This window comes from Primorskyibacter flagellatus, from assembly GCF_900176485.1.
Lineage (GTDB): Bacteria > Pseudomonadota > Alphaproteobacteria > Rhodobacterales > Rhodobacteraceae > Primorskyibacter > Primorskyibacter flagellatus.
Genome location: NZ_FWYD01000003.1, coordinates 396,011 through 453,681, shown reverse-complemented (window position 1 = coordinate 453,681; position 57,671 = coordinate 396,011). Strand labels below are relative to the sequence as shown.

The 57,671-nt window shown below is 59.2% G+C and carries 52 protein-coding genes (1 of these 52 cut by a window edge); 13 read left to right on the top strand and 39 right to left on the bottom strand.

The genetic code is table 11. The annotated features are described in order from the left end of the window. The 7 genes from rpoB to secE all read right to left on the bottom strand — a co-directional run. Positions 1-3,256, bottom strand: partial view of a DNA-directed RNA polymerase subunit beta gene (gene rpoB / locus B8991_RS07620; protein WP_084351999.1) — the 5' portion only. 881 nt of this gene lie to the left of the window's left edge; the window shows 3,256 of its 4,137 coding nt (coding positions 1-3,256); it begins with the start codon at positions 3,254-3,256; its stop codon lies off the left edge, out of view. Between the two features lie 321 nt (positions 3,257-3,577). Continuing rightward, a complete protein-coding gene (rplL, locus tag B8991_RS07615; protein ID WP_084351997.1) occupies positions 3,578-3,955 on the bottom strand; it encodes a 50S ribosomal protein L7/L12 in 378 nt (125 codons plus the stop codon). A 73-nt stretch (positions 3,956-4,028) separates the two neighbouring features. Beyond that, positions 4,029-4,547 carry a 50S ribosomal protein L10 gene (gene rplJ, locus B8991_RS07610; protein ID WP_084351995.1) on the bottom strand — a complete coding sequence of 173 codons (519 nt, stop codon included), beginning with the start codon at positions 4,545-4,547 and terminating at the stop codon, positions 4,029-4,031. A 423-nt stretch (positions 4,548-4,970) separates the two neighbouring features. After that, positions 4,971-5,669, bottom strand: coding sequence for a 50S ribosomal protein L1 (rplA, locus tag B8991_RS07605; RefSeq protein WP_084351993.1), 699 nt, complete (start codon positions 5,667-5,669; stop codon positions 4,971-4,973). A 1-nt stretch (position 5,670) separates the two neighbouring features. Then, the gene (rplK, locus tag B8991_RS07600) at positions 5,671-6,096 is read right to left on the bottom strand and encodes a 50S ribosomal protein L11 (protein ID WP_084351991.1); all 426 of its coding nucleotides are present in this window, start codon (positions 6,094-6,096) and stop codon (positions 5,671-5,673) included. Between the two features lie 119 nt (positions 6,097-6,215). Continuing rightward, positions 6,216-6,749 carry a transcription termination/antitermination protein NusG gene (gene nusG / locus B8991_RS07595; protein WP_084351989.1) on the bottom strand — a complete coding sequence of 178 codons (534 nt, stop codon included), beginning with the start codon at positions 6,747-6,749 and terminating at the stop codon, positions 6,216-6,218. 219 nt (positions 6,750-6,968) lie between these two features. Beyond that, complete coding sequence (gene secE, locus B8991_RS07590) at positions 6,969-7,166, bottom strand: preprotein translocase subunit SecE (RefSeq protein WP_084352255.1); 198 nt, start codon at positions 7,164-7,166, stop codon at positions 6,969-6,971. Positions 7,167-7,418: 252 nt separating this feature from the next. Here secE and B8991_RS07585 point away from each other — a divergent pair, with 252 nt between their 5' ends. Together B8991_RS07585 and B8991_RS07580 are read left to right on the top strand one after the other, a co-directional pair. After that, positions 7,419-8,684 carry a class I adenylate-forming enzyme family protein gene (locus tag B8991_RS07585; RefSeq protein WP_084351987.1) on the top strand — a complete coding sequence of 422 codons (1,266 nt, stop codon included), beginning with the start codon at positions 7,419-7,421 and terminating at the stop codon, positions 8,682-8,684. Continuing rightward, positions 8,681-9,784, top strand: coding sequence for a thiolase family protein (locus B8991_RS07580; protein ID WP_084351985.1), 1,104 nt, complete (start codon positions 8,681-8,683; stop codon positions 9,782-9,784). Before B8991_RS07585 ends, B8991_RS07580 begins: the two co-directional genes overlap by 4 nt. Before the next feature lie 16 nt (positions 9,785-9,800). Here the strand turns inward: B8991_RS07580 and B8991_RS07575 are convergent, their stop codons facing one another. Genes B8991_RS07575 through B8991_RS07565 form a run of 3 tightly spaced genes read right to left on the bottom strand, consistent with a single transcriptional unit; the run spans position 9,801 to position 11,650 of the window. Continuing rightward, complete coding sequence (locus tag B8991_RS07575) at positions 9,801-10,346, bottom strand: biotin transporter BioY (protein WP_084351983.1); 546 nt, start codon at positions 10,344-10,346, stop codon at positions 9,801-9,803. A 31-nt stretch (positions 10,347-10,377) separates the two neighbouring features. Next, positions 10,378-10,986, bottom strand: a complete 609-nt coding sequence (locus B8991_RS07570; protein WP_084351981.1) for an energy-coupling factor transporter transmembrane component T family protein — start codon at positions 10,984-10,986, stop codon at positions 10,378-10,380. Beyond that, positions 10,961-11,650, bottom strand: a complete 690-nt coding sequence (locus B8991_RS07565; RefSeq protein ID WP_235866574.1) for an energy-coupling factor ABC transporter ATP-binding protein — start codon at positions 11,648-11,650, stop codon at positions 10,961-10,963. Before B8991_RS07565 ends, B8991_RS07570 begins: the two co-directional genes overlap by 26 nt. Positions 11,651-12,304: 654 nt before the next feature. Between B8991_RS07565 and B8991_RS21055 the strand changes: the two genes are divergently transcribed. Next, a complete protein-coding gene (locus tag B8991_RS21055) occupies positions 12,305-12,541 on the top strand; it encodes a hypothetical protein (protein ID WP_143514514.1) in 237 nt (78 codons plus the stop codon). A 192-nt stretch (positions 12,542-12,733) separates the two neighbouring features. Further along, positions 12,734-13,177, top strand: a complete 444-nt coding sequence (locus B8991_RS07555) for a hypothetical protein (RefSeq protein ID WP_084351977.1) — start codon at positions 12,734-12,736, stop codon at positions 13,175-13,177. Positions 13,178-13,298: 121 nt separating this feature from the next. Here B8991_RS07555 and tuf read toward each other — a convergent pair whose 3' ends face one another. Both tuf and B8991_RS07545 read right to left on the bottom strand, forming a co-directional pair. Then, the gene (gene tuf, locus B8991_RS07550; protein WP_084351976.1) at positions 13,299-14,474 is read right to left on the bottom strand and encodes an elongation factor Tu; all 1,176 of its coding nucleotides are present in this window, start codon (positions 14,472-14,474) and stop codon (positions 13,299-13,301) included. A gap of 88 nt (positions 14,475-14,562) precedes the next feature. Beyond that, positions 14,563-15,195: a hypothetical protein gene (locus B8991_RS07545; protein ID WP_084351974.1), complete on the bottom strand. Its 633-nt coding sequence runs from the start codon at positions 15,193-15,195 to the stop codon at positions 14,563-14,565. Positions 15,196-15,320: 125 nt separating this feature from the next. Here B8991_RS07545 and B8991_RS07540 point away from each other — a divergent pair, with 125 nt between their 5' ends. Then, positions 15,321-16,706 carry a cytochrome P450 gene (locus B8991_RS07540; RefSeq protein ID WP_235866573.1) on the top strand — a complete coding sequence of 462 codons (1,386 nt, stop codon included), beginning with the start codon at positions 15,321-15,323 and terminating at the stop codon, positions 16,704-16,706. Between the two features lie 13 nt (positions 16,707-16,719). Here B8991_RS07540 and B8991_RS07535 read toward each other — a convergent pair whose 3' ends face one another. The 4 genes from B8991_RS07535 to B8991_RS07520 all read right to left on the bottom strand — a co-directional run bounded on the left by B8991_RS07535 (position 16,720) and on the right by B8991_RS07520 (position 19,073). Next, positions 16,720-17,292: a cob(I)yrinic acid a,c-diamide adenosyltransferase gene (locus B8991_RS07535; RefSeq protein WP_084351972.1), complete on the bottom strand. Its 573-nt coding sequence runs from the start codon at positions 17,290-17,292 to the stop codon at positions 16,720-16,722. Between the two features lie 10 nt (positions 17,293-17,302). Continuing rightward, entirely contained in the window at positions 17,303-17,500 is a 198-nt protein-coding gene (locus B8991_RS07530; RefSeq protein WP_084351970.1) for a twin transmembrane helix small protein, read from the bottom strand. A 73-nt stretch (positions 17,501-17,573) separates the two neighbouring features. Continuing rightward, positions 17,574-18,404, bottom strand: a complete 831-nt coding sequence (locus tag B8991_RS07525; protein ID WP_084351968.1) for an SDR family NAD(P)-dependent oxidoreductase — start codon at positions 18,402-18,404, stop codon at positions 17,574-17,576. An 87-nt stretch (positions 18,405-18,491) separates the two neighbouring features. Further along, a complete protein-coding gene (locus B8991_RS07520) occupies positions 18,492-19,073 on the bottom strand; it encodes an SH3 domain-containing protein (protein ID WP_084351966.1) in 582 nt (193 codons plus the stop codon). 159 nt (positions 19,074-19,232) lie between these two features. Between B8991_RS07520 and B8991_RS07515 the strand changes: the two genes are divergently transcribed. From B8991_RS07515 to B8991_RS07505, 3 genes are all read left to right on the top strand, one after another. Further along, entirely contained in the window at positions 19,233-21,545 is a 2,313-nt protein-coding gene (locus B8991_RS07515) for a DNA topoisomerase IV subunit A (RefSeq protein ID WP_084351964.1), read from the top strand. 190 nt (positions 21,546-21,735) lie between these two features. Continuing rightward, the gene (locus B8991_RS07510) at positions 21,736-22,494 is read left to right on the top strand and encodes an electron transfer flavoprotein subunit beta/FixA family protein (protein ID WP_084351962.1); all 759 of its coding nucleotides are present in this window, start codon (positions 21,736-21,738) and stop codon (positions 22,492-22,494) included. Beyond that, positions 22,494-23,420 carry an electron transfer flavoprotein subunit alpha/FixB family protein gene (locus B8991_RS07505; RefSeq protein ID WP_084351960.1) on the top strand — a complete coding sequence of 309 codons (927 nt, stop codon included), beginning with the start codon at positions 22,494-22,496 and terminating at the stop codon, positions 23,418-23,420. Before B8991_RS07510 ends, B8991_RS07505 begins: the two co-directional genes overlap by 1 nt. A 219-nt stretch (positions 23,421-23,639) precedes the next feature. On the opposite strand, the gene B8991_RS07500 is transcribed toward B8991_RS07505, so the two are convergent. From B8991_RS07500 to gabT, 5 genes are all read right to left on the bottom strand, one after another. Beyond that, on the bottom strand, positions 23,640-24,611 hold the full coding sequence (locus B8991_RS07500) for a C45 family autoproteolytic acyltransferase/hydrolase (RefSeq protein ID WP_084351958.1): 972 nt from the start codon (positions 24,609-24,611) through the stop codon (positions 23,640-23,642). Positions 24,612-24,621: 10 nt separating this feature from the next. Further along, positions 24,622-26,079: a biotin carboxylase gene (locus B8991_RS07495; RefSeq protein WP_084351956.1), complete on the bottom strand. Its 1,458-nt coding sequence runs from the start codon at positions 26,077-26,079 to the stop codon at positions 24,622-24,624. Between the two features lie 15 nt (positions 26,080-26,094). After that, the gene (locus B8991_RS07490) at positions 26,095-28,836 is read right to left on the bottom strand and encodes an aminotransferase class I/II-fold pyridoxal phosphate-dependent enzyme (protein ID WP_084351954.1); all 2,742 of its coding nucleotides are present in this window, start codon (positions 28,834-28,836) and stop codon (positions 26,095-26,097) included. A gap of 72 nt (positions 28,837-28,908) precedes the next feature. Continuing rightward, positions 28,909-29,883: a carbon-nitrogen hydrolase family protein gene (locus tag B8991_RS07485; protein WP_084351952.1), complete on the bottom strand. Its 975-nt coding sequence runs from the start codon at positions 29,881-29,883 to the stop codon at positions 28,909-28,911. Between the two features lie 496 nt (positions 29,884-30,379). Next, positions 30,380-31,762: a 4-aminobutyrate--2-oxoglutarate transaminase gene (gene gabT / locus B8991_RS07475; RefSeq protein WP_084351948.1), complete on the bottom strand. Its 1,383-nt coding sequence runs from the start codon at positions 31,760-31,762 to the stop codon at positions 30,380-30,382. 219 nt (positions 31,763-31,981) lie between these two features. On the opposite strand from gabT, the gene B8991_RS07470 reads away from it, so the two are divergent. Beyond that, a complete protein-coding gene (locus B8991_RS07470; protein WP_084351946.1) occupies positions 31,982-32,536 on the top strand; it encodes a cupin domain-containing protein in 555 nt (184 codons plus the stop codon). A 164-nt stretch (positions 32,537-32,700) separates the two neighbouring features. Here the strand turns inward: B8991_RS07470 and B8991_RS07465 are convergent, their stop codons facing one another. Further along, complete coding sequence (locus B8991_RS07465; protein ID WP_084351944.1) at positions 32,701-33,537, bottom strand: DUF6473 family protein; 837 nt, start codon at positions 33,535-33,537, stop codon at positions 32,701-32,703. 159 nt (positions 33,538-33,696) lie between these two features. Between B8991_RS07465 and B8991_RS07460 the strand changes: the two genes are divergently transcribed. Beyond that, positions 33,697-34,572 (top strand): 3-hydroxybutyryl-CoA dehydrogenase, encoded by an 876-nt coding sequence (locus B8991_RS07460; protein WP_084351942.1) that lies wholly within the window; start codon positions 33,697-33,699, stop codon positions 34,570-34,572. A gap of 10 nt (positions 34,573-34,582) precedes the next feature. Here the strand turns inward: B8991_RS07460 and B8991_RS07455 are convergent, their stop codons facing one another. The 7 genes from B8991_RS07455 to B8991_RS07425 all read right to left on the bottom strand — a co-directional run bounded on the left by B8991_RS07455 (position 34,583) and on the right by B8991_RS07425 (position 40,103). Beyond that, positions 34,583-35,461 (bottom strand): lysophospholipid acyltransferase family protein, encoded by an 879-nt coding sequence (locus tag B8991_RS07455; protein WP_084352248.1) that lies wholly within the window; start codon positions 35,459-35,461, stop codon positions 34,583-34,585. A 59-nt stretch (positions 35,462-35,520) separates the two neighbouring features. Continuing rightward, on the bottom strand, positions 35,521-35,799 hold the full coding sequence (locus B8991_RS07450) for an HPr family phosphocarrier protein (protein WP_084351940.1): 279 nt from the start codon (positions 35,797-35,799) through the stop codon (positions 35,521-35,523). Positions 35,800-35,807: 8 nt separating this feature from the next. Next, a complete protein-coding gene (locus B8991_RS07445) occupies positions 35,808-36,200 on the bottom strand; it encodes a PTS sugar transporter subunit IIA (protein WP_084351938.1) in 393 nt (130 codons plus the stop codon). After that, on the bottom strand, positions 36,197-37,120 hold the full coding sequence (rapZ, locus tag B8991_RS07440; protein WP_084351935.1) for an RNase adapter RapZ: 924 nt from the start codon (positions 37,118-37,120) through the stop codon (positions 36,197-36,199). Before rapZ ends, B8991_RS07445 begins: the two co-directional genes overlap by 4 nt. A gap of 1 nt (position 37,121) precedes the next feature. Beyond that, positions 37,122-37,553 (bottom strand): HPr kinase/phosphorylase, encoded by a 432-nt coding sequence (locus B8991_RS07435; protein WP_084351933.1) that lies wholly within the window; start codon positions 37,551-37,553, stop codon positions 37,122-37,124. 148 nt (positions 37,554-37,701) lie between these two features. Then, positions 37,702-39,399, bottom strand: a complete 1,698-nt coding sequence (locus B8991_RS07430) for a sensor histidine kinase (protein WP_084351931.1) — start codon at positions 39,397-39,399, stop codon at positions 37,702-37,704. Positions 39,400-39,401: 2 nt separating this feature from the next. Then, positions 39,402-40,103, bottom strand: a complete 702-nt coding sequence (locus B8991_RS07425; RefSeq protein ID WP_084351928.1) for a response regulator transcription factor — start codon at positions 40,101-40,103, stop codon at positions 39,402-39,404. A 348-nt stretch (positions 40,104-40,451) separates the two neighbouring features. Here B8991_RS07425 and B8991_RS07420 point away from each other — a divergent pair, with 348 nt between their 5' ends. Then, positions 40,452-42,050, top strand: a complete 1,599-nt coding sequence (locus B8991_RS07420; RefSeq protein ID WP_084351926.1) for a phosphoenolpyruvate carboxykinase — start codon at positions 40,452-40,454, stop codon at positions 42,048-42,050. Between the two features lie 75 nt (positions 42,051-42,125). Here the strand turns inward: B8991_RS07420 and B8991_RS07415 are convergent, their stop codons facing one another. Continuing rightward, a complete protein-coding gene (locus tag B8991_RS07415; protein WP_084351923.1) occupies positions 42,126-42,896 on the bottom strand; it encodes a sulfite exporter TauE/SafE family protein in 771 nt (256 codons plus the stop codon). Between the two features lie 145 nt (positions 42,897-43,041). Between B8991_RS07415 and B8991_RS07410 the strand changes: the two genes are divergently transcribed. Next, on the top strand, positions 43,042-44,727 hold the full coding sequence (locus B8991_RS07410) for an acyl-CoA dehydrogenase family protein (protein WP_084351921.1): 1,686 nt from the start codon (positions 43,042-43,044) through the stop codon (positions 44,725-44,727). 87 nt (positions 44,728-44,814) lie between these two features. On the opposite strand, the gene B8991_RS07405 is transcribed toward B8991_RS07410, so the two are convergent. From B8991_RS07405 to argH, 5 genes are all read right to left on the bottom strand, one after another. Then, positions 44,815-47,313, bottom strand: coding sequence for a GcvT family protein (locus B8991_RS07405; protein WP_084351919.1), 2,499 nt, complete (start codon positions 47,311-47,313; stop codon positions 44,815-44,817). Positions 47,314-47,457: 144 nt separating this feature from the next. Beyond that, positions 47,458-50,052, bottom strand: a complete 2,595-nt coding sequence (locus B8991_RS07400; protein WP_084351917.1) for a TIGR02302 family protein — start codon at positions 50,050-50,052, stop codon at positions 47,458-47,460. 35 nt (positions 50,053-50,087) lie between these two features. Further along, complete coding sequence (lysA, locus tag B8991_RS07395) at positions 50,088-51,353, bottom strand: diaminopimelate decarboxylase (protein ID WP_084351916.1); 1,266 nt, start codon at positions 51,351-51,353, stop codon at positions 50,088-50,090. Between the two features lie 215 nt (positions 51,354-51,568). After that, positions 51,569-51,739 (bottom strand): hypothetical protein, encoded by a 171-nt coding sequence (locus B8991_RS21425; RefSeq protein ID WP_179141441.1) that lies wholly within the window; start codon positions 51,737-51,739, stop codon positions 51,569-51,571. Then, positions 51,736-53,127, bottom strand: a complete 1,392-nt coding sequence (gene argH, locus B8991_RS07390; protein WP_084351914.1) for an argininosuccinate lyase — start codon at positions 53,125-53,127, stop codon at positions 51,736-51,738. The genes B8991_RS21425 and argH overlap by 4 nt, the downstream gene beginning before the upstream one ends. Positions 53,128-53,149: 22 nt before the next feature. Between argH and B8991_RS07385 the strand changes: the two genes are divergently transcribed. Continuing rightward, on the top strand, positions 53,150-53,716 hold the full coding sequence (locus tag B8991_RS07385) for a TlpA family protein disulfide reductase (RefSeq protein ID WP_143514513.1): 567 nt from the start codon (positions 53,150-53,152) through the stop codon (positions 53,714-53,716). Between the two features lie 137 nt (positions 53,717-53,853). Here the strand turns inward: B8991_RS07385 and B8991_RS07380 are convergent, their stop codons facing one another. The 4 genes from B8991_RS07380 to rpsD all read right to left on the bottom strand — a co-directional run bounded on the left by B8991_RS07380 (position 53,854) and on the right by rpsD (position 57,490). Then, positions 53,854-54,708: an extensin-like domain-containing protein gene (locus tag B8991_RS07380; protein ID WP_084351909.1), complete on the bottom strand. Its 855-nt coding sequence runs from the start codon at positions 54,706-54,708 to the stop codon at positions 53,854-53,856. Continuing rightward, complete coding sequence (locus tag B8991_RS07375) at positions 54,708-55,628, bottom strand: prephenate/arogenate dehydrogenase family protein (protein WP_084351907.1); 921 nt, start codon at positions 55,626-55,628, stop codon at positions 54,708-54,710. Before B8991_RS07375 ends, B8991_RS07380 begins: the two co-directional genes overlap by 1 nt. After that, entirely contained in the window at positions 55,625-56,710 is a 1,086-nt protein-coding gene (gene hisC / locus B8991_RS07370) for a histidinol-phosphate transaminase (RefSeq protein WP_084351905.1), read from the bottom strand. Before hisC ends, B8991_RS07375 begins: the two co-directional genes overlap by 4 nt. 159 nt (positions 56,711-56,869) lie before the next feature. Then, complete coding sequence (rpsD, locus tag B8991_RS07365; protein ID WP_084351903.1) at positions 56,870-57,490, bottom strand: 30S ribosomal protein S4; 621 nt, start codon at positions 57,488-57,490, stop codon at positions 56,870-56,872. Between the last annotated feature and the right edge of the window lie 181 nt (positions 57,491-57,671).

Genomic DNA, 57,671 nt, shown 5'->3' with positions numbered 1-57,671 from the left:
CGAACACCTTGACCATCTTCATCACGCCCGGCGGCAGATCGTCGCCACGGCGCACCTTCTCGACCTTGTCTTCGAACCGGGCATCCAAAGCGCGCTTCTGCACTTCATACTGCTCGTTCAGGGCCTCGACGATCTTGGCGTCATCCTCGTCTTCCAGCGCCAGTTGCCACCACTGGCCACGGCTCAGCGTGCCCAGCAGATCTTCGTCGATCTGCGTGTTCGGACGAACACCTTTCGGGCCTTTCACGGCGATCTTGCCGAGGATCATATCCTTCAGACGCGCGTAGATGTTGCGGTCCAAGATCGCCAGCTCGTCATCCCGGTCGCGGCTCAGGCGTTCGATCTCTTCACGTTCGATCTGAAGCGCGCGTTCGTCCTTTTCCACACCGTGGCGGTTGAACACGCGGACCTCGACGACCGTCCCGAAATCGCCCGGCTTGACGCGCAGCGACGTGTCGCGCACGTCCGAGGCTTTTTCACCGAAGATGGCGCGCAGAAGCTTTTCTTCCGGCGTCATCGGGCTTTCGCCCTTGGGTGTGATCTTGCCCACCAGAATATCGCCCGGTTCCACATCGGCACCGATATAGACGATACCCGCTTCGTCGAGGTTGCGCAGGGCTTCCTCGCCGACGTTGGGAATATCGCGGGTGATCTCTTCCGGTCCAAGCTTTGTATCGCGGGCGGCAACTTCGAATTCCTCGATATGGACACTCGTGAACACGTCATCACGGGCGATGCGTTCCGAGATCAAGATCGAGTCTTCGTAGTTGTAGCCGTTCCACGGCATGAAGGCGACGACGACGTTCTTGCCAAGCGCCAGTTCCCCCATATCGGTGGACGGGCCGTCAGCGACGACTTCGCCCTTCTCGACCAGATCGCCCACCTTCACCAGCGGACGCTGGTTGATACAGGTGTTCTGGTTGGAGCGCTGGAACTTGCGCATCCGGTAGATATCGACCCCGGCATCGCCAAGCTCAAGATCGCCGGTGGCTCGCACAACGATCCGCATCGCATCGACCTGGTCGATGATGCCTGCGCGCTTGGCCATGATGGCGGCACCTGAATCGCGCGCCACAACACCTTCGATGCCGGTGCCCACAAGGGGTGCCTCGGACCGCAGGGTCGGCACAGCCTGACGTTGCATGTTCGACCCCATCAGGGCGCGGTTGGCGTCGTCGTTTTCCAGGAACGGGATCAACGAGGCCGCAACGGACACAAGCTGTTTCGGGCTGACGTCGATCAGATCCACGTTTTCGTTGGGCGACAGGGTGTAGTCACCGGATTTCCGGGTCGACACCAGATCGTTCACGAAGCGCATGTTCTCGTCGAGATTGGCGTTGGCCTGCGCCACGGTGTGACGCATTTCCTCGGTCGCGGACATATAGTGCACTTCGTCGGTGACGACAGAGTCCTTGACCACCCGGTAAGGCGTTTCGATGAAGCCGTACTTGTTCACGCGCGCGAAGGTCGCCAGCGAGTTGATCAGACCGATGTTCGGACCTTCCGGCGTTTCAATCGGGCACATCCGGCCATAGTGGGTCGGGTGAACGTCGCGCACCTCAAAGCCAGCACGTTCACGGGTCAAACCGCCCGGTCCAAGCGCCGAAAGACGGCGTTTATGCGTCACTTCCGACAGCGGATTGGTCTGGTCCATGAACTGCGAAAGCTGCGAAGAGCCGAAGAATTCACGGACAGCCGCAGCCGCCGGTTTGGCGTTGATCAGATCCTGCGGCATGACCGTGTCGATCTCGACGGAAGACATGCGCTCCTTGATCGCGCGCTCCATCCGCAGAAGGCCAACCCGATACTGGTTTTCCATCAATTCGCCAACCGACCGGACCCGGCGGTTGCCAAGGTGGTCGATGTCGTCGATGTCACCCTTGCCGTCACGCAGTTCCACGAGCGCCTTGACACAGGCCACGATGTCTTCGCGGTCCAACGTGCGCTGTGTGTCGGGCTTTTCAAGCGCCAGACGCATGTTCATTTTAACGCGGCCGACCGCAGACAGGTCGTAGCGTTCGCTGTCAAAGAACAACGTCTCGAACAGGGCCGAGGCGGCCTCGACGGTCGGCGGCTCACCCGGACGCATCACGCGGTAAATATCCATGAGCGCGGTTTCGCGGTTCATGTTCTTGTCCGCCGCCATGGTGTTGCGCATGTAGGGGCCGACATTGATATTGTCGATGTCCAGAACGGGGATCTCGGTGATGCCTGCGTCCACCAGTTCTTTCAGCGTCCCGCCGATAACTTCACCGGCCTTGTCGAATTCCCATGTCAACTCGTCACCGGCCTCGACATAGATCGCGCCGTTTTCTTCGTTGATCATGTCGCGTGCGACAAACTTGCCGACGATCTGTTCGAACGGCACCAGCAGATCGCTGACAGCGCCTTCGTCGATCAGCTTCTTGACGGCGCGTGGCGTGACCTTCTTGCCGGCTTCGGCGATCACATCGCCCGTGGCCGCATCGACCAGATCAAAGGTGGGACGGGTGCCGCGAACACGCTCGGGGAAGAACTTCGTGACCCAGCCACGCCCCTTCTCCAGCTTGTAATCGACGGTCTCGTAATAGGCCGTCATGATGTCTTCCTGCCCCAGACCCAGGGCATAAAGCAGCGTCGTCACCGGCAACTTGCGGCGACGGTCAATACGCGCAAAGACAATATCCTTGGCGTCGAATTCGAAATCGAGCCAGGAACCGCGATAGGGGATGATGCGGCAGGCGAACAGCAACTTGCCCGAGGAATGCGTCTTGCCCTTGTCGTGGTCAAAGAAAACGCCCGGCGAGCGGTGCATCTGGGACACGATCACGCGCTCGGTGCCGTTCACAACGAACGTCCCATTTGGCGTCATCAAGGGCATGTCGCCCATGAAAACGTCCTGTTCTTTGATGTCCTTGACCGATTTCGCGCCGGTATCCTCGTCCACATCAAACACGATCAGACGCAACGTCACCTTCAGCGGTGCCGCATAGGTCATGTCGCGCTGCTGACATTCCTCGACGTCGTATTTCGGACGTTCCAGTTCGTAGTTGACGAATTCCAGAACGGCGGTCTCATTGAAATCCTTGATCGGAAAGACCGACTGGAAGACGCCTTTCAGCCCCTCACCATCCATCGGTTGCAGCTGATCTCCGGATTTCAGGAAAAGATCGTACGAGGATTTCTGAACCTCGATCAGGTTCGGCATCTCCAGAACTTCACGGATTTTGCCGTAATATTTGCGAAGACGTTTCTGGCCAAGAAAGCTTTGCGCCATGACAGGTGTCACCTTTCAGTTTCTCACCGGGTGTGCGCGCTGTCGGGCACAGCGACACGCCCCTACGAGACGACAAGAATTCCGATCAATTCCCGGCTTTCGTCCCACCGAAAGCCTCCCGATCTTTGGAACCTTGTCTTGGAAAACCCCCTGCCCCGGACTTGATCCGGGGCCTTGCGGGGCCTTTCCAAGACAAGTTCGGCTGGGCCCGGAAGTGTCCCGGACCCAGCCATTTTCGGTTCGAGCGGAGCGTTGATCGCAAGGCTTCGGTGAAACCCCGGATCGGCCGTCCCTCGCGGGATGCGGCGCGCCCCAGCCGGATTACTTGAGTTCGACCTCGGCGCCAACTGCTTCCAGTTTGCCTTTGATCTCTTCAGCTTCGTCCTTGGAAACCTGCTCTTTGACAGCTTTGCCGCCAGCTTCGACCAGTTCCTTGGCTTCTTTCAGACCCAGACCCGTGATGGCACGGACTTCCTTGATCACGTTGATCTTGGATGCGCCTGCACCTTTCAGGATCACGTCGAATTCGGTCTGCTCTTCAGCAGCCGCACCGGCGTCGCCCGCAGGACCGGCCATCATCACTGCGCCGCCAGCTGCGGGCTCGATGCCGTATTCGTCCTTAAGGATGGTTTTCAGTTCTTGTGCTTCGAGAAGCGTCAGACCAACAATGTCTTCCGCCAGTTTTTTCAGATCAGCCATTTTAGACTCTTTCCGTATCTAGATGTGTTCCAACGTCAGGATGTTCAACCCCACGCAGGTCTCATTGGTTGCCTCAAGCAGCCTCGGCCTTTTCTTCGATGGTCGAGAGAATGCTTGCGATATTCGAAGCAGGGGCGCCAATTGCACCGGCGATGTTCGAAGCAGGCGCGCCAATCATGCCAGCGATGGTAGCAATAAGCTCATCGCGCGACGGCATTTTCGACACGGCTTCAACACCAGCCCGGTCCAGAGCGTTCTCACCCATTGCGCCGCCGAGGATCTCGAGTTTCGAGTTCCCTTTGGCGAATTCCTCGGCCACCTTGGCTGCTGCCACGGGGTCTTCGGAATAGGTAAGAACGGTCATGCCCGTCAGGTATTCTGCGATACTTGCGCAGGGCTTACCTTCAAGGGCGATCTTGGCGAGCCTGTTCTTGGCGACACGTACAGATCCACCCGCTTCGCGTGCACGCGCGCGCAGATCCTGCATCTCGGCAACCGTGAGGCCTTCGTAGTGGGAGACCACAACGACGCCAGAGCTTTCGAAGATCTGGCCGAGTTCCTCGACCAATTTCTCTTTCTGGGCTCTATCCACAGTTTCACTCCAATTTTCGGAAGGCAGTGACCCTCCGGCTCGTTAAACCGGACCTTTGAGAGGTCCGGCATCGGGTCCGTACGGGTCGTTCCCAATCACGCCCGAGGCGAACCCCGGAGAGAGAATTGTTCATTTCCCGTCTCAGGCAGGACTTATGGTTTGCACCACCCACCGTCTTGGACGAATCATCAGGCCACCCGATCTAAAGCAGGTGGCCCGACGGACGGCGTCATAGCCAAAGCCCGAGCGGAAGGGAAGGGCCTATACGAAAAAACTTCCGCATTCGGGCCAGAGCTGGGTCACATACGCGCGAGCACCCCCATCGGCTGTTCCATCAAAGCGCTTCCTGGCCATCCGAGAACACGCCCTAACGACAAAAGGCGGACCCGCAGGCCCGCCTTTTGAAATCTACCTAAAGCAGCTTTATTCAGCGTTGGCAGAGTCGATTGCGACCGAAACGCCCGGTCCCATCGTGCTGCTCAGCGAGACCTTTTTCATATAGGTGCCCTTGGCTCCCGTAGGACGAGCCTTGGAGACTGCATTGACGAAGGCCCGGATGTTCTCGACCAGCTTGGCTTCGTCGAACGATGCCTTGCCAACGCCGGCATGCACAACGCCGCCCTTTTCAGCGCGGAACTGAACCTGACCGCCCTTGGCGTCCTTGACGGCTTGCGTGACATCCATCGTCACCGTGCCCACCTTGGGGTTCGGCATCAGGTTACGCGGGCCAAGCACCTTGCCCAGACGGCCGACGATCGGCATCATGTCCGGTGTGGCGATGCAGCGATCAAATTCGATCGTGCCGCCCTGAACGGTTTCCATCAGGTCTTCGGCACCGACGATGTCAGCACCGGCGGCTTCAGCTTCTTCAGCCTTGGCACCGCGTGCGAAGACTGCAACGCGCATGGTTTTCCCGGTGCCGTTGGGCAGGCCGATAACACCACGAACCATCTGGTCAGCGTGACGTGTGTCAACGCCCAGATTCATCGCGATCTCGACGGTTTCGTCGAATTTCGCGTTGGCATTCGCCTTGATCAGAGAAACGGCTTCCTCGACGGTGACGTTCTCTTTGCCGACAAGCGCTTCACGCGCGGTACGGGTACGTTTTCCAAGTTTTGCCATCTTATTTCACCTCGATGCCCATGGACCGGGCAGAGCCCAGGATGATCTGCATCGCGTTTTCAATCGTCGTGGCGTTGAGATCTTTCATCTTCGCTTCGGCAATTTCTTTCACCTGAGCGACGGTCACCGAACCTGCGGTGGCGCGACCGGGCGTACTGCCACCGGATTTCAGCTTGGCGGCCTTCTTGAGGTAATAAGACGCGGGCGGCGTCTTGATGTCCATCGTGAAGGATTTGTCCTGATAATACGTGATGATCGTCGGACAGGGGGCACCAGCCTCCATTTCCTGCGTCTTGGCGTTGAACGCCTTGCAGAATTCCATGATGTTGATCCCGCGCTGACCCAATGCTGGGCCAACGGGCGGCGACGGGTTTGCCTGCCCGGCGGGGACTTGCAGCTTCAGACTGCCAACCAGTTTCTTGGCCATGTGGCCTCTCCTTTATCAAGCGGCGGGGCTTGCCCACCCTGCAATGGAACCATGGGTTCCGTTTTGCCGTGGTTGGGGTTGGTCGGCCTTGGGCCGCCTCACCTCCCACGTCTCGAACATCACACCTGCTTTGACACCTGTGTGAATTCCAGTTCGACCGGGGTTTCCCGGCCAAAAATTGAGACGGAAACCTTGAGGCGCTGATTGTCCTCGTCGACTTCCTCGATCATGCCGTCGAAATCTTCGAACGGGCCGTCGTTGACCTTGACCTTCTCGCCGATCTCGAAATGGATCAATGTGCGCGGCGCATCCTCGCCTTCCTGCACCCGACCCAAAATCGCCTGCACTTCGGCGTCGCGCATCGGCATCGGGCGTCCTTGCGGGCCCAGAAATCCGGTCACGCGGTTGATGGAGTTGATCAGGTGATAGCCCTGATCCGACATTTCCATCCGCACAAGCACATAGCCGGGCATGAAGCGCCGTTCTGTCGTGACTTTCTTGCCGCGACGAACCTCGATCACCTCTTCGGTCGGCACCAGCACTTCTTCGATCTGGTCCTCAAGCCCTTGCTCATCAACCGCAGTCCGGATCTGTTCGGCGATCTTCTTCTCGAAGTTCGAGAGCACGCTCACCGAGTACCACCGTTTCGCCATCTGGTCACAAACCTTCGTTCTGCACCGATCCGGGGACCGTGTGTCGTTCCATTTTCTGGCGGCCCATATTCAAACCGGCAGCCGCCGCGTTCCGAAACAAAATCGGCGCGCAACTCGAATCGCCGCACGCCTTTCGGATGATTGGTCTGCGCAATACCCGCGAAAGAGACCGAGTTCAAGCCTCAGGGCGCGCGCATGTCCTATGCGGTCCCGACAGGCTTAGCCGAACATTTCCAACACTTGCTGAAGCCCGCCGCGGATCAGAATATCCACAATTGCAAAGAAAATAGCGGTCAATGCAGCCAAGATGAAAACCATCACCGTTGTCAACATCACCTCACGGCGCGTGGGCCACACCACCTTGGCCACTTCGGAGCGGACCTGCTGGATAAACTGAAGCGGGTTGGTCATGGCCATGTCTGTTCTACTTTCATTGCGGACGCGACGCACATACTCGGCGCGGGCGGTGATTTCAAGGCCCGCCATCACGGCACGTTGCCTCGTGGCCAAACCTGCGCTTGTGCCGCGACCTTGTGCTTCGTAAAACGGCCGGAGCCAGTACGGCATTTGCGGGCCAGACAGGTGGGCGCGATGGATTTCCCACAAACGCGCGATAATACAGAGATTCGTGCCCGGTAGCCCACCAGTTTACGAAGGTGAAGGTACAGTTTGAGCCAAGTCATCCCAGCCAGCGCGGATCCCGCAGCCTTCCGACGCCCTTATGACGGTCAGATCAGGGTCAACCGTGTCTCGATCACACCAGCGGTTCTGCCCGCAGATGAAATGATGGCCACGATTCCCGCACATTCTGTTGAGGCCTGCGTGGCACAACTGCTGGCCGCAATAGAAACCGGACGGGAATTCTGCATCCATTCCGGCACCGCCCCCCTTGCCACGCCCGATGGAGGTGCGTTCCTGCAATGCGAAACCTCCGGCTCTACAGGGCAACCCAAGCGGGTCCGTCGCAGCCACGCCTCCTGGATCCGGTCTTTCATGGTGGATCGCGCGCTCTGGAACATCACGCCGCAGGATCGCATCGCCGTCTTTGGCCCACTCAATCACTCGCTGGCACTCTATGGTGCGGTCTCGGCGGTGCATCTGGGCGCGCAGGTGGACGTCTTTACAGCCCCCCGCCCTGACACGCGGTTGCAAATGCTGCGCGCGGCAATGCCGTCACTATTATATGCCACACCCGCGCAATTGCGTCAGCTTGCGGCGTGTTGCGACGCCGGCACCGGCATCCCCGGCACCCGGCACGTCATGATCGGCGGCGGCTTTCTGGACAAGGCCACTCGCAATGCCTCAGCGCAACTGTTTCCCGGCGCGGTCTTGCACGCATTTTACGGCGCAAGCGAAACCAGCTTCATCGCAATCTCTGATGCCACGACGCCCCCCCTTTCGGTCGGTCGCGCCTATCCCGGCGTCGAAATCCGCATCCGTGATGAGCAGGCACGCGACCTGCCCCCGGATCACCCCGGCGAGGTTTGGGTCCAGAGCCCCTATCTGTTTGAGGGTTATGCGCAGGGCACCAGCGCACAGACCCGCTGGCAGGACGGTTTTCTGACGGTGGGCGAATTGGGATGGCTTGATCCCGAGGGGCATCTGTTTCTGGCGGGGCGGCGCGACCGGATGTTCACCGTTTCTGATCAAAACGTCTTTCCCGAACTGATCGAGAGGGTGCTGCTGGATCAGCCCGGCGTAACACATGCGGCCGTTCTGCCGCGCCCCGATGCCAAGCGCGGCGCGGTGCCGGTCTGCTTTCTGTCCGCCGGGCCGCAGGGTGTTGATACCGACGCGGTGCTGGCTGCCTGTCGCCGCCAGCTTACCCCGCAGGCCGCACCACGGCGCGCCTTCGTACTGACGGACTGGCCCACCCTGCCTTCGGGCAAGACCGACATCACCGCGCTGTCCCAACTGCTCAAGGCGCAGACATGAGCCGCGCCGTCATCATCGCCGCACGGCGCAGCCTTGTCGCACCGCGTGGCGGGGCGCTCGCACATCTGCACCTTCACGAAATCGCCGCCCCGGTGACCCAAGCCTGCCTGACGGATGCCGGGCTGGTGCCGGACAGCGTTGACGAACTGATCATGGGCAATGCGCTTGGCGCAGGCGGCAATCCGGCGCGCGTTGCGGCGCTGGCGGCAGGCTTGCCGTTGCGCGTGCCGGGGCTGAGCCTTGATCGCCAGTGCTGTTCCGGGCTGGATGCGCTGCGCCTCGCTCAGGCGTTGATCGAGGCCGGTCAGACCGAGGTGGTGATTGCGGGCGGTGCGGAAAGCTATTCCCGCCGACCGGTCCGCATGACCGCCGCGCAAGGGGGCGCACCCGCGCAGGAATACGACCAGCCGCCCTTTACCCCCTGGCCCGACCGGGACCCGGATATGGCCGAAGCGGCGGATGCGCTGGCGCGACACCTCGGGATCTCACGCGCGGCGCAGGACGCATGGACGGTGGACAGTCACGCGCGTGCCATCGCCGCCCGTGCCGACCTGTCCGCTGAGATCGTCGGAGATGCGCCTGACAGCTATACGCGCGCGATGACGCCTGCGCTTTGCGCCCGCGCGCGCGCAATCTGCGGCAGCGTCACCCGCGCCAACACCGCCGTGGCGGCCGATGCGGCTGCGTTCTGCGTTCTGGTCTCGGAAAAATATGCGCGCAGGCGCGGCCTGCCCTACGTCACGATTTTGGGTGGCATGGCATTGGGCGGCGATCCGATGCTCCCCGGCCTTGCCCCTGTCGCCGCGATCAACGCGACCTTGGCCGGGCTGAGCCTGTCGCCCGCCGATCTTTCCACTGCCGAGATCATGGAAGCCTTCGCCGTGCAGGCCATCGCCTGTGTCGAGCAGACCGGCCTTGACCCGGCGATCGTCAACCGCAACGGCGGCGCGCTTGCACGCGGCCATCCCATCGGCGCGTCGGGGGCAATCCTTGCAGTTCGGCTGTTTCACGACCTGCGCGGGACAGGCGGGCGCGGGCTGGCCGCGATTGCCGCTGCGGGCGGGATCGGAACCGCGCTTGTGTTAGGTGGCGAGGGTTAGCCCCCGCGCCGGAACATCACGCTCGGGACAGAACGCTGGCGGGCCGCGCCTTGGCGAGCGCGGCGGTGACAAACCCTGCCAGAGCGGCCTTGATCAGATCACCGGGAATGAAGGGCGACACCAGCAGCGCAGCCTCGGGGAATGACTTGTCCAGCGTTATCGCCATGCCGGCGATCCCGAACAAATACAGCACCCCGATGCCGCCGACAAATGCTCCCAGAATCGACGCCGGCAAAAGTGCCAGCCGCGGGGTTTTCTCGACGATCAGACCCGCCACGAAGGCGGCAACCGGAAATCCAACCAAAAAGCCGACAGTTGGCGAGGCAAACAGCCCAAGCCCGCCGCGACCACCGGCCAGAAGCGGCAGCCCCAATGCCACCAGCAACAGGAACAGCAGCACCGCCAGCGACCCGCGCCGCGCGCCCAGAACCGTCCCGCACAGCATGACGCCAAGGCTTTGCGCCGTGATCGGCACCCCAAAGCCCAGGGTGATCTTCGGGATCAGCCCCAATACGGCGATCAATGCAGCGAACAGGGCGATCAGGACGGTGTTGCGTTCCAAGAGGCTATTCCTTCGGAGGGTTGAACCAGAGTTATGGCTGGGTATCGAAGCCGCCGCGCGCGCGCAAGGCTTCGGCCACCTGTTCGGCATCGTCAATCGCGGTGACGGTAATTGGCATGACCAGTTGCCAACCCGGACGGCGGGCGCTTCGGGCGCGCCAGGATTCGATCAGCGTTCCGGCCTTGCCCAGCAGAACCGGCGTGAACCGCACCACAAGCGCCATTGCATAGCCGATCGGGGCGGTGCGAATGCCAAGCCGTTCCAGCGGAGACAACAACCACAACACCAGATCCGTCAGATCGTCGAGCCGCGTCGTCATCGTCACCAGATTGGCCAGTCCGACCGCCGCAACAAGGCGCAGCGCCACTGCAACCCCCGTCACCGGATCGCCCGCGATCAGATGCCAGACAAGAACAATCGCGACAAATACCCAAAGCGGACGCAGGAACCTGACGCCCTCCACCAGAAATCGCCAGCCAACCACAAGATAGGCCAGCGCGACGCCCACAACCGCCGCCAGCAACAGTACAGGGCTTTCGATCAGGTAGAGAAGAAAAACGCCACCGGAAACAAGCGCCAACTTCAGCGACGCGGGCCAGCGGTGATACGCGGTCCTAGTCGAGGAGGTCAGCGCCAGCATCGTCCGCCTCCGTCATTGCGGCCTCATAAAGTGTCAAGGTCTGCACTGCCGGTCCGCTTTCGCGGATTGCCCCATTATCCATCCAGATCACCCGATCGTAACCCGCCAATGCCGCCGGATCATGGGTGATGTGAAGGACGGAGGGCCCCACCTGCGTCAGGTAGCGGTGCATCTGTCGCGTGGTCGGAATGTCGAGCCCGGTAAAGGGCTCATCAAGGATGATCAGCGCAGGCTCCATCGCCAGCACCGCCATGAGGCAGACCAGATGGCGCTGCCCCTGCGACAGCGTGGCGACGGCACGCCCCTGCCAATGCGTCTTGCCAAAACGCGCCAGCATCGCAACTGCACCGTCCCGCGCTGCGTCCTTGCTGCGTCCAAGCTGCCGCAAACCGAAAGCCAGCTCTTCTTCGACCGTCGGAAAAATAATCTGATGATCGGGGTTCTGGAACAATATGCCGACAGTCCGGATCGCGGCGCGGCGATCCCGCGCAACATCGACCCCGTTGATCAAAACACGGCCACTATCCGGGCGAATAAGTCCCGCAAGGATCCGCGCCAGCGTGGTTTTGCCAGACCCGTTTCGCCCCACCAGTCCGATCCGGGCATCAGATATGTCCAGGAAGGTCTTGGCGATCACCTCGCGCCCGTCTCGCGAATAAGACACGCCCTCTAGTGTGATGCGCGCCCTTGGCGTCATTTTGGTTGGGATCGGGGCAACATGCATCGCGCGGCGCCTGAGATTGAAACGGACCGCGCCTACCTAGTCCGATGTGCCCGCGACTGCAACGCGCATGCCCCACCGCTGCCTGCCGTCAAGAAAGTCCAAAGCGAGCGTTGTCGCACGAGCCTGGCGACAGCGGACTCATCTCGCGCCGCCACTCTCTTAGACGCGCAGCGTGAGCAAGCCAATCGTCCGCATGGCATCACGTCAACGGGCTAAGCGGCACTCAGGCACCCAGCGAGAGTCGCCTTGCAACGCCCATGCAGGTGCTGTGATGAACCAGCCGGCATGTTTTTTGACGTACACGTTTTTGTGCTGCACCTCCCACCAACGGCAATTGTTACATCCGCGCGCGTCACAAAAGCACTGGTGAGGCGCGCAAAAGCCAAGCCTGTTTGACGCGCACAATTGCTGTGCGATTTTGCACGCGGCACAGGTCGTAAGCCTCGATTTTCAATGGCAATTCGGCGTGATCTGGTGCGAGTGTTTTGTGATTTCAAATTTGGCCTCGTTGGTCCCAATTATCAGTCATCGCCAACGAATGCTGGCGCAGACAAATCCAGGGCCAATCAGCCCACCCATCTGAAAGGACACAATATGAACCGCATTATCGCAATCGCAGCCGTCGCAATCGCAACCGTTGCAGGTGCAGCAAACGCAATGACCCAGGACAACGCGGCCGCTGTCCGCGCAATCAATTCCTATGCGCCCTCCGTAGACGTTTCGACGCTCGACGACTCGACCATCCTCGCCGCCCTTCAGGCCATCCACGGCTCCGGCACCGAGAGCGAAAAATCCTCTACCGTTCGTGCAATCCTGCTGAACGCCAACTAAGCCCAGTTGGTTGCCACCCCTGATCGGACGCCGCGGCATCACGCCAGCGGCGTCCATCTCACAGCGTCGTGACCGAATCGTGACGAAATCAGCGGAACGCTTTGGCGGGGTCACGCATTTTCTCTCCAGCGACGCCGATCAGTTGCGTTGTCGCGCTGACGATCGGCTTTAACTTTTGAACAGGAGAGACTTATGAAACATCTTATGCTTGCAACCGCCCTGACCGCAGCCACTATTTCGGGTGCAGCCTTTGCTCAGGAAGCGCTTGAAAACCAGATTGAAACCTTTGCTCCGAACATAAATTACGAAGCGCTGAGCGAAGATGCCCGCCTGCAAATCGCCAATGTCATCAACGGCAGCGGCAGCTTTAGCGAAAAGCAATCCACCGTTACAGCCCTTGCGCTTCAAGAAAACGCAATGGAGGAAGGTTCCATGATGGAGGACAACCCCTACGTCTTCTACATGTCGGATGAGCAATACACGACTTTCGCAAATGATCTAAAAGGTTTTGAGCCATCGGCTGACCCAGCCAACTTGTCGAATGACACACGCTTGCGCCTGATGGCTGCAATGTATGGCAGTGGCAGCCACAGCGACAAAGCCAGCTTGGTGAAATCGATCCTGCTGGATTCCTAAGACACCTATCGGCGAAATTAGTCGTCAGTATAAATGCAAGAAGGGCCACCCAATCAGGGTGGCCCTTTTTGTCACGTCGAACCCTGCGGAGGGTTGTTTGCCCCCCGCGCAGTCAGTTTGATTACTCGATGATTTTCGAGACGACGCCGGAGCCGACTGTGCGGCCGCCTTCGCGGATCGCGAAGCGCAGCTTTTCTTCCATCGCGATCGGTGCGATCAGCTCAACTTCGAATTTCAGGTTGTCGCCCGGCATCACCATTTCGGTGCCTTCGGGAAGAACAACCGTGCCGGTCACATCCGTCGTGCGGAAGTAGAACTGCGGACGGTAGTTCGCGAAGAACGGCGTGTGACGGCCACCCTCGTCCTTGGTCAGGATATAGGCTTCTGCCTCGAACTTGGTGTGTGGCTTGACCGAACCCGGCTTGCACAGAACCTGTCCACGCTCAACGCCTTCGCGGTCGATACCGCGCAGCAGGGCGCCGATATTGTCGCCGGCTTCACCACGATCCAGCAGCTTGCGGAACATTTCCACACCGGTGCAGGTCGTCTTGCGCGTGTCACGAATGCCAACGATTTCAAGCTCGTCGCCGACGTTCACAACGCCACGCTCGACACGGCCGGTCACAACCGTCCCGCGGCCGGAAATCGAGAACACGTCCTCGATCGGCATCAGGAAGGGCTGGTCCACGGCGCGCGCGGGCTGGGGGATGTACTCGTCGACAGCCGCCATCAGTTCCTTGATCTTGTCTTCGCCGATCGCGTTGTCGCGACCTTCCAGAGCGGCCAGCGCCGAACCGGCGATGATCGGGATATCGTCGCCCGGATAGTCATAGGCCGACAGAAGCTCGCGCACTTCCATCTCGACCAGCTCAAGCAGCTCTTCGTCGTCGACCTGGTCAACCTTGTTCAGGAACACGACCATCGCAGGGATGCCAACCTGGCGGCCCAGCAGGATGTGCTCGCGCGTCTGCGGCATCGGGCCGTCAGCGGCGTTCACAACCAGGATCGCGCCATCCATCTGCGCCGCACCGGTGATCATGTTCTTGACATAGTCAGCGTGGCCGGGGCAGTCGACATGCGCGTAGTGGCGGTTCTCGGTCTCATACTCGACATGCGCGGTCGAGATCGTGATCCCGCGCGCCTTTTCTTCCGGCGCGCCGTCAATCTGGTCATACGCCTGGAAGTCACCGAAATATTTCGTGATCGCAGCCGTCAGCGTCGTCTTGCCGTGGTCCACATGGCCAATCGTGCCAATGTTGCAATGCGGCTTGGAACGCTCAAACTTTTCCTTTGCCATACCTTCAGGCGCCTCGTCTATTGGGGGGTCATATCAACCCGAGTTGCATCGCGGGCGATGTAGTGAATCAAGACAGGGAAATCAAGCGTCAGTTACCGGTGGCCGCTGCCTGCCCCATCTCAGAGCCGCCCGCAGCGACGGTCTCGTCAGTCACGGTGTTTCCTGCAACAGCGGCGCTGGCCATGGTGTCTTCGCTCTCGGATACCGGCCCGCCGAACCAACCCTGCTCTGCCTGTTGCGCGCGCAACCACTTTTCGGTTTCCAACGCGGCCTCTTCGGCAAGCGCTTTCATCGACTCTTCGCGAGAGGATGCAAGCCGGGTCTCGAAAACCTTGATGACGGCAATGGGCTCTGGCTTGTCATTCAGCTTGCTGGCGGCGGCGTCATCCCAGACCGTCACGGCAATCTGCACAGCCGATTTGCCCGGCACCAAGGGCGGCGGCAATGAATAGGCCTCGACTCTCAGCCCCATATTGTAGCGCTTTTCACCGTCAAACCGGCCAAAGCGTTGCAGATACGCCTCCTCGACCACCTTGACCCATTCCTCGGACGTTGCCGCCCGCGACACCAACAGCTTTTGCGGCGACGGGGCGGCCGCAGCGACGAAACCAAGGCTGAAATCACCCAACGGATCGGGCCGGTCTTTCAGATCGCGTGTGGCATCGCCACAGGCCGCCAACCCCACACAGGCGATAAGCGACAGGATGAAGGGTCGGAACATGAAGGCTACCTCGACTTAGAAAATCTTGTCCGACCGGGTTACCTGACACATGGCCTCCACGCAATGCGCCGCAGTTTGCAGAACCGCGCCGGACACCTATATCTGTTGCAGACATGAGGTGACGGATGCCAGCCATACAGCCCCCTTTGGGCGTCAAGACACAGGCCGCGCTTCCTGTGCGTGTGCCGCTCGTGACCCAGCCGATGGGCGTGCTGGCCAGTCTGCGCGCGGCGCGCACCAACCTGTTGTCGATCATCCCCGACATTGCCACAAGGCAACCCATGGTATCCGGGCGCACGGGAAAGCGTTGGCATATGGTGATGGATCCGGCCGCGTTGCGACGGATCCTTCTTGAAAAACTGGACGACTATCCGAAATCTGATGTGACAAAGAACCTGCTGCGCCCGGCGATCGGCGAATCGCTTTTCATCGCGGAAGGTGCGCATTGGCGCTGGCAGAGGCGCGCCACCGCGCCTGCCTTCTCGCACCGCAACGTGTCCAATCTGGCACCCGTGATGACCGAGGCAGCCGGGCGCACGCTGGACCGTTTGCAGGCCCAGCAGGGCCGCGCCGTGAATATGTATGACGAGATGGTTGCGACCACCTTCGATGTCATCTCCGAGGTGACGTTTTCCGACGATCAGGGGATCGACCGCGGCGCGGTGCATGACGCGATCGAGCAATACATCGCCGAGGCCGGCAAAGTCTCGCTTTTTGACCTCTTCGGATTGCCGGACTGGGTCCCGCGGCCTGGGCGGCTGATTTCAGGGAAGGCGATGAAGGATACAAAATCGCTGGCGGATCGTGCAATCGAGGCGCGCGCGGCGCGCCAGAGCACCGGCGTCCCGGACCTTCTGGACCTGCTGCTTGCGGGCGAGGATCCGGATACGGGTCGGCGAATGAACACCGCCGAGATGCGCGACAACCTACTGACATTCATTGTCGCGGGGCACGAAACCACCGCACTGGCGCTGTCCTGGTCGCTTTACCTTTGTGCGTTCGATCCGGCCGTTCAGGACGAGGCGCGGGCAGAGGCACAGCGCGTTCTTGGGGGGCGGACGGGCTTTGAGGCCGACCACATCCCCAAGCTTGGACTGATCCGGCGCATCGTGGACGAGGCCTTGCGTCTGTATCCGCCCGCAGCGCTGGTGTCGCGCACCGCTCGGCAGGCCGATGAATTGTGCGGACGGGAGATCCGCCCCGGCGATACTGTGATGGTCCCGATCTATGCTTTGCACCGGCACCATCAACTCTGGGAGGATCCGGATGCGTTTCGCCCTGACCGATGGGGCGATGGCGGCAAAATCGACCGTTATGCCTACCTGCCGTTCGGCGACGGCCCCCGCATTTGCATCGGTGCCAGTTTCGCCTTGCAGGAGGCCGTTCTGATCCTCGCCACGCTACTGGCGCGATTCCGCTTTACGTCTGTCAAAGGGCGTGCGCCCGATCCGGTCATGATCCTGACGCTGCGCCCCGAAGGCGGGGTGTGGCTGGAGGCCGAGCCGGTCTGAGGCGTCGTCGCTTTTAGCGATTTGCCCCTGGAATCCACAACACATCATGCGCGCCGTTGTCGTTGGCACGGCGGGCGGCAACGAAAAACCAATCAGACAGGCGGTTGAGATACTTCACGGCCGCCGGATTGACCTGCTCTGCTGCGGCAAGTTCAACGGCCAGCCGTTCGGCCCGGCGCGACACGGTGCGACACATGTGCAAATGCGCCGAAAGCGCGCTTCCACCGGGCAGGATAAAGCTGCGCAGCGGCGCAAGATCGGCGTTCATCTCGTCAATCTCGGCCTCCAGTCGAGATACCTGTGCATCGACCATCCGCAATGGCGGGTATTCGGACTCCGCGTCTTTTTCCATGTCGGGGCGGCACAGATCCGCACCAAGATCGAAAAGGTCGTTCTGGATACGTCGCAGCAGCGTGTCCAGATCGTCGTCAGCATGCAGCCGCGCCACGCCCAGAACCGAGTTCAACTCGTCCACCGTGCCATAGGCCGTTACGCGCATGGAATGTTTGACCACCCGCGCGCCGTTGCCCAGTGCGGTTTCGCCCTTGTCGCCAGTCTTGGTGTAAATCTTGTTCAATACCACCATCGGTCTGCCCCTATCGTCTCAGCCACACGAAGATCAGGATCAGTACAACCGTCACAAACTGGGCGACGATCCGGTAGCGCATGATCCGGTTGGCATGTTTCTTGTTGAACTCTCCGCCTTTTGCGAAGCCTCCGATCCCGGTCATCAGGATCAAGACGACCGCAGCCATCACCACGACGATCACTATGAAGAATGGATCCTTGGTCATATTGTCCTCGCATCAGGATATTCTCGCCGATGTAGGCCAAATCTGTGCAAAAGCGAATGCCTAATCGGACGCATTACCCGCGTGAAAGCAGCGCATCCAGCATCCGAACGGGCAGAATGCGACGCAGAAACGCCATCACACGGGTCGGCACGGTGACGGCATAGCGTGCGCGGGGCCTGCGCGCATTCAAGGCACGCATCAGCACTTTGGAAACCGCAGCCGCGGGCAGTTCGAACGGCGTCGGCCCATCATCTTCGTACAGCCGTTTCAGAAGCGTGTCGCGATATTGCGCAGCGCGGGCAGAGTTTTCCCAGTCCACCCAGCGTTCGAAATGTGGAATCGAGTTCTTCCGAAAGGGCGTGGCGATCGGACCCGGCTCTATCAGGATCACCTTGATATCAGTGTCGCGCATTTCGATCCGTAGCGAATCGGTCAACCCTTCAAGCGCGAATTTCGACGCGACATAGGCCCCCCGCCACGGTGCCGTCACCAGCCCCAGCACGGATGAACAGTTGATGATACGCCCCTGCCCTTGCGCCCGCATAATCGGCAGAACCAGTGTGGTCAGTTCGTGGACACCAAACACGTTGGTTTCGAATATCTCCTGCAACGCGCCGCGAGGCAGATCCTCGACAGCGCCGGGCGTGGCGAAGGCACCGTTGTTGAACAGCGCGTCAAGCGTTCCGTCTGTCGCCTCCAGCACCTCTGACAGGCCCAGAACGATGCTTTCCGGGTCGGCATAGTCGATGCGGGGCGACGCGAACCCTTCCGAAATCAGCAGCGCGCAATCGGCTTCTTGCCGGCACGAGGCAAAAACCTGCCAGCCGGCATCGCGCAAGGCATGCGCGGCGTCATAGCCGATCCCCGAAGAGCAGCCGGTAATGAGGATGGATTTTCTGGGCATAGCCTACTCGCGCGACGTTGCGGTGGAGCTAGTGCATTCGTCATGCAGACGCAATCGGACGGGGTCCGGACAGCTTCGGCGCTGGCGTTAATCAGCCGACGACAGGAGGAAATCCGCCATCCAGCCGACGCGGCCTGTGTCGGCAACGCGCAGTTTGACCCAGCCATCACCCGTTTCTTGCAGCACCTCGACCGCCACGCCACGCCCCAGCGAGCCAAGCACGCTAAAGTTGGTGCCGGGACCATCGCGCATATTGACGCGATCACCGTTCACAGCGCGGATTTCCATGGCGGCATCCGAGACCGCAGGCGTTGCAATTTCTGCATCTACGGCGGGCCTGCGCACATCAAGACGCACAAGCGTCGTCGCGCGCCGGGTGTGATTCGCCTTGACCTGACGTGTCAGTTCGGCAGGCATCACGGGCGAAAAGGACGCCAGCCGCGCGCCCTCGGACTGGGCAGCCTGGCGCGGTGCAATGATCGACGAGGCATTTCCGTTTGCCGGGGCGACGGATAACAGCTCTGCCGCGGATATATCAGCGCGCGCGACGGTGTTCATCTCAACCCGCGGGTCGGTTTTCACAGTTTCGGGCACGAAGTCCGCCCCGCCACTCAGCTCGTAAAAGGCCCAACCAAGCACCGCAAATGTCAGCATCATAAATCGTACCATCGAACCGCCCTTCGGACTGCATAAACCAATTAAAAACAGCGACACATTACGCCGTGGATCCGATTATAGACGATTCGCCCTGTATTCAGATGTGTAAATCTACCTAAAATTCCCCGGCACAGCTTTACCCTGTCATTTCGCACGGCTATCACATCATCTATGGATGACGGTGATAACGACAACAAGATAACCCCCCGCGATCTCGCAGAACCGCTGCGCAGAGCGATCGGTGATCGGTATCTGACCTATGCGCTGAGCACGATCATGCATCGCGCCTTGCCCGATGCCCGTGACGGTCTGAAGCCGGTCCACCGACGTATCCTGTTTGCAATGCGCGAATTGCGGCTGACCTCCACCGGGGGGTATCGGAAATCCGCGAAAATCTCCGGCGACGTGATGGGCAACTATCACCCGCATGGCGACGCCGCGATCTATGACGCGATGGCGCGATTGGCGCAGGATTTCAACGTTCGTTACCCGCTGGTCGATGGTCAGGGCAATTTCGGCAATATCGACGGCGACAACCCGGCCGCCAGCCGCTACACCGAAGCACGGCTGACCGTTGTTTCCGAGGCTTTGCTGCAAGGTCTGAACGAGAACGCCGTTGATTTCCGAGACAACTACGACGGCACCCTGACAGAACCTGTCGTCCTGCCCGCGACCTTCCCGAACCTGCTGGCAAATGGGTCATCCGGCATCGCCGTGGGCATGGCGACGAACATTCCGCCGCATAATATCGCCGAACTGGTGGATGCCTGTCTGCATCTGATCCGCACGCCCGACGCCCGCGACGATACCTTGCTGCAATATGTGCCCGGCCCCGACTTTCCTACGGGCGGCGTGCTGGTCGAACCATCCGAGAATATCGCGCAGGCCTACCGCACGGGGCGCGGGTCATTCCGCTTGCGGTGCCGCTGGCATATCGAGGATCTGGGACGCGGCCAATGGCAGGTGATCGTCACCGAAATCCCCTATCAGGTTCAGAAATCCAAGCTGGTCGAACGCATTGCAGAGCTGATCCAGACCAAGAAAATCCCGATCCTTGCGGATGTCCGCGACGAATCCGCCGATGACATCCGCATGGTGCTGGAACCCCGGTCCAAGAATGTCGACGCGGATGTGCTTATGGGAATGCTGTTTCGCAGTTCCGACCTTGAGGTCCGCTTCAGCCTGAACATGAACGTGCTGATCGACGGGCTGACGCCCAAGGTCTGCTCGATGAAGGAGGTGCTGCGCGCCTTCCTCGACTTCCGTCGCGAGGTTTTGATCCGCCGCAGCCAGCACCGGATGGAAAAGATCGACCACAGGCTGGAGGTGCTCGAAGGCTTGATCGTCGCCTTCCTCAACCTCGACCGTGTGATCGACATCATCCGCTATGATGACGACCCGAAACCTGCGCTGATGCGCGAGGATTGGGGCCGGACGTTCGTGCGTGCCACGGATCAGCACGATTATGTCTCGCCGCCAGCGGCGAGTGATGACGGGCTGGGCCTGACCGAGATCCAGGCCGAGGCGATCCTCAACATGCGTCTGCGCAGCCTGCGCCGCCTTGAGGAGATGGAACTGGTCCGCGAGCGCGACACGCTGATGGAGGAACGCGCCGGGCTGGAGGATCTGCTGGAGGATGACGGCCTGCAATGGGCACAAATCTCCGACCAGTTGCGCGCAACGAAAAAAGCGTTTGGCAAGGATTACGAAGGCGGTGCCCGCCGGACAACCTTTGCCGAGGCCACCGACACGCCCGATGTGCCGCTTGAGGCGATGATCGAGCGCGAACCGATCACCGTCGTGTGCTCGCAGATGGGCTGGATTCGCGCCATGACCGGCCATATCGACCTGACCCGAGAGCTGAAGTTCAAGGATGGCGATGGGCCACGGTTCATCTTTCACGCGGAAACGACGGACCGGCTGCTTGTTTTCGGATCAAACGGACGTTTCTACACCGTGTCCGGCGCAAACCTGCCCGGTGGGCGGGGTATGGGCGAACCGCTTCGCCTGATGGTCGATCTGCCCAACGAGGCCGAAATCGTCGATCTGTTTATCCACAAACCCGACAACAAGCTGCTTGTCGCCTCCACCGCGGGCGACGGATTCGTCGTGCCCGAAGCCGAAGTGCTGGCGCAGACCCGCAGCGGCAAGCAGGTGCTGAACGTCCGTGGCGAAACACGCGCGCTGGTGTGCAAACCCGTCAGCGGCGATCATGTCGCAGTGGTCGGTGAGAACCGCAAAGTGCTGGTCTTCCCGCTGGACGAGCTGCCGGAAATGGCGCGCGGCAAGGGCGTCCGGCTACAGAAATTCAAGGACGGAGGCTTGTCCGACGCCACCACGTTCACCCTGGCAGAAGGGCTCTCGTGGCGCGACCCCGCAGGGCGCACACGCACCGAATCTGATCTGGGTGAATGGATCGGAAAGCGCGCTGGATCCGGCCGCATGGCCCCGCGTGGATTTCCCAGAGACAATCGCTTCAACTGACAGTCCGAACACCGAAATTTGCGCGCAACAAGGTATCTCTGTCGGGGCACCGCTTCAAAAACCCGACGTAGGTTGGCGCTAACGGGACGATTTTGGCCTGTTTCCCCGCGTTCAGAGCCGCTATCAACCGCAAAGAAGTCTTCAAAGGCCGTCCATCGGGCGGCTGATCATCAAGAGGAGAGCTACGCCGATGAAGGTCCTTGTGCCGGTCAAGCGCGTGATCGACTATAACGTGAAAGTTCGTGTGAAGGCGGACGGTTCGGGTGTCGATCTTGCCAATGTGAAGATGTCGATGAACCCCTTCGACGAAATTGCCGTGGAAGAGGCAATCCGCCTCAAGGAAGCAGGCAAGGCAGATGAAATCATCGCCGTCAGCATCGGCGTGAAGCAAAGCCAGGAAACGCTGCGTACCGCGCTGGCGATGGGCACCGACCGCGCCATTCTGGTGATTGCCGCCGATGACGTGCACACCGATATCGAACCGCTCGCCGTGGCCAAGATCCTTGCGAAGATCGTGGAAGAAGAGCAGCCGGGCCTTGTGCTTTGCGGCAAGCAGGCGATCGACAATGACATGAACGCCACCGGCCAGATGGTTTCCGCGCTGTTGGGCTGGTCGCAGGCGACCTTTGCTTCCAAGCTGGAAATCGACGGCGACCATGCCAATGTCACACGCGAAGTGGATGGCGGCTTGCAGACCATCAAGGTCAAGATGCCTGCCATCGTCACCGTGGACCTGCGCCTGAACGAACCGCGCTATGCCTCGCTGCCCAACATCATGAAGGCCAAGAAAAAGCCGATGGACGAGAAGACCGCCGCCGATTACGGCGTCGATTGCGCGCCGCGGCTTGAGGTCGTCAAGACCTCGGAACCGGCAGAGCGTGCTGCCGGCATCAAGGTGGGGTCGGTCGACGAGCTTGTTGCGAAACTCAAAGAAGTGGGGGCTGTGTAATGGCTGTTCTTCTCCTTGCCGAAGTGAATGACGGCGAACTGGCGCTGGACGCCACTGCCAAGGCCGTAACCGCCGCAAAATCGCTGGGCGACGTGACGGCGCTGTGTGTTGGGGCCACGGCCGCCGCCGCAGCAGAAGCCGCCGCAAAGATCGACGGGGTGGCCAAGGTGCTTTGCGCCGAAGATGCCAGCCTTGGCCACCGTCTGGCCGAAGCGACCGCCGCCCTGATCGTCAGCCTGGCGGGCGATTATGAACATATCGTTGCCCCGGCTACCACGGATGCGAAAAACATCCTGCCCCGCGTTGCGGCGCTGCTGGACGTGATGGTGCTGACCGATGTGTCTGGTGTTGTTGACGGATCCACTTTCGAACGTCCGATCTATGCCGGCAACGCGATCCAGACGGTGAAATCCGCGGACGCGACCAAGGTGATCTCTTTCCGGACATCGACCTTTGATGCGGCTGGCAGCCAGGACGCAGCGCCTGTCGAGAATATCTCTGCGACAGACAATCCCGGCCTGTCCGAATGGGTCGAGGACAAGGTGGCCGAAAGCGACCGCCCCGAACTGACCTCGGCCGGGGTTGTCGTCTCGGGTGGTCGTGGCATCGGTTCGGAAGAGAACTTCGCCATGATCGAAAAGCTGGCAGACAAGCTGGGTGCCGCCGTGGGCGCGTCCCGTGCGGCCGTCGATTCCGGCTTCGCCCCCAACGACTGGCAGGTTGGCCAGACGGGCAAGGTCGTGGCACCGGATCTTTACATAGCGGTCGGGATTTCGGGTGCGATCCAGCATCTGGCCGGCATGAAGGACAGCAAGGTGATCGTCGCGATCAACAAGGACGAAGAAGCGCCTATTTTCCAGGTCGCGGATTTTGGCCTTGTCGCCGACCTGTTCGATGCTGTCCCGGAACTGACAGAAAAGCTCTGACAGAGCGCCTTACCGCCTGAACGAATTGCCTTCAGATGGGCGGAAAACATGCAGAGGGTCGGCGAAGCATCGTCGGCCCTTTGTGCTTAAGAAGCCGTCTCGACCTCACCGGTTTTCAAAGCTGAGCGCGCCTTCACCCCATCCGAACAGGCCCCAACACGCAGGGTCAGCACGGCCTCGAAAAAAACCGCTGTTTGACTGTGAATGCCGAACCGGACGTCAGGCGGCACCGGGAATACGGACTCTGCGCCCGCCTTCCTGAAAATGTGTAAACGACTGCGGCCACACCGTTCCGGGCCAGCGAATTTCCATTTCGCCCAAGCGTGGGCGATAGACTGCCGTGTAAAGCGTGCCGAAACCAACATCGAACGCTGTCGAATAGAGCGGCGGACGCAGGAATGCACTGATGAATTTATCCTCTGGGTCACGGTGCAGCGTCAGGCGTTGAAGGAGGAAACGCTCACGTTCGACCGTCGCGGTGAACCGCGCATGGCTTATCCATTCGACGTTTTCCTGATGGTTTGTCGCAACCGCGGCATGCGTGATTATCGCCGGTCTGTCGGGTGCCATCATCGCCGTCAGATACTGTCGCTTGGCATCCAGAACTGTCACATTATAGCTCATATGAGTTGGCAGGCGTGCCAGGGCCTTACCGGCCTCTTCGGTCGTCTCACAGGTTTGCAGAATGTAGCGCAGAATGATCGGCACTCCGAAACCGTCGCCAACCACGCGCCTGCCCCCAAATGTCAGCGAGATAGACACTCCCGCGTCGTTCATCCCGTCAACCAGCCCCCAAAGCCCGTCAGAGGTGCCGATCACGCCCCTGCCCTGCCAAGCGGTTTTCAGCACAAGGCTGTCAAAGGCGTTTGGGTCATAGTCATAATTGCGCACGAGGACCGGCTCTTGCCCCGTCCAGATTGCCTGACTGCACCCCGACAGGTAGGGCGGCGGGTTATAGAAGCTCAGGAACCGTGCGGCCTGATCGCCGCCACCGGCCAGTTCGCACAGCTCGTCATAAAGCGGCACGATTTCCGGCATATGAGTTTGAAGCGCGCGCCTGCTTTCCAGATAGCTTGGGCGGGCGGCGTCGCCCTCCTTCAGCCACCAACGCCGGTAATCCGGCCAGTATTCCGCGAAGAGCCCGGCCCACTTCGGACCGGGTAAGTTCTCGCTAAGCGCGCGCCAGTGCATCACCTATCCCCTAAAGGATCTTGAAAGCAGGATCGGCGACCGCTGGGCCTGCATCGGCGACAGGCAACGCCCTGCCTTCGACAGTTTGCTTGATGCCGTGGATCCACTTCTTGGCGCGCTCGTTCAGCGCGAACCCCTTTGTCATGGACCGTCCGCGCGTCACCAGGATACCGATATCGGCACCTTCATAGCGGTAAGATCCCGGCTGCATGATTTGCAAGAAGAACGCCTCGTTTTCGGATTCCACAGCACGTCGGTGATAGTCAAACCGGTCAAAGACCACCCGACCATCTTCCAGCATCTTGTAGATGCCGGTCTCAGGTGCCGCGGTGCATATATCAACCTCGTCTTCCGTGTGCTTGATGACCATCTGCGACCAACTGTCGATCATGTCTGGGTCCGCCCAACGATCGTTCAACTCTGTCGTATCAAGGCTGAATTTCTTCTTGGAGAACTCAAGCAGATGGAACAGGAACAGCGGCGCATCGGCATGGGCAAAGGCGGCGTGGTTGGTCATGGACGACGCCCCTGTGATGCGCGGATTCAATTCGCCCAACCACAAGTCCCCGGTTTTCTTGTCGATCAGGAAATCCAGTTCAAAGTAGCCGCGATAACCTTCCTTGCGGAGTTGCTCACCGAATTTGAAGGTCAACTCGCGCGCCTTTTGACGGACCTTTGGCGGGAACGCAGTCGACAGGATTTCGTTGCCACACCAGCCGCCCCGATATGGCGTCAGATCGCTGAAACCGACAAGTTCTGTCATCAACGGGCCAACAATCGTGCCTTCTTTCGTCGCACACGCCTCGATCGCCGAACCTCGGCAATCAATACGCTTCATGATCTTGATCTCGCCTTCCCCTATGATCTCATGCTCATGTCGGCGGAAATCAGCTTCGGACTTGATGAAGAAGGTTGTATGGCCGCTGTCGCCAAAGGCCGATTGCAGAACCAGATCGTGACCAATACCCGCCTTTTCGCAGGTCTTTTGCAGATCCTCATAGGATTTCACCTCGGCCAATACGTTCGGCACGGACGGCACCCCGGCCTTGTTGCCGATGCGGACAGTTTCGATCTTGTTGTCCATTGCCGTGCGCAGTTTGGCTTTCGGGAACCAGACATCGGCACCCAACTCCTTGGACAGACGCTCTGTTTCCTCGTCGAACATCAGGAAGACAAACTTGGGCTTTCCCCCGCGCCGCTTGATGAAGTCGATGACCTCTTTATGCTGCAAAAGGTAGTTGTTTATGTCCTCGATGGACTGGAATTCCGCATGCGGCTGCTCGGACGGGCAAAACACGTTTGGATGCTTGCCACCGTAACAATCAATATAGCAGATATATTTGAAATTCTTGACCCATTCGTCCAATCCCAGAAGGTTGAAGTTCGTCGCGGAAATAAAGTAGATCGGATCTTCATTCCGGTGAAAGAAGCGGCGTATCTCCGAAATATTCTTAAGCACAGTGGCCATATCTTTATTCCTTCCTTATTCAGCGGCAGTTTTCTGGTGTTTGGCTACAGACAAAGTTTCCAACGCTTCCGAGGTGAAGACCCGCAGACCCAGATCGGCGCGGTATCCATGGATTTCGTTGACATCAAGCGCGCGCATGAATGCCAATATTTCCTGCGAAATAACCTGCCCCGGAACCAATATCGGAAAGCCGGGCGGATAGGGGATAATGAAGCTGGCCGAGACGACTTCCCGGCCTGAATCCAGCGCCTCTTTCAGTGAGCCATCCAATTCTAGGTAGTCACAGTTTTTTTCATCATAGCTTAGGTAATAGGCTGTCCGGATATCCCCTTCAGGCGTCACATTGTCGGGCCGGAATGCATCGTGGAACCGACTGAAATCGGGCAATGGCGGGTAATTCTCGGTCAGGTTCTTGACCCTTTTGTCAAAAGACAGCCGTTCCATTTTGGACGCATCATCCAGAAGCTCGTCCAGTTCCTTGCCAATTTCGACCAGCACTTCAATCAGATAGGCGACCGATGATCGCGTCGTCCCTATGTTGGTCATAAACAGAACCGTATTACGCGAGGTTTTGTTGATCTGGATTCCGTATTTATCCATCAGGACATCATTCTTGAACGTGTCGCCGTCCCAACCAGTGCCCCCGACGGCAAGGGTAACGCGCGTGGCGTCCAGAACGAAATCGTCGTTTTCCCAGCAATCCCACATGTCAGTCCAGCCCTGGTCACTATCGAAATAGCTGGTCACTCCGCTTTGACGATGATGGTCCGGGATCATGTCGCCAGCGGTCAACACCTTGAAATATTTCTGAAGCAAGGGATGGCTGCTGATAGCTTTGCGCATCGACATTGCCGCTTCGACTTGTCGTTGAACGAATTCAAATCCTTCGAGTTCAACCTGACGCCGACCAACGTCCAGAGACGCGATGATCTGATAGTTCGGCGAAGTGGACGTATGGGTCATATAGGCCTCGTGGAACGATTGCTCCACTTCGCCCTTAAAGTCCTGATCGTTGACGTGGATCATGGAACCCTGCCTGAGGGAGGTCAGAGTCTTATGCGTCGATTGCGTGGAATACGCTCTGATCCGCGCATTGGGAGGCGCGATAAGCCGGGCTTCCAGCCATTCCTCGTCAGAGGCATCAAGCAATTCTTGCTGCTGTGCCTCGTAATCCGACTTGTGTTCTTCGGTCCGCAAACGGGTCCGCAGATCGTTTGCGGTGCGCATTGCGGTGCGCCGACGATATGTCGGGCTGAAACGCGCGAAGGCGAACCACGCCTCATCCCAAAGGAATACGAGGTCCGGCTTGATTGCCAAACATTCCTCCATCACGCGCTCGACATTATAAACCAAACCATCAAACGTGCAGTTGGTCAGCAATAGCATCCGCACGCGGTCCAGTTTCCCGGCGGCTTTCAGCTCTAGCAGCTGGTGCTTGATTTCACGAAGCGGCACGGCCCCGTACATCGAATATTCATTCAGCGGGTAACTGTCGAGGTAGACAACCTCCGCCCCGGCCAGAACCATGCCGTAATGGTGGGATTTGTGGCAGTCCCGGTCGACCAGTACGATGTCGCCGGGGCGCACCAGCGCCTGCACGACAATCTTGTTGCAGGTCGATGTTCCATTGGTCGCAAAAAAGGTCTGCTTCGATCCAAAGGCCCGACTTGCGAGTTCCTGCGCTTCCTTGATCGGGCCATGCGGTTCCAGAAGGCTATCCAGACCACCCGACGTTGCCGAGGTTTCGGCAAGGAAGATATTCGGCCCGTAGAAGGCACCCATGTCCTGGATCCAGTGAGATCGGGTTATCGACTTGCCGCGGCTGATCGGCATGGCGTGGAACACACCGGTTGGCTGTTTGGAATATTCAACAAGTGCATTGAAGAAAGGCGTCTTGTTGCGTGCGCCCACACCCCGAAGGATATTCAGGTGCAGTTCCATAAAGTCTTCTTGATTGTAAAAGACTCGGCGACAGATCCCCAAATCCAGGCCGGCAATATCCTCGACCGAGCGTTCGGTGACCAGATAGGCATCAAGCTCTGGCCGCACGCGGTCAATCAGCCTGCACAGCTCTGGGCCATAATCCTCTGGCTGCGTTCCATCCAGTTCGTTTGCTTCGCTGGCGTTACGCAGATATTTCGCAAGTATTTCGTTGTCGTTTTTCGATTTCAGGGTCAGACCCGGCCGCACGACGATTGCTTGGATGTTGTGATTGAACAGAACCGCAATCAAAGCATCCTCAAGACTGGGAACAACCACTGCTTCATAATGGAACGGGTCTTCAGGGCGGCGCATCCGGCTGACGTTGGACTTTAGCCAGCGTTCCTGTTGATCACTCACGTCGTCAACGATCAGCACTTCGAAATAGGGCCGTGTCATCGCGCGGGCTTCCGGCGAAAGCATGGCCTCGTCGTTGTGCTCTTCATCATCCACACTGTCACGGTCCAGAGGGATCGTGCGGCGACGATATGCACCCGTTGTCAGGGCGCGCGTCACCCGCCGGACTGTAAAGCCAACGTCGTCATAATTCCCGTGTTCGAACTGCCGGCGCATGTGATCGAATGCCGCCATGCCCGGAAAAGCCCAATAGGGTTCGATCACGGCCAAGGAGTCGAATAATGAAGTGACCGTGGCCTTTAAAGCATTGGTTTTTTTGACCGTTGTTTCCCGCGAGATGGACGTGATCGCATCTCGCAGGGCGCTCCACCTGTCGGAACGCAATTGAGTCGCGGAATAGTAGTCACTTACGGAATCCATAGGTCTCTCTCCTGCCACATGGGCCAGAGCGTCATCCTGTGTCCGCAACGTCGACCGCTACGCCAGGATGCCCTAGCCTCCTAATAGTCTCTCCGGTAAGGGCGCTTTCCCCATCCCGAAGTCTGGGTTTCCACCATTGATTTCAGCTTCGCTCCCAGTTGGTACGTCCACATGCAAACCGGCGCGGGATCCCTGTTGCGGAATCTCAAGCGGCCCGAGTGTATTGAGAAATGCATCCGTGCCGCTGGTCCGATCATAGACCGAGAAATCCGTGGACCGATCGCGGAAGCTCTTGAGCACCTGACCAAGCCCCTTCATTCCGGTTTCACGCTGACGGCGCACCATCGACAGGTCAATCTCGATCGGGAACATGTCCTCCTGCCCAGCCGATTGATGAAGTACCAATGAGGTCGGATCAACGACACAGGATTTTCCGACGCCACCAGCCCCCAAGCCGTTTACATCAAAGACATAGCACTGGAATTGTGCCGCCGTCGCGCGCGCGATCGCCAGTTCCGCGTCACGGTCCGTGGTGCCGGTCAGAACCGGATGCAAAAGCACCTCGACGCCTTGGCTTGTCAGTTGGCGCGTCGTCTCTGGGAACCACATGTCATAACAAATCGACAGTCCGAAACGCCCAACTTCAGGTACGTCGAACACGCAGAATTCCGTTCCGGCGGCGACACCCGCCTCATAGGGCAAGAATGGAAACATCTTGGCATAGCGACGAATGATCTGACCGTCAGGATTGATGACCAAAGAGGTATTGTAGACTTCGCCATTCACCGGATGTGTCAGAAACATCGAGCCGGGGATCAGCCAGACTTTATGGCGACGGGCAGCCTCGCAGAACCGGTTAATGGTCTCGTTTTCTTGCTCAAGCTTGAATTTTTCAAGCGGACCGAAAGGGGCCAACTCGCTGAACAACACCATTTGTGTCCAGGGGAAGCGGGCCATGAGGACGTCGAGACGTTGCAACATTCCGTCGACATTGGGCTGCAATGGGTTGACGTACATCTGCACGCCGGCAATCGCAAAAGGGGTCATTTACTTAAATCTCCATGCTCGCAGAGTGGTCCGGACCGGACGATGTTACACTCTGGCTCGTGCATGTATTACGCCCTCAAAACCAAGACTGAAACCGGTGATCTGAACAAGTTGCGCAACGTATTTGCGCCATGGTTGCAGTCTGGATCGGTCTGGTTGGCGATAGAGCGATACGCTCTCATGTTCTTCTCCCGGTTCGTCGCAATCTTGTCCGCCTTCTCTTCGGAAGGCTTTGGCACGCCCGTTGTAACGCACATGCTATCCCGCTGACCTTACATCACTCATTTGAAAGCGAAATGTCTGAGCTTGGCAACTGAACTTGGAGTGTGGCAACTCCAGACCCGTCCTGCAACCAAATTCACATTTCTTCTGCAATGGTGTTCAATATTTTTAACATTCGGGGTGTTTGTCGAGGCTGTGAAGCCAGATATTCCGGCCCCGGAAAGGAAAAAAGGCGGGCTTTATGCCCGCCCTTTCTGGTTTAGTCCGGGCCGGTTTAACGCTGCGTTTCTGCGATCGCATCGCTCAGAGCCGCTTCAAAGATCGCCAGGCCCTCTTCGATGATGTCGTCCGACGCGGTCAGAGGCACCATGATCCGCAGCGCATTTCCGTGCATTCCGCAGGACAACAAGATCAGTCCGCGCTTCAATGCGTGGGCAACAACGGATTTTGTCAGTGCCGCGTCAGGGGTGGCGGTGTCGAAGTCGGTGACGAATTCTACCGCCAGCATCGCGCCTAGGCCACGAATGTCCCACATGCGGAACGGCGCGACACGGGCGCCGATCTCGGCAAACCGCGCGCGGAACGTCTCACCCAGAGCGGCTGAACGCGCAAGCAAGCCTTCTTCTTCGATCGCCTCGATCGCGGCCAGTGCTGCGGCGCAAGCGACCGGGTTGCCACCGTAGGTTCCGCCAAGCCCGCCGGGGATCACCGCGTCCATCACCTCTGCACGACCAATCACGCCAGCAATCGGATAGCCGCCCGCCATGGATTTCGCCACGGTGATGAGGTCGGGAACCACGCCGGAATGCTCTATTGCGAACCATGTTCCGGTACGTCCGAAACCCGCCTGAATCTCGTCTGCTATCAGCATGATGCCATGCTTGTCGCAAATCTCGCGCAGGGCAGTCAGCATCTCGAAGGGAACGGGCGTGTAGCCCCCTTCCCCCAAGACGGGTTCGATGATGATCGCCGCAATGCGTTCGGGCTGGGCATCGGTCAGGAACAGGTTTTGCAAACCCGTCAATGCATCCTGAACGGTAATACCGTCACGAACAGACGGGAATGGCGCGCGGAAAATGTCGGACGGGAATGGACCGACGTCCTTTTTGTAAGGGCTGATTTTTCCCGTCATGCCAAGCGTCAGCAAAGTGCGGCCGTGATACCCGCCCGTAAAGGCGATAACGCCAGGGCGCCCGGTCGCCGCGCGCGCGATCTTGACCGCGTTCTCGACAGCCTCGGCACCGGTCGTCACCAGCAGAGATTTCTTGGGGAAGTCGCCCGGTGCCAGCGCGTTCAGCTTTTCCGCCAGCGCGATATACGGCTCGTATGGGACAACCTGAAAACTGGTATGTGTGTAGTGATCCTCTTGCGCCTTCGCGGCGGCGATCACTTTGGGGTGACGATGTCCGGTGTTCAACACCGCAATTCCACCAGCAAAATCAAGATAACGATTGCCTTCGACGTCCCAAAGTTCGGCGTTTTCCGCGTGTTTGGCAAAGATCGGCGTTGCGGATGCCACACCGCGCGCAACGGACGCGTTACGCCGTGCTACCAACGCGTCATTGGTCTTGCTCAAACCGGCGTCGGGAACAACAGCGATCGCGGGCTTGCGCTTCGCAGGAGCTTTCGTCGTTTTTTTGGTCGCAGTCCTAGCCATCTCTTGACCCTTTCTGGTTTGACCCAAGTTGCAATATGGGTGTTTAAAATTCTCTTAGTATGTTTAAAATATCTGTCAACAGAAATTGACCTTCGCCATCTGATTGAGTGCAAGACCGAAAATTCACTTAAGTAACTCACATGCCAGAAGACTTCAGTGAATTTTGAGTTCACTAAGTCTGCACCTCGCGCTAAGTTGTCGAAAAAAAGGACGAATTTTTTGAATATCGGAAAGAGGTTACAGACGATCCGCAAGGCTCACGGCCTTTCGCAACGCGAGCTGGCGTCGCGTGCGGGCCTTACCAACGGCACAATTTCGCTTATCGAAAAGGATCGGACCAGCCCTTCAGTGGCCTCGCTGAAAAGTTTGCTCGACGCGATTCCAATTAGCATTGCAGAATTTTTTGCCGATATCGAAGAGACCGCCGAGCCCAAGCTGTTTTACTTGCCGCACGAATTTATCGAGGTGGCTCCAAAGTCGGGGCCTGCCGCCGTGTCTCTTAGACAGTTGGGGAATGCCAGCACCCACGCGCTGCAACTTCTTGATGAAACATATCCGCCAAAAGCGGATACCGGCCCCGAGCTTCTGAGTCATATCGGCGAAGAGGCCGGCATCGTGATCGAGGGCCAGATAGAGGTCACCGTTGGTGACGTGGTAAAAGTCCTTGGTCCCGGCGCGGGGTACCTCTTTGATAGCCGCGAACCGCATCGTTTTCGAAACGTCGGGACCACAGTCTGTCGGATCATCAGCGCCTGCACTCCGCCAACTTTCTAAGTCCTGTCTGCAAAAATCATTTGCTTTCGAACACCCTTGGCACACGGCTTCTTTTGCACCCGTGGTCGCGGAAATTGCCGCCAGATTCGACCAGCCCCTAACATGCCCTCGTCGATAGACGAAAATATGCGGGGCGGGTCATATACGCCCATCGCCAATGCATCTTAACGTTGCGATTCATCCAACAGTCGGGACAGTCGCGGAGCGATGGCGGCGGCGGCCTCTTGATGCGCCATTGGACCCATCAGTTCTTCCACGGCCAGACGATCGGTTTCAGCAAAAACCATCCCCTCCGTCCGGCGTTCAAGGGCCGTTATACTGGCGACAACTTCGATGACGTCTGCGGCTTGGGGGCGGATCGCCTCGACCATCGCGCGGTTCACGAACATCGGATCTTGGTCGTTGGCGATATCACAATCTTCTGGCGCATGTTCGGCGAACCATAACAGGACGGCCCGCCCCCGAAGCGACACCAGCAGTTGCCGCATTCGGGCCAGCCACGCATTGCGGAGTTCCTCTTTCACAATTTCAAACCGTTCCGCCGACAAATCCTGAAGGCTTTGCAGCATATGCCGATTGAAATTGAAATCGGTGAAGTCGACCTCGCTGTACAGTTCTTGCAACGACCTGGACGCCTTCAGGAAACGATCGTTTCTTCGTGGATGCACCGAGTAGAAGCGGTTGGACATATTCGACGCGCCCATCACCTGAAGAACGGTCACCGCAGCTTCCTCTGCTGCGTGCAACACCGCCGGTTCATTCAAATATACATCCAGCCCAGCATTCGGCGTTCCAAAATTAATGCAGGTTCTGTTTATCGACTTTTCGACAAGGACGGGGACCGGATCTCGCACAAAACGTCCATAGATCTCTGTCCCGCCCAGAAAGGCGATATACTCCCCGTGCAACTGTCGTCCTGGACCACGGAACAAGATGCGCGAATTGTCATAACGACACGGATGGTACTCCAGCCCAGTTCGGCCCGCTCTTTCATAGGTCATCTTACCCACCTTTATTTTCACCCGGCCACAGAATCGCTTGAATCTGTTGTGATTTGGCTAAAGCGCGAAGTTGAGAAGAAGTTTAGTCACCTGCCCTTGCACGCCCCTCCTGCGCGCGCCTATGATTGCGGCGCAGCATTTTCACCAGGACGGACAAGTATGGATATCACGCGGATCGGAGTTGTGGGCGCGGGGCAGATGGGCAATGGCATTGCGCATGTATTGGCGGTTGCCGGATATGAGGTGCTGCTCAACGACATCAATCAGGATGCGTTGGACAAGGCCGTAGCCCTGATCGACCGCAATCTTGAACGACAGGTCAGCCGCGAAAAGATCTCTGCCGATGAGAAAGCCGCAGCGATGGCGCGGATCAGCACGACGATGGCACTGCCAGACCTAGGCAAAACAGATCTTGTGATCGAGGCCGCGACAGAGCGCGAAGAGGTCAAGCAAAAGATCTTTGACGCATTGCTGCCGCATCTCGAACCGCACACGATCCTGACCTCCAACACTTCGTCAATTTCGATCACCCGGCTTGCCAGCCGTACGGACCGGCCCGAGAAGTTCATGGGTTTCCACTTTATGAACCCTGTGCCCGTGATGCAGTTGGTCGAGCTGATCCGCGGGATCGCAACCGACGCAGATACCTACGACGCCTGCTTGGGTGTGGTTGAAAAGCTGGGCAAAACGGCGGCTTCGGCCGAAGATTTCCCGGCATTCATCGTCAACCGCATCCTGGTGCCGATGATCAACGAAGCGGTTTACACGCTGTATGAAGGCGTCGGAAACGTGAACTCCATCGACCAGTCGATGAAACTTGGTGCCAATCATCCGATGGGACCGCTGGAACTGGCGGATTTCATCGGTCTCGACACCTGTCTCGCGATTATGAACGTATTGCATGACGGGCTGGCGGACACGAAATATCGCCCCTGCCCCCTGCTGACCAAATATGTCGAGGCCGGCTGGCTGGGCCGCAAGACCAAACGCGGTTTTTACGACTACCGTGGCGATACGCCGGTGCCGACGCGCTGACCAGCGCAGGTCAGGATTTGCTTAGCGCCAGCGTCTGTTCACGAAGCCAGCCAACGAAACCGCGCGGATTGCTGGCCCAGTCCTGGATTGCATCCCGTTCGATCGGATGCCCGACGACCGGTGCTTGCGGCTTGTCCAGCGCATGCACGACTTCATAAAGCAACAATCCCTGCCGAAGCGTCGCCGACACGCGGTTGGCCATCTGATACCAACGCGAATTGGAGCCGGGGAAATAGATCGGCAAAACGCGCGCCTCGGACCTTTGGATCATCTTGGCGGTGAACGGATTCCAGTCGGCCTCCACCGCTTCGCCCATCATGGTCGGCGACGACGCCACGACCCCCGATGGAAACAGAACGACCACGCCGCCATCCTTAAGATGCTGCATGGCACGTTTGCGCATTTCGAGGTTTTGCTGAAGCGCATCTGCCTCATGCGCAAACGGCACTGGGATCATAAATTGCTCGATCTCGCCGACCCCTGTCAGCAGTGAGCGGGTAAGAATTTTGTAGTCGGTCCGCACCCGGCCAATCAGTTCCGCCAACACCATCCCGTCGATCAAGCCATGCGGATGGTTCGCGGTGATGACAAGCGGGCCTTCTTTGGGAATACGCGCGACCTGTTCAGCGGGTGTGGCAAGGTCTATTCCCATGACGTCCAGCGCCTGCTTCCAGAACGCCTGACCTTCAGGCACGCCCATCCCTTCAAATTCGCGAATGCGACGCAGCAAGCGCAGCTTGCCGGTCAGAAGTTCCATCACCTGTATGGTTTTGACCTGAAGTGCCCTGTCAAAGGTATTGGCATAGGACAGTCTGCGCCGATCATAGGGTTGGTCGGCCAGATTGGTTCCGTCTCCCTGCCCCAGCAACTGCCGGGTCTTTCGCGGCATCATGTCAGGCCGAGGTTCCGTGCTGTCAACCAAATCAGGATTTCCCTTCCGGACGCCTGTCACATGTCCTCGCCAAACCGATCGGCGACCAGAGCTTCCACCGCATCTGCCAGCGCTCCGGCATCCGGGCCAGATATTTCGACTTCAATAGTGCTTCCTTTGGAGGCTGCCAACATCAAAAGCCCCATGATGCTGTCGCCGGATGCGTTCATCCCATCCTTGCAGACCTCTACGGAGGCATCAAAGCCTTCCACGACTTCGACCAGCTTGGCCGAGGCCCGGGCGTGCAGCCCTTTTTCATTCACGACCTGAAGCGTGCGACGGATGGAGTTTGACATGATGCGCCCTAGTCCAGAGAAATATTCTGACTGTCAATATACTTTCGCCCGGCCTCTAGGGCTGAACGAACCGCATCAGTAACAGACATTTGGCGACTTTTTGCCAGTTTGATCAACATCGGCAGATTGGCACCGTAAAGGATTCGCCGGTTCATCGGCTTACATGCCTTGAGCGCCAGGTTGGACGGCGACCCACCGAACATATCCGTAACGACCACCACGCCATCGCCATGATCGACGGCATCCGCTGCCGCACAAATCTCGGATTGCTTGACCGCACGGTTGTGATCGGCCTCGATAGAGATCGTCCGCACAGCTTGCAATTCACCAACCACATGTTCGACTGCCGCGAGATACTCTCTCGCCAGTCCGCCATGTGCAACGATCACGATGCCGATCAATTTCGGGCCTCTCCGCCAGTCTTCACGATGCGAGACGTTTCGGCAGCAAGGCCAAGACGTTCAAGTTCGCGATGCCTTATTGACACCCGCCAGCCCTGTAGCGCAAGGGCAGCGGCGACGCATTCCGTGACGGCAACGGATCGGTGTTGCCCGCCGGTGCATCCGAAACCGACCGAAAAATGCGCCTTTCCTTCCTCGACCGACGCCGGAAGCACAAAAGCAACAAGATCGGTGACCTTTTCAATGAACGGGGCATGGCGTGCATCGCGGCTCACATAGTCTGACACCGCCGCGTCCAGCCCTGTCAGCTTTCGCAGATCCTTCTGCCAGAACGGGTTGTGCAAAAAACGACAATCAAAAACCATGTCCAGCCCGTTCGGCAATCCGCGTTTGTAGCTGAACGAATGCAAAGCGACTGCCATACCTTGCCCAGTCTCGGATCCGAACCAACGTTGCACCTGCGCACGCAGGTCATGCGGCGTCAGGTCGCTGGTTTCGATCAACAGGTCCGCACCACTTCGCACCGGTGCCAACATTTCCATTTCGCGCGCGATCCCCTCACCCGGTGCGTCGTCGGGCGATAGCGGATGGCGCCTGCGTGTTTCAGAAAATCGGCGCAGAAGAACCTCTGCCCGACAATCCAGATACAGCAGTTCGACCGTCACCCGCTGGTCGTTGGACAATTGCGCCTGCAAATCCAACAAGCCTTCTGGAGAGAAATCTCGCCCCCTTGCGTCAATTCCCAACGCCATCGGGCGCAGCGATACACCGTCAATCAGCCGCGGGATCAAGCCAAGGGGCAGGTTGTCGATCGCTTCAAAGCCCAGATCTTCGAGCGCGTTGATCGCAGTTGTCCGACCGGCACCCGACGGACCGGTGACCAGGATCACTCTTTGCGTTTCGGCGTCGGGGGCAGCCATATCAATCTTTCCGTCCAAACATGAGATAGTGATAAAGCGACGCAGCAAAATGAGGGGTCGCGGGCCTGTGAAGAAGGGGAATGTACCGGCCAAGCAGCAAAGTGTCCCGTAGTTCGGGCATACGTTGGCCTTCTGTCTCGTCAAGGTCAACCACTACCGCCACACGAACCGAACCTGCCAAGGGCGCATTCAACAACCCTATGCCTCTGGCCTCGATCAGCGAGGGCAAACCTTTCGGTGCGCGCGCAATGACTTCATCCGCACCGTCCCAATGACATAATTCCGTTCGGTCATCCGCAATGAGTTGCGCCCCAAGCGCCATCATCTCCAATGCCAATCCGGACTTTCCCGCCCCCGATGCCCCTATGAAGACAGCACCTTTGTTCCCGATTGAGACTGTCGTGGCATGCAGGATCGTGGACTGTTTGTTCAAAACGCAGGCTTGCCTTCAATTCGCAACGGCGGTCCCTATCACATGACAATCGGTGTGGTCGGGTCGGACCGCAACCGCTTTTCAAGACGGTCGTGACGAAAGCGGATTGGCTGCCCGGCGGCAATAGCACATACAGCAATGGTGCGGATCAGACTGGAAGCCCGACAACAAAGCGCGCGCCCGACGGCTCTGAGGTAATATCTGCTTCTGTCGGGCGAATGTTCTCCGCCCAGATAACGCCATCATGCGCCTCTACAATTTGTTTGGAAATTGCCAGCCCAAGACCCGAATTGTTACCGAAATCGCCGTCCGGTCGCTGAGAGTAGAACCGCTTGAATATCTGGGTCAACGCCTGTTCCGGAATCCCCGGCCCGGTATCTTCGACGACGACAAGCACTCTATTCTCTCGTTGCCTTGCCCAGATGCGGATCGCGTCACCATCCTCGCAAAAGCTGATTGCGTTGGTGATGAGATTGACAAAAACCTGTGCAAGACGAGCTTCAAGCCCGTGCAAGTGAATTGGCGCGTCCGGCAAATCAACAACAAACTCGATCCCGCGCTGACGCGCATCCTCGCCCAGAAACTCTGCGAGTGTCCCAAGCGTCTCCAATAAATTGAATTGGATCTCTTCTTCTTTGACCAACTCGCTGTCCAGCCGGGATGCGTTTGAGATGTCACTGACCAGTCGATCAAGTCTGCGCACGTCATGTTCGATCACATCCAGCAATTTTTCCTGCTGGTCGGCGCGTTTTGCGACGCGCATTGTGCCGACCGCAGACCGCAATGACGCCAGCGGGTTTTTGATTTCATGCGACACGTCCGCGGCAAATTGTTCGTTGCTGTCGATCCTGTCGTAAAGCGCCGAAACCATGCCCCGTAAAGCTCCGGAAAGCCTGCCAATCTCGTCCGGTCGCGCGGTAAGATCGGGAATACGAATGCGTCCGGTCGTGGCGTTGCGCCGATTGCGTTCGCGACCAAGTTCCGCCGCATCGGCGAGATCAGTCAACGGGGTGGCAATGGTTGAGGCCAGTATCAGACTTAGGCCGATAGAGACCAGAGTCGCGATAATAAACATCCGGTACATGCGTTCTCGTTCCGCGCGTTCCAGCGCAGCTATCTCAATTTCGGTCCGGACCAGCCCCACCGCACCAATTCCAAGGCCATGTCGGAGAATCGGGGCGACCACGATGAACCTCTTGCCGCCGTCAGCGCTCAGGATCATCTCGACATCAGACGTGGCGGTCGCGTCAGTCGCCAAGATCTGCCCTGCGATCATGCGCGTCCGGTCAACAGTAGATATCGACGGCGCTTCGTCCTCCTGAACCAAGGCCAGTATCCAGGACACACTTTTCCCGAAGCGTGAGAGTAACTCGCTGATGACAGGTCTTTCGACAGAGTCTTCCGGAACCATGCCCACAGTGGCGACACGCTCGGCGATCAACGTCCCGGCTTGATTAAAAACGTATACTTCAGCACCGTGTCGTCGACTCAGTATGCGCAGAATAGGTTCAATATCGCCTTGATTAATGGCATCTGCGTCAGGTTTGACCAAACGGGCCTCGAACACGTCGGCAACCAACTCCGCCTCGGCAATGAGGTTCTGGCGACGGAGGCTGGCCCACCCATCGTCTGACGGACTGACATACAGCAAGCCACCAATAACCACCGTCAAAGCGACCAGGTTGAAAAGGATGATCTTGCGCGTCAAAGGCGAATGTTTGAATGAGAAAAATCTTCGTCTTGATGGACGGATCAATAGTTCAGAAGCCGCAGCATCGTCCGAAACAGCACCATCAGCACGTCGTCCGCCGCGCCTACGTTCCTGGATGCCCTCCGCAAGTGTCATAGTCACTCTTCGTTGTAACGATAGCCAACGCCATACAGCGTTTCGATCGCAGAAAAGTCGGTGTCTGCGATCCGCATTTTCTTGCGCAAGCGTTTGATGTGGCTGTCGATGGTGCGATCATCCACATAAACCTGGTCGTCATAGGCCACATCCATAAGCTGATCGCGTGACTTCACAAAACCCGGACGTTGCGCAAGTGCCTGCAACAACAGAAATTCTGTAACAGTCAGCGCAACATCATGTCCCTTCCACTGCACAGAGTGGCGCATCGGATCCATCGTCAAATTGCCCCGCTCCATCAGTTTGGGTTCTTCCGCGTCACCGACAATATCGCTTTCCACGACTTCCTGCCGACGCAGCAATGTCCGGATTCGTTCAACCAGCAGCCTTTGACTGAACGGTTTTTTCACATAATCGTCCGCGCCCATCCGAAGACCCAAAACCTCGTCGATCTCGTCGTCCTTGGAGGTCAGGAAAATCACCGGCATCGAAGATTTCTGCCGAACACGCTGCAACAAATCCATTCCGTCCATGCGAGGCATTTTTATGTCGAACACGGCCATATCCGGAAGCTTCTTGCTGAAACCATCCAGCGCAGCTTGTCCGTCATTATATGTCTCGACCTGGAAACCCTCGGCCTCAAGTGTCATCGCAACCGATGTCAGGATATTCCTATCGTCGTCCACCAGCGCGATTCTCGACATTAAACCATTCCTTCTACTGCCCATTCTGGAGCCTCTTCTGCGACCGCATGCATATCAGTCCGCGCCACACACCGTACACGCGAATCACCCGCGCCCTGATCTTCCAGTTGTCGTGAGAAAACCTTACCAATGCCTTAATTTCCGACGTTCAAAAACCAGTCACGCAAGATGATTGCGCTAAACACTCCTTGGTTGCGCTAACTGTGCGTTTGCGTCCTGTTCACGACATAATTTGGCATGATAAGGACGGCCTTGCCCCCTGCGCTCTGCGGGGGATGGCGCGCATAAGAAGCTTGGCGCCACGTCTGCAAATCGCCGCTTCTCGTGCGGCTACAGGAGCTTGGAAAAATGACATTTGGACGGGTAAACCCGCAATTCCGCCTTGACGATCAGGGGATCGAGGGGCTGGGCAATGTCTATTACAATCTTATGGAGCCTGCGCTGATTGAAGCTGCTCTCAAACGTGACGAAGGGACTTTGGGTGAAGGTGGCACCTTTCTGGTGACAACCGGCAAGTTTACCGGACGGTCGCCCCTGGACAAGCATGTGGTAAAGACCGACAGCGTCGCGGATAAGATCTGGTGGGACAACAACAAGGCAATGTCGCCCGAAGGGTTTTCTGCCCTGCTTGCGGATATGCTGGAGCATATGAAGGGCCGCGACTATTTCGTGCAGGACCTCGTTGCCGGAGCAGATCCCGCGCATTCCGTCGATGTCCGAATGGTTACGGAACTGGCATGGCACGGTCTGTTCATCCGCCACATGCTGCGCCGCCCGGATCACGACGAGTTGGATGATTTCACGGCAGACTTCACCATCATCAACTGCCCCAGCTTCAAGGCGGATCCAGCGCGACACAACTGCCGGTCCGAAACCGTGATCGCACTGAATATGGATGCCAAGATGATCCTGATCGGTGGCACGGAATACGCCGGTGAAAACAAGAAGTCCGTGTTCACATTGCTGAATTACCTGTTGCCGGAAAAAAACATCATGCCGATGCACTGTTCGGCAAACCATGCGCCAGGCAATCCGGTCGACGCAGCAATATTCTTCGGTCTGTCCGGTACCGGGAAAACGACGCTTTCGGCGGATCCAAGCCGTGTGCTGATCGGTGATGATGAACATGGCTGGTCGGATCGCGGCACGTTCAACTTTGAAGGCGGCTGCTACGCCAAGACGATCAACCTCAGCCAGGAAGCCGAGCCAGAGATCTACGCAACCACCAAAAAGTTCGGCACCGTGATCGAAAATATGGTGTTCGACCCCGAAACGTTCGAGCTGGATTTCAACGACGACAGCCTTACAGCCAATATGCGCTGCGCCTATCCGCTCGAATACATCTCCAATGCCAGTGCCAACGCGATGGGCGGCCATCCCAAGAATATCATCATGCTGACTTGTGACGCATTCGGTGTACTTCCGCCGATTGCACGCCTGACGCCCGCGCAGGCGATGTATCACTTCCTGTCCGGTTTCACGTCCAAGGTCGCCGGTACGGAACGCGGCGTGACTGAGCCAGAGCCCACATTCTCGACCTGTTTCGGAGCGCCCTTCATGCCGCGCCGCCCGGAAGTCTATGGCAACCTGCTGCGCGACAAGATCGCCAAGCACGGTGCAACCTGCTGGTTGGTGAATACCGGCTGGACCGGCGGGGCCTACGGAACCGGCAGCCGGATGCCGATCAAGGCAACGCGCGCGCTGCTATCCTCGGCGCTTGATGCATCTTTGGCCGACGCCGAATTCCGTAAGGATCCGAATTTCGGCTTCGAAGTGCCCGTCTCTGTGCCAGGCGTGGCAGAGGTGTTGCTGGACCCGCGTCGCACATGGGAAGACGCGCAGGCCTATGATGTTCAGGCCGCGAAGCTGGTTCACATGTTTGCCGAGAATTTTGCACAATATGTGCCGTATATTGACGAGGACGTAAAAGCCGCCGCCATCGGCTGACGTGTCCTCTATCGCGAATGAAAGGAGCGCCCGAGAGATCCTTGGGCGCTCTTTCCTATTTCGCGGCAACGCCTGTTACGCGAACAACCCGCGACGCAGCAGGTTCAAACCGGCAATCAGCAGCACAACCAGCGTCGCCTGCCGGAATGCAGCCTGGTTTATGCGGTCCTGCACCTTGGCACCGACATACATCGCGATCACACATGGTGGCACAAGTATCAGCGAGAACCAGAATGTCGTTGCATTCAGCACGCCAGATCCGACATGCGCAGCAAACAGTGCGACGGCCCCGACAGCGTAGATCACCCCCTGAACGCGGACATGTTCACGCTTTTCGGTATCAAGCGCCGTCAGATACGCGATTGTTGGTGGCCCCCAGACCCCGGACAGCCCGCCGATGAACCCGGCGAAACCGCCTACAACAAGTTCGATCATTCGTGATGACCCGCGCGCCAGCCGCAACGGCACGCCGGCCAACTGCAATATCGCAAACAACGTGATCGGTACGCCGATGATCAGCAGCATGACCTTTATCGGCAGTACGCGCACAAATTGGGCGGAAAGCAGCAGCATCACCAGCATGGCAAGCAGAAAGACCCGGTAAAGCGACACCGATTGCATCGCGGCGCGCGGACCATGTCGCAGCGCCTGCATGCCGTTTGTCACCAGCGTCGGCAAAATCAACCCGGCCAAAGCAAGCTCCGGCGATGCGAAGCTGCCAATCCCCGATATCAGGATCATCGGCAAGGCAAAGCCGACCAGCCCCTTGACCAGTCCGGCAACCACTGCCACCGCCAATGCACCTGCCAGTTGGACAGGTGACATAAGATCGAAAATCATCTCCATGATTGCCGATAACACGCTGCACTCTGAATTACAGAAATATTCGGCGACGTAACTATTGAATACTAATGCCCCTGATTTAGGTATTTTTGTTGCGCTGCATGCGCGAAAAGATTATGCCGTACCGCAGAAAAGAAGGATGTGAATCATGGCCCATGACGGACAGGACCTGACGATGACCGACTCGATCTTGCTTGCCGACCTGCTCACACTGACCGGTGCGACAGTCGAACCCGTTGCGCAGGTTTTCGAGACCGCGCGCGCGGCCCTGCGCGAGCGGGTAAGCCAAGACGGGCGCGTTTCCGGTACGCTGGTTGAGGCCAACCAGAACGCCACCCACGGGCTTGCCTGGCTTGCAACCTATTCCGAAGCCCTGCGCCAGATGCAGAAATGGGCCGAACGGCTGCAAACGGACGGAAAGTTTGGCGAGATCGAGCAATTGATCCACCAGATTGCCTTTGGCGAGTACCTCAACCAGATCATCGGTGGCATTCCGATGAGCCAGGGCGAAATCTCGCGCGCCGGAGATCTTGGACTTTCACGCGATGACCTTGATCCGCTGTCCACGCCACAGATCGAAACGCTGATCCAAAAGGGCAACAGCCAGGCGGCACGCTCCCGGCTGGTCGAGTTGATGCAAGAGCAATCGGCCAACGTCACCTTCGGTGCCTCCGGGCTTGAGGATGAGCTGGAGATGATCCGCGAGCAATTCCGTCGCTTTGCCGTTGATCGGATCGAACCGTATGCCCATGACTGGCATCTCAAGGACGAGCTGATCCCGATGGAGATCATCGAGGAATTGGCCGAGATGGGCGTCTTTGGCCTGACCATTCCCGAGGAACATGGCGGGCTGGGCTTGTCAAAAGCCTCGATGGTCGTTGTGTCCGAAGAACTGTCGCGCGGCTATATCGGCGTTGGCAGCCTTGGCACCCGGTCCGAAATTGCCGCAGAGCTGATCCTGTGCGGCGGCACCGATGCGCAGAAAGAAAGCTGGCTGCCCCGCATCGCCAGTGGAGAGATCCTGCCCACGGCCGTGTTTACCGAACCCAATACCGGGTCCGATCTTGGCGCGCTGCGCACCCGTGCCGTCAAGGATGGCGACACTTATCGCGTGACCGGCAACAAGACATGGATCACCCATGCCGCGCGCACCCATGTGATGACGCTGCTGGCGCGCACCGATCCCGAAACAACCGATCACTGCGGTCTGTCCATGTTCCTGGCCGAGAAAACCCCCGGCACGGATGCGGCCCCCTTCCCCACCGAAGGCATGACCGGCGGCGAGATCGAAGTGTTGGGCTATCGCGGCATGAAGGAATATGAACTCGCCTTCGACAACTTCAGCGTCAAGAAAGAAAACCTTTTGGGCGGCGAAGAAGGCAAGGGTTTCAAACAGTTGATGGAAACCTTCGAATCTGCTCGGATCCAGACCGCCGCCCGCGCCATCGGGGTTGCCCAAGCCGCTTTGGACGTATCGATGCGCTACGCGCAGGACCGCAAGCAATTCGGCAAATCGCTGATCAACTTCCCGCGCGTGTCGGGCAAGCTGGCGATGATGGCAGTCGAGATCATGGTCGCACGGCAGTTGACCTATTTCTCCGCTTGGGAAAAGGATCACGGCCACCGCTGCGATCTGGAGGCCGGGATGGCGAAGCTGCTGGGCGCGCGTGTCGCTTGGGCTGCTGCCGATAATGGCTTGCAGATCCACGGCGGCAACGGCTTTGCGCTGGAATATACCATCAGCCGCATCCTATGCGACGCGCGTATCCTCAACATTTTCGAGGGTGCGGCAGAGATTCAGGCGCAGGTCATCGCGCGCCGCCTGCTCGCCTGAAATCCGTCTTGGAGCATTAGAAAGAGGCGGCGTTATCCAGACGCCGCCTCTCTTGTTTTGGCCCTACGGCCCTGACCCGTGCAGAGGTCAGCCGTCTTTTCGGATCGTGGCGTTCGTCGGATCGTAGGGGCTATCCTCGGTGATCTCGGCATCCCACAGCTTGTCGAACATCTTGACCTTCAGCTTTGTGCCGGGTTCCGCAAGATCGGGACGCACATAGCCCATGCCGATGGATTTGCCGAAACTTACGGAATAACCGCCCGAGGTCAGCCGCCCGACCCGCGTTTCACCGTCATACAGTGCCTCACGGCCCCATGGATCGGCATCCTCTGGCCCGTCAATCAGCAGCGTCACGCATTTTGACCGCACACCGATTTCCTGCATGGCATCCTTGCCATGGAACTCCTTCGCCAGATCTATGAAGCGCGCCAGATCGGCCTCCATCGGGGTGGCATCGCGGCCCAGTTCGGTCCCAAAGGCGCGATAGCTTTTTTCCTGACGCAGCCAGTTCTGCGCCCGCGCGCCGACCAGCTTCATCCCGTGCTTGTTGCCTGCCGTCATCAGGAGATCCCAGAGGTAGTTCTGTATCTCGATCGGGTGGTGCAATTCCCAACCCAGTTCGCCGGTATAGGCGACACGAATTGCGCGGACCGGGCACATCTTCAACTCTATTTCGCGCATCGTCAGCCACGGGAACCGCTTGTTGGACAGCACGGTTTCCGGCTCTGCGTCGCAGATAAGTTGGTTGAGAACGTCGCGCGTTTTCGGACCGGCAATGGCAAAGACACCCCATTGCGTCGTCACATCCTGAATTTCGATATAGCCAAACTCTGCCGCCTTATCCTCGGCCGCCTTGCGCAAATAGTCGGAATCGTAGGCCGTCCAGGCACCCGCGGAAACGAGATAATATTCATCCTCAGCCAGCCGCACGATGGTGTATTCCGTGCGCGTCGTGCCTGCCCCCGTCAGCGCATAGGTCAAGTTGATGCGCCCGACCTTCGGCAGCTTGTTGCATGTGAACCAGTCAAGGAATTGCGTCGCACCCGGCCCTTTGACGACATGCTTGGTAAAGGCCGTGGCGTCGATCAGGCCCACGCCTTCGCGGATCGCCTTGACCTCTTCGACCGCATATTGCCACCAGCCGCCACGGCGGAAGGAATTTGTGCTTTCGTCGAAATCCTCGGGCGCATCCGCAGGACCGTAATAATTCGGGCGTTCCCAGCCATTGACCTGGCCGAACTGGGCCCCAAGTGCCTTCTGGCGGTCATAGGCAGGCGCGGTGCGCAGCGGGCGGGCGGCGGGACGTTCTTCATCCGGCCAGTGCAGTTTCAGCAGAAAAGGATAGGTTTCCTCGTTCTTCACCGTCGCATATTCCGACGTCATCCACGACCCGTAGCGCTTGGGGTCGAGCGAGGCCATGTCGATCTCCGCTTCGCCTTCGACCATCAGCTGTGCAAGGTAATACCCCGCACCACCGCCTGCGGTGATCCCGAACGAAAACCCCTCGGCCAGCCACATATTGCGAAGCCCCGGCGCTGGCCCCAGCAGCGGGTTTCCGTCCGGCGTGTAGCAGATCGGGCCGTTGAAATCGTCCTTGAGGCCGACCTCTTCGGTGGACGGAATACGGTGGATGAAATCCATGTATTCCTGCTCGATCCGCTCCAGATTCAGCGGAAAAAGGTCGGCGCGGAAACTGTCGGGCACACCGTAACGGAACCGCGCAGGCGCGCCGTCCTCATACGGCCCCAGAATCCAGCCACCGCGCTCCTCGCGCACATACCAGCGCGCATCGACATCGCGCAGCACCGGATGTTCGCCATTGGTCTTGCGCCATTCCACCAAAGCCGGATCCGGCTCTGTGACGATGAACTGATGCTCGATGGGAATGGCAGGCGTCCTGATACCCAGCAGCCGCGCCGTGCGCTGCGCGTGGTTGCCGGTGGCCGTCACGACATGCTCGGCATGGATCACCATCTGCTCGTCCGAGGCGACAAGGTTGCCGCCCCGCTCGACCATCTTCGTGACCGTCACATCCCAGTGATCGCCGGTCCAGTGGTAGCCATCGACCTGCCATTTGCGTTCGATCGTGACACCGCGCTGGCGCGCGCCCTTGGCCATCGCCATGGTCACATCCGCGGGGTTGATATAGCCGTCGGTCGGGTGAAAGATCGCGCCTTTCAGATCCTCGGTACGCACCAGCGGCCAACGCTCCTTGATCTGGTCCGGCGTCATCCACTCGTAGGGCACGTCCACGGTTTCCGCCGTGGTGGCATAGAGCATGTATTCATCCATACGCTCCTGGCTTTGGGCCATGCGCAGGTTGCCGACGACCGAAAAACCGGCATTCAGCCCGGTTTCTGCCTCAAGCGTCTTGTAGAACCTGATCGAGTAGTCGTGGATATGGGTCGAGGCATAGGACATATTGAAATAGGGCAACAATCCCGCCGCATGCCATGTCGAGCCGCTGGTCAATTCGTCCCGTTCCAGCAGCATCACATCGCTCCAGCCGGCACGGGCCAGATGATAGGCAATTGACGTCCCCACGGCGCCACCGCCGACGACCAGAGCTTTGACATGCGTTTTCAACCGACGACTCCCTTATCCACCTGTTGCCTGCATAAGACGTAAAATATCCGCCTTCCGCATGGGGCATCCGACACAATCCGGCTTGAATGCGACAGGGGAATGATTTGCGCCATTCCGGGCGGGCAGAGGCTGTGGCTTTCACGATCAGAAACGCTCCAGCAAACGCTCCAGATACTCGATCTCTGCATCCGGGCGTTCGCCATCGCCGGTGCGGCGACGGATCTCATCCAACAACTCGCGCGCACGCCGATAGACGTCTTCACCCTGCAAGATGCTGTCTTCACTGCCGATCTGACCGTTGGTCCCGGCATTGCGCCCCAGCGGATCCTGACGTTCACCGGGCTGCTGCCCGTCTGCCATGCCCTGCTGTCCCTGATTCTGCTGCTCTTGGGCCATCGCCTCGCCAAGGCTGCGCATACCGTCGCGCAGCGCGTCCATCGCCTCGGCCTGACGGTCGATCGCTTCAGCAAGATCGTCGCCGCGCAGCGCCTGTTCGGCCCCATCCATCGCATCCTCGGCCCGGTCCAGCGCCTCGCGTGCCGCTTCTCCGGCTTCGGTGCCCGCGCCGGGAAGGTTGCCGCGCTGACGCTCTACCTCTTGCCGCAAGGCACCCTGCCGATTGGCAAGCGATTGGCCGAGGTCATCGCTGTCACCCGGCTGGCCTCCCTGTCCGCGCTGCCCTTGTCCTTGTTGTCCTTGTTGTCCCTGTTGGCCTTGTTGTCCCTGTTGGCCTTGTTGTCCCTGTTGGCCCTGCTGACCCTGCTGACCCTGCTGACCCTGCTGACCCGGATTGAACCGATCCTGAAGGTCGCGAAAGGCCTGATCCGACAAGCCCTGCTGTTCACGCAGCGTGTCGGCCAGACCTTCCATCGCCTGTTCACCCGGCGATTGCTGACCTTGCCCGCCCTCGCCTTGCGTGACGCGCATGTTCTCCATCATCCGGCGCAATTCATCCAGTGCCTGTTGTGCCTCTGCCATGCGGCCCTGCTCCATCAACTCCTGAATGCGGTCCATCATGCGTTGCAAATCGTCCTGAGACATTTGCATGGTCTCGCCCTGCTGCTGGGCAGATTGATCGCCATCCTCGCCCTGTTCTTGCGCCTGACGGCTCAACTGGCGCATGTAGTCGTCGGTGGCATCGCGCAGTTCCTGCATCAGTTCCGCGATCTCCTGATCGGTGGCACCATTGCGCATCGCTTCCGACAGACGTTCCTGCGCACGACGCAGACGCTCCAGCGCGTCACCCAGATCGCCGTCTTCCAGAATGACCGCAAGATCCCACATTGCCTGCGCAATCTCGTCGCGGTTTTCCAGGGTAAGCTGGCCAAATTGCGTGAACGTCTCCAGCCGACGCAGAATGGTGCGAAAGCGCAAATAGGTCACCGAAGAGCGGAACACCTCATCGGGCTGGTACGAGATTGCCCGCATGATCTGCGCAACCCGCGCCGCATTGTCCCGACTCCACAACAGATCTCGGCGCTGTTCGATCACAGCAGCCGCGAGCGGCTCAAAGAACCGCCGCCCCATCAGCGTGATTTCTTCGACGGCCGGTTCACTGGATTGCCCCGCAGCATCCTCGACCGTCAGCGTCACCGTGACGGGCATATTCGCCCACGGATGCTGTGAGAAGTCTTCGATCAGAATTTCTTCAAACTCCGCCCGGTCCCCCGAAATAGGCATCGGCAGTTCGACCACGATGGGGTCCTGCGGCTCTGGCTCTGCCGCAAGGCCATGGCGACGATCAAGCCGGTCCATCGACAAGTCAATCCGTGCCTGCCCGCGCGCCACACCGTGGTCATCTCTTGCGGAAAACGACAGCGAAATCTCGCCACGCGCAGAGGCTTCGACCTCGCCGCCCAGCGCGACCTGCGGGGCGTCGTCAAGGCGCATCAGCACCTCCCAGGCCCGCCCGCCCGGTCCGTCAACCGACAGCGCGCCGCTTTGCGCAACCGTAAGGTCATAGGCGGTCTGCGCCTCGGCCTCCTGTTGCAACGGCACGCCAGAGATGTCCTCTGTCACCCGCAGTGCACCGACCTCGCCGTAAAAGCGCAGCATCACCCGGCTGCCCTCCGGCACGGTCAGTTCGCCCGGCGCGATGTCATTGAGGTAAAGCGCGGGCATTCGGGTATAGACCGGCGGTTCGACCCAACCTTCCCACGATGGTCCCGACGCCAGCGAGGTGCCGCCCGGTGTCATCGCCGTGACAGAGCCCATCTTCCAGACCGACCCGAACAGCAGACCCACGCTCAGCACCAGCAGTGCCACATAGCGCAGCGCGAAGGGGTCCGCCTTGGAGGCCCGCAAGTCCGGTTGCACAGCGGTAGCCGTCTCAAGCCGGGCGCGCATCCGAGCCTGATGCGCGGACCAAACCGCGCGGGACGCCGCGTCGCCCGCACCGATTGCCTGATGATCCATGGCAGTCTGAATAGGTCGCCCCGGCATCGCCGCATCCATACGGGCCATCGCGCCAATCCGCGAAGGCCAGCGGAACCGCCGGATGCCGATTGCCAATGTTGCCAAAGCCGCCAGACCCAGCACCGCTGCCGCGCCCCAGACCCACTCTACCGCGACGCTGTCTTGCAGCCCCAGCATCAGCAACGCTGCGGCCACAAACAGCACCGACCAAAGCGGCCAGAACGCACGCACGACAGCCTCTGCCACCATGCCCAGCCGGGTCAGCAGCAGCGGTCGCCGAATATGCCTGAGGACGTCGTCTGCCTGCCTGTCGGTCGCGGCCATGCGCACTCCTTTTCAGGGCTGCGCACCGGGGGGCGTCACAGCCATGGTGGAATGGTATCTCGATTTATGATTTCGTCAAAGGTCGGCCTCGCCCGAATGACGGCGAATTGATCGCCATGCACCAGAACCTCGGGGATCAGAGGCCGGGTGTTGTATTCGCTCGCCATTACCGCGCCATAAGCCCCGGCAGATCGGAACGCCAGCAGATCGCCCGCAACCACAGGCGGCATCTGACGCCCCTTGGCGAAGGTGTCGCCACTTTCACAGACCGGTCCGACCACGTCATAAGGCCGCAGTTCGACGGCTGCGGCAGCCTCCACCACCGGAACGATGTCATGATAGGCGTCGTACATCGCGGGGCGAATCAGATCATTCATAGCTGCATCGAGGATCAGGAAATCCCGCCCTTCGCCGGACTTCACATAGATCACCCGGCTGACCAAAATACCGGCATTCCCGGCAATCAGCCGTCCCGGTTCGATCTCGATCTCACAGCCCAGATGACCAACAGTGCGCTTGATCAACGCGCCATAATCGGTGGGCAGCGGCGGTGCCTCGTTCGAACGTGTATAGGGGATGCCCAAACCACCCCCCAGATCCAGACGCGTAATCTCGTGCCCGTCTGCGCGCAGCACATCCGTCAGGTCAGCGACTTTCTTGTACGCTGCCTCGAACGGCTCCAACTGCGTCAGCTGACTGCCGATGTGAACGTCGATGCCGACCACTTTCAGCCCCGGCAGGGACGCGGCTTGCGCATAAACTTCGCGGGCCCGCGCAATCGGAATGCCGAACTTGTTCTCTGATTTTCCGGTCGCGATCTTGGCATGGGTCCTGGCGTCGACATCCGGATTGACACGCAAAGTGATCGGTGCCACCACTCCCATCGACACAGCGACAGCAGAGATCGCTTCCAGCTCCGGCTCGCTCTCGACGTTGAATTGGCGAATACCGCCTGCAAGCGCCATGCGGATCTCCGCCAGCGTCTTGCCAACGCCGGAAAAGACGATGCGCTCCGCAGATACACCAGCCGCCTTGGCACGCGCATATTCCCCGCCCGAGACCACATCCATGCCAGCGCCAGCTTCGGCAAGCGTCCGCAAAATCGCCTGATTGGAATTTGCCTTCATCGCATAGCAGACCAGATGCGGAAGGCCGTCCAGCGCTTCATCGAACAGGCGATAATGTCGCAACAACGTGGCCGTCGAATACAGATAGAACGGCGTCTCCACAGCAGCGGCAATTTCCGCCACTGCAATATCCTCGGCAAAAAGCGCCCCGTCACGATAAAGAAAATGGTCCATCAAAGCCCCCGAAACTGCTGCTCGTCGCCATAGCCCGCAAGCCGCGGCAAAACCAGCCCTGAAGCTTCTTCTTGGTTCGAATACTCTCAGGGGGAGGCGCGCCAAGCGCCGGGGGCAGACTGCCCCCAACTGCGTGTACGCAAATCAAAAAAGCGTGCGCAGCGCGCACTCCACCAGGTCAAACCCGAGCAGCGATCCGCACCAGCGTCCGGAGTCTAAAGCCCGACCAACACGCTGACCGGGCCCCTATTCACCCTAACAGCGGTCGATGTCCGCACGCCATCCGTACCTGCCGATATCGTCGTGGACAATGACGGTCGGATCGGGTCGCCATCGGCCCCACAGCCCACCAACAAGATCATCGCCAGAACGCCAACAGCCTTCATCCAAGGATCTCCTTCCAGCGCGCGGCCTGCTCACGCACCCGAACCGGTGCCGTGCCGCCATAGCTGATCCGGGAGGCGACCGAATTATGCACCCCGAGCACATCATAGACGGCTTGGGTGATCCCGTCATGTACGCTTTGCATGTCATCCAGCGACAGGTCCGGCAGATCACAGCCTTTCGCTTCGGCCTTTGCGACAAGGCTGCCGGTGATGTGATGGGCGTCCCGGAACGGCAGGCCCAACTCGCGCACCAGCCAATCAGCCAGATCCGTCGCGGTCGAGAACCCGGCACCGGCCGCTGCTTCCAGCGCCTCGCGATTGGCGGTCATGTCGCGCACCATGCCCTCCATCGCGGCCAGCGCCAGCATCCAGTTATCGGCGGCGTCAAAGACCTGTTCCTTGTCTTCCTGCATATCCTTGGAATAGGCCAAGGGCAGCCCCTTCATCACCATCATCAAGGCGGTCTGCGCCCCAAAAATTCGGCCTACCTTGGCGCGGATCAATTCTGCCGCATCGGGGTTCTTCTTTTGCGGCATGATCGACGACCCGGTCGAGAACCGATCCGACAGAACAACAAACCGGAATTGCGCCGAGGACCAGATCACCAGCTCTTCGGCAAAGCGGCTGAGATGCATGGCACAGATGCTCGCCGTGCCAAGGAGTTCCAGCGCGAAATCGCGGTCGCTGACGGCATCCAGGGAATTCGCCGCTGGCCGGTCGAACCCCAGCGCCTCGGCGGTCATGTGGCGATCAATGGCAAAGCCGGTGCCCGCCAGCGCGGCCGCCCCCAAGGGCGATTCGTTCATCCGCGCCCGTGCATCCCGGACCCGCGACAGATCGCGCGCAAACATCTCGACATAGGCCATCATGTGATGGCCCCATGTCACGGGCTGCGCTGTTTGCAGATGCGTAAAGCCCGGCATGACCCAATCCGCGCCCGCTTCTGCCTGCGCCACCAGCGCCTTCATCAGCGCCAATAGGCCTGTCTCTGCCGCGTCCAGCTGGTCACGCACCCACAGCTTGAAATCCGTGGCCACCTGATCGTTGCGCGAACGGCCGGTATGAAGACGCCCCGCAGGTTCTCCGATGATTTCCTTCAGCCGCGCTTCGACATTCATGTGGATGTCTTCCAGCGCGGTGGAGAAGCCAAAGGTCCCACCTTCGATCTCTGACAAGACCGTGAGCAGGCCTTCCCGAATGGCCTCGACATCTTTAGGGTCCAGAATGCCTGTGGCGCCAAGCATGGCGGCATGGGCCCTTGACCCGGCAATGTCTTGCGCCGCCATCCGCTTGTCGAAACCGATCGAGGCGTTGATTGCCTCCATGATCGCGTCCGGCCCGGCGGCAAAGCGGCCGCCCCACATCTGGTTCGAGGATTGGTCTGCCATGTCGTGCCCCCTTGGAGGAAAAATGCGCCTGTTCCGTTCCGCTCTCCTTTATCTAGCCCTTGGTCTGGGTGCAAATGCTGCGCTCGCCTCCGACCTGTCCGCCATCGACGCCCTGCGCGAAGGCGACATGAAAAAACTGGTCTTCACCGACGCCAAGCCGGTCAGCGCAAATGCGTTTCAGACAGTGGACGGTGCCGAGATGACGCTCTCGGAGTATCAGGGTAAATGGGTGCTGGTGAACTTCTGGGCCACATGGTGCGCGCCGTGTCGCAAGGAAATGCCGATGCTGTCGGCCTTGCAGGAGGAATTTGGAGGCGACGCCTTTGAGGTCGTCACCATTGCAACCGGCCGCAACCCGCCCCCTGCCATGAAGACGTTCTTCAAAGAGATCGGCGTGAGCAATCTGCCGCTGCACCGCGACCCCAAACAGGCGGTGGCGCGTGAGATGGCGGTTCTAGGTCTGCCGATCACTGTGCTGATGAACCCTGAAGGTCAGGAAGTTGCACGGCTGCAAGGCGATGCCGACTGGGCCTCTGACAGTGCAAAGGCCATCATCAAGACGCTGATCTCGGACGAGACAGGCAGCTAGGCGAGGCTGACAACGCACGGCTCCGATCCTTGCGATGCAATGCTCCTGCATTGGATCGCAAGCCGACCAATGCGGACCACGCCTCTCTCGGGCCAATGATGATCTTCGCTGTCGGTTAGCGCCATTCTACCAGAACGTTACCGGCAATAGGCCCCGCTGCGATACCGTGCAGTGTCAAAATGGAAATGGTCGCGGTGATACCCGTCGGACCCTGGCCCAAGCACTGTTCCGAACGGCCCGCAAGCGGCAATGCGCATCTTTCGCAGGGCATTGCCGTAGCTTCTCGACCCCCAGCCACGCAGGACCGTGATTTGCGTGCCATCCTTCAACCGAAGCCCCGATATGTCGATGGCCCGGCCCTTTCCATGCTCGCTGACCTTGGCGCCGCGCTGATTGTTGCGCGTCCGGCAGGCGTAATGCGCCGCGACCCGCAGTTGTGCCACACCGCCACCACGCGTCCCGATCGCAGGTTTCACCCCCCGCTCCACCCAGGTTTTCAACGCCTTTGCGGTCGTGCAGTCGATCACCGCCTGCTGGCTGAGCTTGATGCCCGAGACCGACCGTAACCGTACCGCATCCTTGATGCCGCAAGCCTTGATCCGGCCGGGAACATACCCGATCGCTTCGCCCTGCAAGGCCACATCGCCACAGACCGCCCCGCGGTTCTGCGCCCTTCGCTTGGCCATCACCCGCTCCACAATGGCGCGCGGGCGCAGCATCGGACGCAAAGACCGCTGCATGCCAGAGGTGGACAACACAACCATCCGTCCATCTGCGTCCAGCGACAGCAAATCCGTGGTTTCGACAAATGCGTTGGGATTGGGTTTCATCGGGCGTGCCATGGGCCGCAGCAGCGCCAACCGGTCGGTGCTTTCCACGGTGGCGATCAGAGCAGCGTCTTGCCGAGCCATCGGGCGGGTTTTGCCATCCGGCGCTTCTGCCGCAGCCATGCCCGCCAGAAACACAAGTGCCAAACCCGCCAAAACTCGCATCAGTGCTTTGCCTTCACTCGTCCAAAATCGGGGGCGTCAGTATCTTGCCCGGCCTCGATGATACCACGGCGAATTGCGCGGGTTCGAGTGAAATAGTCGAAAAGCTCGTCCCCGTCGCCGGTTCGGATCGCACGTTGCAGCGCAAACAGCTCTTCGGTGAAGCGTCCGAGGATCTCCAGCGTAGCCTGCTTGTTGTTCAGAAACACGTCGCGCCACATCGTCGGGTCGCTCGCCGCGATCCGGGTGAAGTCCCTGAAACCAGCAGCAGAATACTTGATAACTTCAGAGTCTGTCACGCGCCCAAGATCATCGGCCACGCCCACCATCGTATAGGCAATCAGGTGCGGCGTGTGGCTGGTGACGGCCAGCACGAGGTCATGGTGCTCGGGGTCCATCTCCTCGACATTGGCGCCAAGCGCCTCCCAGAACCGGCGAAGTTTCGCCACTGCGTCCGGATCGGTGCCGTCGGGTGGCACCAAGAGACACCAGCGATCGTCAAAAAGCGTGGCAAAACCTGATTCGGGGCCGGAGTGTTCGGTGCCTGCCAATGGATGACCGGGCACGAAATGCACGTCCTTTGGCAGATGCGGGGCAACCGCCTCGACCACCGCGCCCTTGACGGAGCCGACATCGCTGACCGTGCAACCGGGTTTCAGATGTGGTGCGATTTCCTGCGCGACCGCGCCCATGACGCCCACAGGAACGCACAGCACCACCAGATCGGCATCTTTGACAGCCTCGATCACACTGTCACTAACAACGTCGCACAGCCCGATACGGCGCGCCGTATCGCGGGTGGCCTCGCTGCGCGCAAAGCCCGAAATTTCGCGCGCAAGGCCACCCCGTTTACTCGCCCAGAACATCGAAGACGCAATCAGCCCCAGCCCGATCAGGGCGACCTTTTCATAGATAACACTCATGCCGCGACCGCCTTGAATTGGCTGATGGCGTGGACCACCCTGCGGCACGCGCTTTCATCGCCGACGGTGATCCGCAACGCCTCTGGCAACTTGTAGCCCCCGACGCGCCGCACGATCAGGCCCTGGGTCTTGAGATGCGCCTCGCAGGCGTCCGCCTCTGCCGCAGAACCGAACCGTGCCAGCACGAAATTGGCATGGCTGTCATCCACGCCCACGCCCAGCTCGCGCAACGCCTCTGTCAGCCAGAGGCGCATCTTGGTGTTCTCGGAAAGGCATTTTTCGGTGTAGCTGCGATCCCCCAGCGCCGCCTCGGCCGCCTCCAACGCAGTCGAGGACAGGTTGAACGGTCCCCGCACCCGGTTCAGCACGTCGATCACATCCTGACAGGCATACCCCCATCCGACGCGCAAACCACCCAGACCGTAAAGCTTTGAAAATGTGCGCGTCATCACGATATTTTCGCGTTTTTCGACCAGAGTGGCACCACCGTCATAGCCCGGTTCGAACTCTGCATAGGCACCATCCAGCACCAGCAGGCACTGCTCCGGCAGACCGTCGGCCAGCCGCTCCACCTCGTCCAACGCGATAAAGGTGCCGGTCGGGTTCGCCGGGTTGGCGATGAACACAAGTCGCGTGCGATCCGTGCAGGCGGCAAGAATGGCATCCACATCTACGGTGCGGTCGCGCTCTGCCACCTCCACCGGCGTTGCCCCTGCGGCCAGCGCGCTGATCCGGTACATGGCAAAACCGTGCTGTGTGTGGATGACCTCATCCCCGGAGCCGGCATAGGCCTGGCAGAGAAAAGTGATGATCTCGTCCGAGCCGACACCGCAGATGATCCGAGCAACATCCAGCCCGTGTGCCCCGGCAATGGCGTTTCGCAAGGCGGCATGGTCCGTGGAGGGATACCGATGCAAATTGCGTGCGCTCCGCTCTACCGCAGCGATGGCCGCGGGGCTTGGGCCGAACGGATTCTCGTTCGACGACAGTTTCACCACATCCGAAACACCCTCAATATGGCTCGCCCCGCCCACATAAAGAGCGATATCCATGATTCCGGGTTGCGGTTTCATCCTTGCCATTGTGCAGCCTCCTGTTGCGCGTCTCTTTAGCGGGGCTTTTCGTCAGAGACCAGTGGCAAGGACCGGGGCAGCGTGGGCACCCGGCAGTCTAGAGGACCGCATACGAAAAAGGGCCGCGCCAATGCGCGACCCTTTGATGATTTCGGATCTGCCCGAACCTTAGTTCTGGGCGTAGAATTCGATAACCAGATTGGGTTCCATCACGACGGGATACGGCACATCGCCCAGGCCCGGCGTCCGCACGAATGTGGCGGTCAACTTAGAGTTGTCGACATCCATGTAGTCCGGCACGTCGCGCTCTGGCAACTGGGTCGCTTCCAGAATGACGGCCAACTGCTTGGACTTCTCGCGAACCTCGATAACGTCACCCTCTTTCACACGGTAAGAGGGGATGTTGACGCGCTTGCCGTTCACCATGACGTGGCCGTGGTTCACGAATTGACGCGCTGCAAACACGGTTGGCACGAACTTGGCACGATAGACGACGGCGTCCAGACGACGCTCCAGCAGACCGACCAACAGCTCACCGGTATCGCCACGCAGGCGCTCTGCTTCACGGAAAATACGACGGAATTGCTTTTCGGTCAGGTCGCCGTAGTAGCCTTTCAGCTTCTGCTTGGCGCGCAACTGAAGGCCGAAGTCGGATATCTTGCCCTTGCGGCGCTGACCGTGCTGGCCGGGACCGTATTCGCGACGGTTGACCGGGGATTTCGGACGGCCCCAGATATTTTCGCCCATACGGCGGTCGAGTTTGTATTTGGCAGACGTGCGTTTGGTCACGGCTGATCTCCTTCTTTTGGCGCTACCGAGTGGCAGCTATGAAGGGCGTTGTCCTCTGCGCCGGATTTGATCCGACACTGACAGGAATCCCCTTGCGGGGTCCACCAACACCAATGAAGCCGCGCTTATACGCTGCAACCGCGCGCTGTCAACGGCGCTGTTTTGCAGGAGAGAGCACCCA

Coding starts and splice junctions, on each gene's coding strand:
- rplL (WP_084351997.1), bottom strand. CDS start 3,955: ATGGCTGATCTGAAAAAACTGGCGGAAGACATTGTTGGTCTGACGCTT.
- rplA (WP_084351993.1), bottom strand. CDS start 5,669: ATGGCAAAACTTGGAAAACGTACCCGTACCGCGCGTGAAGCGCTTGTC.
- rplK (WP_084351991.1), bottom strand. CDS start 6,096: ATGGCCAAGAAACTGGTTGGCAGTCTGAAGCTGCAAGTCCCCGCCGGG.
- nusG (WP_084351989.1), bottom strand. CDS start 6,749: ATGGCGAAACGGTGGTACTCGGTGAGCGTGCTCTCGAACTTCGAGAAG.
- secE (WP_084352255.1), bottom strand. CDS start 7,166: ATGGCCATGACCAACCCGCTTCAGTTTATCCAGCAGGTCCGCTCCGAA.
- B8991_RS07580 (WP_084351985.1), top strand. CDS start 8,681: ATGAGCCGCGCCGTCATCATCGCCGCACGGCGCAGCCTTGTCGCACCG.
- B8991_RS07570 (WP_084351981.1), bottom strand. CDS start 10,986: ATGCTGGCGCTGACCTCCTCGACTAGGACCGCGTATCACCGCTGGCCC.
- B8991_RS21055 (WP_143514514.1), top strand. CDS start 12,305: ATGAACCGCATTATCGCAATCGCAGCCGTCGCAATCGCAACCGTTGCA.
- B8991_RS07555 (WP_084351977.1), top strand. CDS start 12,734: ATGAAACATCTTATGCTTGCAACCGCCCTGACCGCAGCCACTATTTCG.
- tuf (WP_084351976.1), bottom strand. CDS start 14,474: ATGGCAAAGGAAAAGTTTGAGCGTTCCAAGCCGCATTGCAACATTGGC.
- B8991_RS07545 (WP_084351974.1), bottom strand. CDS start 15,195: ATGTTCCGACCCTTCATCCTGTCGCTTATCGCCTGTGTGGGGTTGGCG.
- B8991_RS07540 (WP_235866573.1), top strand. CDS start 15,321: ATGCCAGCCATACAGCCCCCTTTGGGCGTCAAGACACAGGCCGCGCTT.
- B8991_RS07535 (WP_084351972.1), bottom strand. CDS start 17,292: ATGGTGGTATTGAACAAGATTTACACCAAGACTGGCGACAAGGGCGAA.
- B8991_RS07530 (WP_084351970.1), bottom strand. CDS start 17,500: ATGACCAAGGATCCATTCTTCATAGTGATCGTCGTGGTGATGGCTGCG.
- B8991_RS07525 (WP_084351968.1), bottom strand. CDS start 18,404: ATGCCCAGAAAATCCATCCTCATTACCGGCTGCTCTTCGGGGATCGGC.
- B8991_RS07520 (WP_084351966.1), bottom strand. CDS start 19,073: ATGGTACGATTTATGATGCTGACATTTGCGGTGCTTGGTTGGGCCTTT.
- B8991_RS07515 (WP_084351964.1), top strand. CDS start 19,233: ATGGATGACGGTGATAACGACAACAAGATAACCCCCCGCGATCTCGCA.
- B8991_RS07510 (WP_084351962.1), top strand. CDS start 21,736: ATGAAGGTCCTTGTGCCGGTCAAGCGCGTGATCGACTATAACGTGAAA.
- B8991_RS07505 (WP_084351960.1), top strand. CDS start 22,494: ATGGCTGTTCTTCTCCTTGCCGAAGTGAATGACGGCGAACTGGCGCTG.
- B8991_RS07500 (WP_084351958.1), bottom strand. CDS start 24,611: ATGCACTGGCGCGCGCTTAGCGAGAACTTACCCGGTCCGAAGTGGGCC.
- B8991_RS07495 (WP_084351956.1), bottom strand. CDS start 26,079: ATGGCCACTGTGCTTAAGAATATTTCGGAGATACGCCGCTTCTTTCAC.
- B8991_RS07490 (WP_084351954.1), bottom strand. CDS start 28,836: ATGGATTCCGTAAGTGACTACTATTCCGCGACTCAATTGCGTTCCGAC.
- B8991_RS07485 (WP_084351952.1), bottom strand. CDS start 29,883: ATGACCCCTTTTGCGATTGCCGGCGTGCAGATGTACGTCAACCCATTG.
- gabT (WP_084351948.1), bottom strand. CDS start 31,762: ATGGCTAGGACTGCGACCAAAAAAACGACGAAAGCTCCTGCGAAGCGC.
- B8991_RS07465 (WP_084351944.1), bottom strand. CDS start 33,537: ATGACCTATGAAAGAGCGGGCCGAACTGGGCTGGAGTACCATCCGTGT.
- B8991_RS07460 (WP_084351942.1), top strand. CDS start 33,697: ATGGATATCACGCGGATCGGAGTTGTGGGCGCGGGGCAGATGGGCAAT.
- B8991_RS07455 (WP_084352248.1), bottom strand. CDS start 35,461: ATGCCGCGAAAGACCCGGCAGTTGCTGGGGCAGGGAGACGGAACCAAT.
- B8991_RS07450 (WP_084351940.1), bottom strand. CDS start 35,799: ATGTCAAACTCCATCCGTCGCACGCTTCAGGTCGTGAATGAAAAAGGG.
- rapZ (WP_084351935.1), bottom strand. CDS start 37,120: ATGGCTGCCCCCGACGCCGAAACGCAAAGAGTGATCCTGGTCACCGGT.
- B8991_RS07430 (WP_084351931.1), bottom strand. CDS start 39,399: ATGACACTTGCGGAGGGCATCCAGGAACGTAGGCGCGGCGGACGACGT.
- B8991_RS07425 (WP_084351928.1), bottom strand. CDS start 40,103: ATGTCGAGAATCGCGCTGGTGGACGACGATAGGAATATCCTGACATCG.
- B8991_RS07420 (WP_084351926.1), top strand. CDS start 40,452: ATGACATTTGGACGGGTAAACCCGCAATTCCGCCTTGACGATCAGGGG.
- B8991_RS07415 (WP_084351923.1), bottom strand. CDS start 42,896: ATGGAGATGATTTTCGATCTTATGTCACCTGTCCAACTGGCAGGTGCA.
- B8991_RS07410 (WP_084351921.1), top strand. CDS start 43,042: ATGGCCCATGACGGACAGGACCTGACGATGACCGACTCGATCTTGCTT.
- B8991_RS07400 (WP_084351917.1), bottom strand. CDS start 50,052: ATGGCCGCGACCGACAGGCAGGCAGACGACGTCCTCAGGCATATTCGG.
- lysA (WP_084351916.1), bottom strand. CDS start 51,353: ATGGACCATTTTCTTTATCGTGACGGGGCGCTTTTTGCCGAGGATATT.
- B8991_RS21425 (WP_179141441.1), bottom strand. CDS start 51,739: ATGAAGGCTGTTGGCGTTCTGGCGATGATCTTGTTGGTGGGCTGTGGG.
- argH (WP_084351914.1), bottom strand. CDS start 53,127: ATGGCAGACCAATCCTCGAACCAGATGTGGGGCGGCCGCTTTGCCGCC.
- B8991_RS07385 (WP_143514513.1), top strand. CDS start 53,150: ATGCGCCTGTTCCGTTCCGCTCTCCTTTATCTAGCCCTTGGTCTGGGT.
- B8991_RS07380 (WP_084351909.1), bottom strand. CDS start 54,708: ATGCGAGTTTTGGCGGGTTTGGCACTTGTGTTTCTGGCGGGCATGGCT.
- B8991_RS07375 (WP_084351907.1), bottom strand. CDS start 55,628: ATGAGTGTTATCTATGAAAAGGTCGCCCTGATCGGGCTGGGGCTGATT.
- hisC (WP_084351905.1), bottom strand. CDS start 56,710: ATGGCAAGGATGAAACCGCAACCCGGAATCATGGATATCGCTCTTTAT.